48 protein-coding genes and 1 tRNA gene are annotated in these 52774 nt (G+C 68.7%); 24 read left to right on the forward strand and 25 right to left on the reverse strand.

Features of this window, described 5'->3' with window-relative positions; all coding sequences use genetic code 11:
- Positions 1-456 precede the first annotated feature (456 nt).
- Positions 457-533: transfer RNA gene (locus tag GGR24_RS17030), tRNA-Arg, on the reverse strand.
- 349 nt (positions 534-882) lie between these two features.
- Here GGR24_RS17030 and GGR24_RS17035 point away from each other — a divergent pair.
- The 7 genes from GGR24_RS17035 (at position 883) to GGR24_RS17060 (ending at position 6830) form a co-directional block, all read left to right on the forward strand.
- Positions 883-1323 carry an adenylyltransferase/cytidyltransferase family protein gene (locus GGR24_RS17035; protein WP_183396607.1) on the forward strand — a complete coding sequence of 147 codons (441 nt, stop codon included), beginning with the start codon at positions 883-885 and terminating at the stop codon, positions 1321-1323.
- Between the two features lie 710 nt (positions 1324-2033).
- Entirely contained in the window at positions 2034-2267 is a 234-nt protein-coding gene (locus GGR24_RS17040) for a hypothetical protein (protein WP_183396608.1), read from the forward strand.
- A gap of 91 nt (positions 2268-2358) precedes the next feature.
- The gene (locus GGR24_RS17815) at positions 2359-2484 is read left to right on the forward strand and encodes a hypothetical protein (protein WP_281375431.1); all 126 of its coding nucleotides are present in this window, start codon (positions 2359-2361) and stop codon (positions 2482-2484) included.
- 113 nt (positions 2485-2597) lie between these two features.
- Positions 2598-3485: a cation diffusion facilitator family transporter gene (locus GGR24_RS17045; protein ID WP_183396609.1), complete on the forward strand. Its 888-nt coding sequence runs from the start codon at positions 2598-2600 to the stop codon at positions 3483-3485.
- A gap of 83 nt (positions 3486-3568) precedes the next feature.
- Entirely contained in the window at positions 3569-4375 is an 807-nt protein-coding gene (locus GGR24_RS17050; protein ID WP_183396610.1) for a thermonuclease family protein, read from the forward strand.
- The gene (locus tag GGR24_RS17055) at positions 4372-5844 is read left to right on the forward strand and encodes a M48 family metalloprotease (protein ID WP_183396611.1); all 1473 of its coding nucleotides are present in this window, start codon (positions 4372-4374) and stop codon (positions 5842-5844) included. Before GGR24_RS17050 ends, GGR24_RS17055 begins: the two co-directional genes overlap by 4 nt.
- A gap of 104 nt (positions 5845-5948) precedes the next feature.
- Complete coding sequence (locus GGR24_RS17060) at positions 5949-6830, forward strand: NAD(P)-dependent oxidoreductase (protein ID WP_183396612.1); 882 nt, start codon at positions 5949-5951, stop codon at positions 6828-6830.
- Here the strand turns inward: GGR24_RS17060 and ppk2 are convergent.
- On the reverse strand, positions 6827-7819 hold the full coding sequence (ppk2, locus tag GGR24_RS17065; RefSeq protein WP_183396613.1) for a polyphosphate kinase 2: 993 nt from the start codon (positions 7817-7819) through the stop codon (positions 6827-6829). The genes GGR24_RS17060 and ppk2 overlap by 4 nt on opposite strands.
- Before the next feature lie 133 nt (positions 7820-7952).
- Here ppk2 and GGR24_RS17070 point away from each other — a divergent pair, with 133 nt between their 5' ends.
- The 7 genes from GGR24_RS17070 (at position 7953) to phoB (ending at position 14695) form a co-directional block, all read left to right on the forward strand.
- Positions 7953-9227: an ATP-binding protein gene (locus GGR24_RS17070; protein WP_343066289.1), complete on the forward strand. Its 1275-nt coding sequence runs from the start codon at positions 7953-7955 to the stop codon at positions 9225-9227.
- Between the two features lie 153 nt (positions 9228-9380).
- Positions 9381-10427 carry a phosphate ABC transporter substrate-binding protein PstS gene (pstS, locus tag GGR24_RS17075; protein WP_428978239.1) on the forward strand — a complete coding sequence of 349 codons (1047 nt, stop codon included), beginning with the start codon at positions 9381-9383 and terminating at the stop codon, positions 10425-10427.
- 79 nt (positions 10428-10506) lie between these two features.
- Positions 10507-11502 (forward strand): phosphate ABC transporter permease subunit PstC, encoded by a 996-nt coding sequence (pstC, locus tag GGR24_RS17080; protein ID WP_183396615.1) that lies wholly within the window; start codon positions 10507-10509, stop codon positions 11500-11502.
- Between the two features lie 12 nt (positions 11503-11514).
- Positions 11515-12378, forward strand: a complete 864-nt coding sequence (gene pstA, locus GGR24_RS17085) for a phosphate ABC transporter permease PstA (RefSeq protein ID WP_246398642.1) — start codon at positions 11515-11517, stop codon at positions 12376-12378.
- The gene (gene pstB, locus GGR24_RS17090; RefSeq protein WP_428978240.1) at positions 12375-13220 is read left to right on the forward strand and encodes a phosphate ABC transporter ATP-binding protein PstB; all 846 of its coding nucleotides are present in this window, start codon (positions 12375-12377) and stop codon (positions 13218-13220) included. Before pstA ends, pstB begins: the two co-directional genes overlap by 4 nt.
- 46 nt (positions 13221-13266) lie before the next feature.
- Entirely contained in the window at positions 13267-13980 is a 714-nt protein-coding gene (gene phoU / locus GGR24_RS17095) for a phosphate signaling complex protein PhoU (RefSeq protein ID WP_183396617.1), read from the forward strand.
- A 13-nt stretch (positions 13981-13993) separates the two neighbouring features.
- Complete coding sequence (gene phoB, locus GGR24_RS17100; RefSeq protein WP_183396618.1) at positions 13994-14695, forward strand: phosphate regulon transcriptional regulator PhoB; 702 nt, start codon at positions 13994-13996, stop codon at positions 14693-14695.
- Positions 14696-14820: 125 nt separating this feature from the next.
- Here phoB and GGR24_RS17105 read toward each other — a convergent pair whose 3' ends face one another.
- Positions 14821-15375, reverse strand: a complete 555-nt coding sequence (locus GGR24_RS17105) for a GcrA family cell cycle regulator (protein ID WP_183396619.1) — start codon at positions 15373-15375, stop codon at positions 14821-14823.
- 406 nt (positions 15376-15781) lie between these two features.
- On the opposite strand from GGR24_RS17105, the gene GGR24_RS17110 reads away from it, so the two are divergent.
- The 3 genes from GGR24_RS17110 to GGR24_RS17120 are packed head-to-tail and all read left to right on the forward strand — an operon-like array spanning position 15782 to position 18942.
- Complete coding sequence (locus GGR24_RS17110; protein ID WP_343066290.1) at positions 15782-16993, forward strand: aspartate aminotransferase family protein; 1212 nt, start codon at positions 15782-15784, stop codon at positions 16991-16993.
- Entirely contained in the window at positions 16990-17922 is a 933-nt protein-coding gene (argF, locus tag GGR24_RS17115) for an ornithine carbamoyltransferase (RefSeq protein WP_183396621.1), read from the forward strand. Before GGR24_RS17110 ends, argF begins: the two co-directional genes overlap by 4 nt.
- A 9-nt stretch (positions 17923-17931) precedes the next feature.
- The gene (locus tag GGR24_RS17120; RefSeq protein WP_183396622.1) at positions 17932-18942 is read left to right on the forward strand and encodes an Hsp33 family molecular chaperone; all 1011 of its coding nucleotides are present in this window, start codon (positions 17932-17934) and stop codon (positions 18940-18942) included.
- 25 nt (positions 18943-18967) lie between these two features.
- Here the strand turns inward: GGR24_RS17120 and GGR24_RS17125 are convergent, their stop codons facing one another.
- The 3 genes from GGR24_RS17125 to GGR24_RS17135 all read right to left on the reverse strand — a co-directional run bounded on the left by GGR24_RS17125 (position 18968) and on the right by GGR24_RS17135 (position 22023).
- Positions 18968-20281 carry a TRAP transporter large permease gene (locus GGR24_RS17125; protein ID WP_183396652.1) on the reverse strand — a complete coding sequence of 438 codons (1314 nt, stop codon included), beginning with the start codon at positions 20279-20281 and terminating at the stop codon, positions 18968-18970.
- 20 nt (positions 20282-20301) lie between these two features.
- A complete protein-coding gene (locus GGR24_RS17130; protein WP_183396623.1) occupies positions 20302-20916 on the reverse strand; it encodes a TRAP transporter small permease subunit in 615 nt (204 codons plus the stop codon).
- 69 nt (positions 20917-20985) lie between these two features.
- Positions 20986-22023, reverse strand: a complete 1038-nt coding sequence (locus GGR24_RS17135; protein WP_343066291.1) for a TRAP transporter substrate-binding protein — start codon at positions 22021-22023, stop codon at positions 20986-20988.
- A gap of 396 nt (positions 22024-22419) precedes the next feature.
- On the opposite strand from GGR24_RS17135, the gene apaG reads away from it, so the two are divergent.
- On the forward strand, positions 22420-22851 hold the full coding sequence (gene apaG / locus GGR24_RS17140; RefSeq protein WP_183396625.1) for a Co2+/Mg2+ efflux protein ApaG: 432 nt from the start codon (positions 22420-22422) through the stop codon (positions 22849-22851).
- A 3-nt stretch (positions 22852-22854) separates the two neighbouring features.
- Here the strand turns inward: apaG and GGR24_RS17145 are convergent, their stop codons facing one another.
- From GGR24_RS17145 to GGR24_RS17185, 9 genes are all read right to left on the reverse strand, one after another.
- Complete coding sequence (locus GGR24_RS17145) at positions 22855-23322, reverse strand: hypothetical protein (RefSeq protein WP_183396626.1); 468 nt, start codon at positions 23320-23322, stop codon at positions 22855-22857.
- A gap of 44 nt (positions 23323-23366) precedes the next feature.
- Positions 23367-23990, reverse strand: a complete 624-nt coding sequence (locus GGR24_RS17150) for a 2-hydroxychromene-2-carboxylate isomerase (RefSeq protein WP_183396627.1) — start codon at positions 23988-23990, stop codon at positions 23367-23369.
- 23 nt (positions 23991-24013) lie between these two features.
- Entirely contained in the window at positions 24014-24724 is a 711-nt protein-coding gene (locus GGR24_RS17155) for a DUF6030 family protein (protein ID WP_183396628.1), read from the reverse strand.
- Between the two features lie 82 nt (positions 24725-24806).
- The gene (locus GGR24_RS17160) at positions 24807-27026 is read right to left on the reverse strand and encodes a 3-hydroxyacyl-CoA dehydrogenase NAD-binding domain-containing protein (RefSeq protein ID WP_183396629.1); all 2220 of its coding nucleotides are present in this window, start codon (positions 27024-27026) and stop codon (positions 24807-24809) included.
- A gap of 218 nt (positions 27027-27244) precedes the next feature.
- On the reverse strand, positions 27245-28453 hold the full coding sequence (locus tag GGR24_RS17165) for an acetyl-CoA C-acetyltransferase (RefSeq protein WP_183396630.1): 1209 nt from the start codon (positions 28451-28453) through the stop codon (positions 27245-27247).
- Positions 28454-28484: 31 nt separating this feature from the next.
- The gene (locus GGR24_RS17170) at positions 28485-30278 is read right to left on the reverse strand and encodes an acyl-CoA dehydrogenase C-terminal domain-containing protein (protein ID WP_183396631.1); all 1794 of its coding nucleotides are present in this window, start codon (positions 30276-30278) and stop codon (positions 28485-28487) included.
- A gap of 78 nt (positions 30279-30356) precedes the next feature.
- Complete coding sequence (locus GGR24_RS17175; RefSeq protein WP_183396632.1) at positions 30357-30776, reverse strand: VOC family protein; 420 nt, start codon at positions 30774-30776, stop codon at positions 30357-30359.
- A 5-nt stretch (positions 30777-30781) separates the two neighbouring features.
- The gene (locus GGR24_RS17180) at positions 30782-31156 is read right to left on the reverse strand and encodes a response regulator (protein ID WP_183396633.1); all 375 of its coding nucleotides are present in this window, start codon (positions 31154-31156) and stop codon (positions 30782-30784) included.
- Positions 31153-33084, reverse strand: coding sequence for a PAS domain-containing sensor histidine kinase (locus GGR24_RS17185; RefSeq protein ID WP_183396634.1), 1932 nt, complete (start codon positions 33082-33084; stop codon positions 31153-31155). The genes GGR24_RS17180 and GGR24_RS17185 overlap by 4 nt, the downstream gene beginning before the upstream one ends.
- A gap of 297 nt (positions 33085-33381) precedes the next feature.
- Here GGR24_RS17185 and GGR24_RS17190 point away from each other — a divergent pair, with 297 nt between their 5' ends.
- Together GGR24_RS17190 and GGR24_RS17195 are read left to right on the forward strand one after the other, a co-directional pair.
- A complete protein-coding gene (locus tag GGR24_RS17190) occupies positions 33382-35835 on the forward strand; it encodes a DUF3772 domain-containing protein (protein WP_183396635.1) in 2454 nt (817 codons plus the stop codon).
- A 50-nt stretch (positions 35836-35885) separates the two neighbouring features.
- Complete coding sequence (locus GGR24_RS17195) at positions 35886-36509, forward strand: CAP domain-containing protein (RefSeq protein WP_183396636.1); 624 nt, start codon at positions 35886-35888, stop codon at positions 36507-36509.
- A 49-nt stretch (positions 36510-36558) separates the two neighbouring features.
- On the opposite strand, the gene GGR24_RS17200 is transcribed toward GGR24_RS17195, so the two are convergent.
- Entirely contained in the window at positions 36559-37116 is a 558-nt protein-coding gene (locus GGR24_RS17200) for a NifU family protein (protein ID WP_183396637.1), read from the reverse strand.
- Positions 37117-37192: 76 nt separating this feature from the next.
- Positions 37193-38233 carry a tryptophan--tRNA ligase gene (trpS, locus tag GGR24_RS17205; protein WP_183396653.1) on the reverse strand — a complete coding sequence of 347 codons (1041 nt, stop codon included), beginning with the start codon at positions 38231-38233 and terminating at the stop codon, positions 37193-37195.
- Between the two features lie 102 nt (positions 38234-38335).
- On the opposite strand from trpS, the gene GGR24_RS17210 reads away from it, so the two are divergent.
- Both GGR24_RS17210 and GGR24_RS17215 read left to right on the forward strand, forming a co-directional pair.
- Positions 38336-39337 (forward strand): adenosine kinase, encoded by a 1002-nt coding sequence (locus tag GGR24_RS17210; protein WP_183396638.1) that lies wholly within the window; start codon positions 38336-38338, stop codon positions 39335-39337.
- 58 nt (positions 39338-39395) lie between these two features.
- A complete protein-coding gene (locus tag GGR24_RS17215) occupies positions 39396-40460 on the forward strand; it encodes a dipeptidase (protein ID WP_183396639.1) in 1065 nt (354 codons plus the stop codon).
- 2 nt (positions 40461-40462) lie between these two features.
- Here the strand turns inward: GGR24_RS17215 and GGR24_RS17220 are convergent, their stop codons facing one another.
- The 5 genes from GGR24_RS17220 to cysG are packed head-to-tail and all read right to left on the reverse strand — an operon-like array spanning position 40463 to position 45242.
- Entirely contained in the window at positions 40463-41050 is a 588-nt protein-coding gene (locus tag GGR24_RS17220; protein WP_183396640.1) for a DUF934 domain-containing protein, read from the reverse strand.
- A complete protein-coding gene (locus GGR24_RS17225; protein ID WP_183396641.1) occupies positions 41047-41814 on the reverse strand; it encodes a phosphoadenylyl-sulfate reductase in 768 nt (255 codons plus the stop codon). The genes GGR24_RS17220 and GGR24_RS17225 overlap by 4 nt, the downstream gene beginning before the upstream one ends.
- Positions 41801-43462, reverse strand: a complete 1662-nt coding sequence (locus tag GGR24_RS17230; RefSeq protein WP_183396642.1) for a nitrite/sulfite reductase — start codon at positions 43460-43462, stop codon at positions 41801-41803. Before GGR24_RS17230 ends, GGR24_RS17225 begins: the two co-directional genes overlap by 14 nt.
- Before the next feature lie 12 nt (positions 43463-43474).
- Positions 43475-43810, reverse strand: a complete 336-nt coding sequence (locus tag GGR24_RS17235) for a DUF2849 domain-containing protein (protein ID WP_183396643.1) — start codon at positions 43808-43810, stop codon at positions 43475-43477.
- Between the two features lie 13 nt (positions 43811-43823).
- Positions 43824-45242: a siroheme synthase CysG gene (gene cysG, locus GGR24_RS17240; protein ID WP_183396644.1), complete on the reverse strand. Its 1419-nt coding sequence runs from the start codon at positions 45240-45242 to the stop codon at positions 43824-43826.
- A gap of 336 nt (positions 45243-45578) precedes the next feature.
- On the opposite strand from cysG, the gene GGR24_RS17245 reads away from it, so the two are divergent.
- On the forward strand, positions 45579-46781 hold the full coding sequence (locus GGR24_RS17245; protein ID WP_183396645.1) for an efflux RND transporter periplasmic adaptor subunit: 1203 nt from the start codon (positions 45579-45581) through the stop codon (positions 46779-46781).
- 1 nt (position 46782) lies between these two features.
- Positions 46783-50001 (forward strand): efflux RND transporter permease subunit, encoded by a 3219-nt coding sequence (locus tag GGR24_RS17250; RefSeq protein WP_183396646.1) that lies wholly within the window; start codon positions 46783-46785, stop codon positions 49999-50001.
- A gap of 97 nt (positions 50002-50098) precedes the next feature.
- On the opposite strand, the gene pgm is transcribed toward GGR24_RS17250, so the two are convergent.
- The 3 genes from pgm to cysC form a co-directional block, all read right to left on the reverse strand.
- Positions 50099-51748, reverse strand: a complete 1650-nt coding sequence (gene pgm, locus GGR24_RS17255) for a phosphoglucomutase (alpha-D-glucose-1,6-bisphosphate-dependent) (RefSeq protein ID WP_183396647.1) — start codon at positions 51746-51748, stop codon at positions 50099-50101.
- Positions 51749-51818: 70 nt separating this feature from the next.
- On the reverse strand, positions 51819-52313 hold the full coding sequence (locus tag GGR24_RS17260) for a retropepsin-like aspartic protease family protein (RefSeq protein WP_183396648.1): 495 nt from the start codon (positions 52311-52313) through the stop codon (positions 51819-51821).
- A gap of 98 nt (positions 52314-52411) precedes the next feature.
- Positions 52412-52774, reverse strand: a 363-nt coding sequence (gene cysC, locus GGR24_RS17265) for an adenylyl-sulfate kinase (RefSeq protein WP_183396649.1), incomplete at its 5' end; no start/stop codon positions are given.

Genomic DNA, 52774 nt, shown 5'->3' on the forward strand with positions numbered 1-52774 from the left:
TCCCGGAAATAGCTCGATTCCGCCACGTAGCGGCAGAACGTCGACGAGTCCGAATACCAGGTCTGGGCGTAGAACTTGTCCCAATAGGCCTTGGTGCGCGCAGCTTCGTCTTCAAGAACGCCAAGTTCCGTCACGCTTGATCACCTGTCATTTGATTTTGATCTAACGACGCTAACAGCGCATGTTGCGACGCGCAATCGCGGCAAATGGCCCCGAGCGCAACGCCGTGGCCCCTGACAGGGCCCATAGCCGTCCGGCGGCTGGCTGGGCGAGCCCAGGCCCGATGCGCCGGTCTCGCCGCTCTTGCGCAGCAGTCCGCAAGGTTCGCGGTCCGCCAGGGACGCTTACGGGCGACGGTCCAGAAGACCGCTTCCCGAGAGCCCTGAGTCTAGACTGCTTCCGTCCGCTGAGGTTGAGGAAGAGCGGCGGCTACCACTTCGGAATGCAGGAAGGATGTGGCGTCCCGGAAGGGATTCGAACCCCTGACCTACGGTTTAGGAAACCGTTGCTCTATCCTGCTGAGCTACCGGGACGGAGGCGACGCGCAGGCCTCACAAGAGGCGCTGAACCGTTATCACGCAGCGGCGCGGCGGAAAAGTTCGCCGGCGCGCCGCGAACGCTCCCCGCGCCCCCTGTTCTCTGATCGAGAGGCCGAAAGCCTAGAGTTATCAGGAGATCAACTGCTCTCCGGACATTATTTGTGCGCCGCACACCCTTGTGCATGACACAAATGTCACATTATGGTCACGAGCACAGTGCTTCTGCGCACAGCGTCGACCGGCGCTGCGGTTCTCCGGAACCTTCGGGCCCGCCCCCCAGGGGAGGGCTCACCATGCTGCGATGCGGATTGTCAGCGAGGCTCGCACCTGTCGGAGAGAAGCCGTGGTCAAAGTGCTTACCTACGGAACGTTCGATCTGCTGCACATTGGGCACCTGAACCTGCTGGAGCGGCTCAAGGCTCTGGGCGACGAGCTGTACGTCGCGGTCTCGACGGACGAGTTCAACCACCAGAAGGGCAAGCGCTGCGTCGTCAGCTTCGAGGATCGAATCAGGCTGGTGTCCGCGCTGCGCTGCGTGACTGACGTGCTTCCCGAGAACAGCTGGGACCAGAAACCGCAGGACATCAAGCGGCTGGGCATCGACGTGCTCGGCATGGGCGGGGACTGGGTCGGCAAGTTCGACGCCATGAAGGCGCACTGCAAGGTCGTGTACCTGCCGCGAACGGAAGGGATCAGCACCACGTTCCTGCGCGAAACCATCATGCAGCGCGGAACCAGCACGGTGTCCTTCAAGGCCGCCGGAGCGCGCGCCGAGCCGAACTGACGCACTGAGCGAACGGCAATTCGCAGGCGCTCGTCGTCGTAGGTCGGCGAGGCTGCCGGGAGCCCGGCCCCCGGCGTGAGATCCAAGCCGCTGCTGCGAGATAGCGCGCCCCGCGACCGATTGTAGCCGCGCGCTGCGAACAGCGGCCTCGGCTCAGCGTCCCCTACGGCCATCACGGCCGGAATGCGCTCCTTCGGACATGCTGTTCTCGCGCTGCGCCGTCTGAAGCCTTCGCGCTCGAGCGGCCGATCGAGAACGAGCTCAGGACCGTCGGCCTGAGCCGGCTTAAGGGCTCTTCGGTGACGAGGGCCCGGGCGAGGCGCAGACGCCGCTCACCGGCCGGACGCAGGCGCTGCTCCGAGGTCGGGGACACGGGGACTGGAACGCCGTTGAGCCACGGTTGACCGTGGCGCGATCCGCAATTTACGTAGCTGAACGGGTTGGGGCCGTTGCGGCTCTTGGATCACGTCAGCGCGCAGGCCGCGGCCGCGCGAGCGACCGAGGGGCATGGGGTGCGTGTGGCGTTTGCGGTCCTCCCCCAAGATCGCCCACGGCCTGGCCGCCTTCCTTACCTTCGATGTGGAGCCCGGCGCGCGAGCGCCGGCGACCGCGTCGCGGAACTGTTGCGGGAGTTCGCGTCTTGATCCTGGGCCTCTGTCCGATCGCGGACGGGAGCGGGCGCGCCACATGATCGTCCGAGGGAGTCTGCCATGAGTCACGAGTCAGGCGACGCGGTGCTCGCGCTGAAGGTGCTGTTCGACGAGCTTTGCATCCACCTCGCGTCGAAGGATCTGCTCACGCAGCACGAGTATGAGGGGCTCTTCGCGTCCTCCGTGCTCAAGCTCGAGATGGCCGACTCGCCGAACACCGAAGGCGCGATCATGTTTTTGCGGGACGCGGCCCCGCCGTCGGCGGGCTTGCGGTCCTCGGATCCAAAAAATTGAACCGTCGTTCGGCGGCGTGATCGGGGCCGGACGGCCATCCCGCCTCCTCGCCCGGCGCGGCCCTCGACCGCGCGCCGTGAAGAGCGCTGGATTGGCGGCCGAAACCAATGCAGGCTTGCTGTCCGGAGGGGGAGATCAGGGCGAGGCGGATCAGCGCGAGGCGGGCTTCATCGGCGCCCAGCGCGTAGCAGGTCTGCTGCTGAAGCTGCCCGCCTGAGGCGGGCCAGCCGGGCGGTTGCAACTGCTTCGCAGCGGCGAAGATAACGGTTGCCCGCCGGAGAGGCCGCCGCTAGTCGCTCTCCTCCAAAACGGCGCGAACGGGGGCGCGAGATGGACGAAGCCGCGCGGCTCGCGAGCGCCACCTTGGCGGTCGGCCTGCTGGTGCTGGGCCTCAAGGCGGCCGCTTATCTGCTCACCGGATCGGCGGCGCTGTACTCCGACGCCGCCGAGAGCGTCGTCAACGTGGCGGCCGCGGCCGCGTTGATCGTCGCTGTCCGGCTGGCCGCCGCACCGCCCGACCGCAATCATCCCTACGGGCACCACAAGGCCGAGTACGTCTCCGCCGTGCTGGAAGGCGCTCTGATCGTGATCGCCGCCGGGGCGATCCTTCACGAGGCCTGGAGCGCGTGGCGCTATCCGCGTGAGATCGAGTTCTCGGCTGCGGGCCTCGGGGCCAATCTCGCCGCGAGCGTGATCAACGGGATCTGGTGCGCCGTGCTGGTCCGGCGCGGGAAGGCGCTGCGCTCGCCTGCGCTCGCCGCCGACGGCCAGCATCTGCTGGCCGACGTGATCTCGTCGGTCGGCGTGCTCGCGGGCATCGCGGCGGCGTTGCTGACCGGCCAGCTCTGGCTCGATCCCCTGATCGCCTGCGCGGTGGCGCTGAACGTCCTCTGGTCAGGCGCGAAGCTCGTCCGCACCTCGGTCGGCGGCTTGATGGACGAGGCGGCCTCGCCGGCGGCCCAGGACCGCATCCGCGGCGTCATCGCGACCAACGCGGAGGGCGCCATCGAGGCGCACGACCTCAGGACGCGGCACGCCGGCCGTCTGACCTTCGTGGATTTCCATCTGGTGGTGGCGGGGGACATGCGGGTGACCGAAGCGCATGACATCTGCGACCGGATCGAGCGCGCGCTTCACGAAGAGGATGCGGACATGGTGGTCACGATCCATGTGGAGCCGGACGACAAGGCCAAGCACGCCGGAATCGTCGTTCTCTGACGCGGGCTTAACGTCTCGTCGACCATAAACGGTCAGGGTCGTCGCAGCACCCCGTCGCACGCCAGCGTCATGAACTCACGACCGTGATTCGCCCGCCAGGTCTTCTCGCAACGGCGATCTGCGCGATCTCCGCGCCGGCGCACGGGCAGGCGCCGTGTTCGCTCGCCGCGCCGGCGGAGACGGTGCGGGTGGAGCGGGCGGTCGACGGCGACACGGCGCTGCTCGCCGACGGGCGCGAAGTGCGGCTGGCCGCGGTCGCCGCCCCCAAGACGCCGCTCGGGATGAAGCCGGAGGCCTGGCCGCTGGCCGCAGGCGCCCGCGCGGCTCTCGCCGCGGCGCTCTCAGGACGCACTGTCGAACTGCGGCTCTCGGGGCGCACCCCGGATCGTTATGGGCGGCTGCGCGGCTTTCTGTCCGAGCCTGGGGCGGCTGACCACACCGGCGTCGCGGCTGATCTCACGGCCCGCGGGCTCTTGAGGTGGACAGCCGACAACAGTGACTGCGCAGCCACGCTGCGCGCCGCAGAGGACCGCGCCCGCGCCGCGCGCCTTGGTTTGTGGGCGGAACCATATTACGAGGTCCGGGACGCGGCCGACGGCGAAGCCCTGATGAAGGCCGAAGGGCGGTTCGTGGTGGCCGAGGGCCGGGTCGCGAGCGTCAGAACCGCCGCGGGGCGGCTCTATGTTAATTTCGGGAAGCGATGGCGGAACGCGCTGTCGCTCACCGTCTCGGAGGCGACGCTGCGCAGGCTCGGCGGGGTCCACGCGCTCGATCTGCGGACCGGCGCCCGTGTTCGGGCGCGCGGCGTGGTGGAAGCGCGACGGGGGCCAATCATCGAAGTGCTCAACCGGGAGCAGATCGAGCGCCTTGACGGGGCGCCGGGTCGATGAGGCTCCACGCGATCCGGAAGATCCGCAGCCTGTTCGTGGTCGCGCTCGCGGCGGCGGTCGTCGCCGGCTGCGCCGCCGTCAAGCCGGAGGAGTCCGTTCGCGAGCCGCTGGTGCCTCCCGAGGCCCCCAAGGTCGCTCCCTCGCCCCCGACGGCGGTCAGCCAGGAGCAGGCGCGGATCGCGGCCGCCTATGGCGGCGTCTACGAAAAGCCGGATCTCAGCTCCTACCTGAACAGGATCGCTGACCGGCTCACGGCCGCCTCGGATCGTCCCGAGCTGCGATACAAGGTCGTGATGCTGAACTCGCCGCTCATCAACGCCTTCGCGTTGCCGAACGGCAGCCTCTACGTCACGCGCGGTCTGCTGGCGGTCGCGAACGACTCCTCCGAGCTTGCGGCGGTGCTTGCGCATGAGATGGCGCATGTCTCGGCGCGCCACGCGATGCAGCGCGCGGACGAGGAGCGGAAGGCCGTGCTGGTCAGCCGGGTGGTCTCCGACATCCTGCAGGACCAGGAAGGCGCAGCCGTCGCGCTGGCGCGCGGAAAGCTCTCGCTGGCGAGCTTCTCGCGCGCGCAGGAGCTCGAGGCGGACCGGATCGGCGTTCAGAACATCGCCCGCGCCGGGTTCGATCCCTACGGCGCCTCGCGCTTCCTGCTCTCCATGGGCCGGCAGGCGGACCTGCGCAGCGCGGCGCTTGGCCAGAAGCCGTCACAGCCCGGGCTCGACTTCCTCTCCACTCATCCGTCGACCCCGGAGCGCGTGCAACTCGCGGTCGAGGCGGCCCGGCAGATCGGCGCGCCGGGCGTCGGCGAGCGTGACCGCGACGCGTATCTGACCGCGATCGACGGCATGGTCTACGGCGACGACCCGAGCCAGGGCTTCGCCCGCGGGCGGCAGTTCCTGCACCCGCGTCTCGGTTTCAGCTTCTTCGCGCCGGCGGGGTTCACCTTCGAGAACGGCTCCGAAGCGCTGCTCGGCGTGGCGCCGGACGGACGCGCCTTGCGCATGGACGCCGCCAAGCTCGCGCCCGGGCAGACGCTGGAAGGCTACATCGCCGAGAACTGGGTCGACGGCGCCGCGCCGGGGCCGGTCGAGAAGTTCCAGATCAATGGCATGGATGCCGTCACGCTGATCGCGCGCGGCCGGGACTGGACGTTCCGTTTCGCGGCGATCCACTACGGCCCCGACGTGTACCGTCTGATCTTCGCCGCGCGCGACCTCACCCCCGAGGTCGACAACGGCTTCCGTCAGTCCATCCAGAGCTTCCGTCGGCTCTCGCAGGCCGAGAGCGACGCAGCGCGTCCTCTGCGGCTGGACGTGGTCCGCGCCCGGCCCGGCGACACGGAAGCCACCCTTGCGAGCCGCATGGCGTTTCAGGACCGCGCCCCCGAGCGGTTCGCCGTGTTGAACGGCCTCGCGCCAGGCGAGCCGATCCGGCCCGGCGCCCGGGTGAAGGTCATCGACGAGTGAACGCCGGCAGTCCCGCCGCGCAAGGCTGAGGCGCGGGCGCGGCATGCGCTTTGCTGAACTCCCGGGCGCGCCGGACGTTGAGGCGCGACAGACAGGAGGCGGTCATGCGCGTCGGCGTCATCGGGCTCGGGAACATGGGCGAGGGCGTCGCCCGCAATCTTCTGAAGAGCGGCCGCGAGGTCGTGGCCTGGAACCGGTCCCCGGCCGCCGTGGACGCGCTGGTGGAGGCCGGAGCCCTGAAGGCGGCCGACCCGGCGGAGGCGTTCCGGGCGGAGGTCGTGTTCTCGATGCTCAGCCAGGATGACGTGATCGAGGAGGTGGTGGTCGGCTCGGGCGCCTTGGAGAAGGCGGCGGCGGGGACGACCCACGTCAATCTCTCGACCGTTTCGGTGGCCTTCGCCGACCGCATGGAGGCGCTCCATCAGGAGCGCGGTCTGAGCTATGTGGCGGCGCCCGTGCTGGGTCGTCCGGACGTCGCGGCGGCGGGCCAGCTCAATGTGCTCTGCGCCGGCGAGCCGTCGGGCGTCGCCAAAGCGACGCCGCTGCTCGAGCTGTTCGCCAAGCAGGTCTGGCCGCTCGGCGACCGCGCGAGCAACGCCAACGTGGTGAAGCTCGCCTGCAACTTCGCTCTGGCGAGCATGATCGAGACGCTGGGCGAGGCCGGGGCCCTGGTCGACGGCTACGGCGTCGAACCCTCGCGTCTGTACGAGATCATGACCGGCACGCTGTTCGCGGCTCCAGCCTACAAGACCTATAGCGGCCTGATCGCCGAGCGGAAGTTCTCGCCGGCGGGGTTCAAGCTGCCGCTCGGCCTGAAGGATGTGCGCCTCGCGCTCGCCGCCGGCGAGGCGAGGCAGACGCCGCTGCCGATCGCCTCCGTGGTTCGCGACGCGTTCATCGAGGCGATCGCGCAGGGCGACCAGGACAAGGACTGGTCCGCGCTCGCGGCCGGCGCGTTCCGGCGCGCCGGAAGGCCGCTGGATTAGCCTTCCGGCTCCCCGCCTTCGGCCAGGAAGGCCGGGGCGCTCATGATGATGCGCTCGTCATTGCCGCCGATGGCGGCGAGGTCGCGTCCTTCGTACGGGACGGCGAGCAGCACGGCGCGGAGGCACGCGAGCCGCATGCGCGCCTTGTCGTTCGCCTTCACCACAGTCCAGGGGGCGAGCTCGGTGTGGGTGGCGCGGAGCATGCGGTCCGCCGCCGTGGTGTAGGCCTCCCACAGATTGAGGCCCGCGTAATCGATCGGCGACAGCTTCCATCGCTTGAGCGGGTCGTGCCGGCGGGCATGCAGGCGCTTGACCTGCATCTCGCGGCCGACGGTCAGCCAGAACTTGAACAGCCGGACGCCGTCTTCGACGAGCAGGCGTTCGATCTGCGGCGCCTCGTTCAGGAAATGGGCGGTCTGCGCCGGCGTGGCGAAGCCCATCACGACCTCGACCCCGGCGCGGTTGTACCAAGAGCGGTCGAACAGAACGATCTCCCCGGCGGTCGGCATATGGCCGAGATAGCGCTGGAAGTACCACTGCCCGGCTTCCGTCGAGGAGGGCTTGTCGAGGGCGACCACGCGCACGTTTCGCGGATTGAGGTGCTGCGTGAAGCGGTCGATCACGCCGCCCTTTCCTGCGGCGTCGCGACCCTCGAAGACGATCACGATGCGCTCGCCCGCCCTGCGGGCCCACGCCTGAAGCTTCAGCAGCTCGATCTGGAGCTGGTGCAAGGCTCGTTCGTAGAGCTTGTCGTCCAGCTTGTGCTCGTAAGGGTAGCCGCCGCTCCGGAAGGCGGCTTCCTCGATCGCGATGGGCAGCCGGTCGTCATCCAGGTCGACCTCGACGCCGCCGATCGTCACCAGCGGCGCTTCTTCCGTCCCGGGCGGAGCGAGCTCGACCGTCGAAGCGGCCGCCGCCGCCTCCCTTTCGGTCTTGCCGGACGCCGCCTCCTTGCGGCGGGCCTTCGCGGATTCGTGTTTCTCGGCCATGATGATCCTGCCGCCGTTGTCGCGGCACTGTCATGCAGGTGCTGTCGAGTGTCGAATCTCCCCGACAACCCGACCCGATAGGTTTCGCCACGGGATGACTGACTCTCCGGAGCGCGTGCGAACATCGGTGGTCGTGTCTGAGCCGCCCCTCGAACGGCTGATCGACGCGCGCTGGACGCTGGGCGCCGCCGTGCTGGTCATCCTGGCCGCCCTAGCGTTCGGCCGGCTGGGCGTGTGGGAGGCGTTGCTAGCGGCGGCGTTCGTCGCGCTGGCGGCGGTGGCGGCGCCCCGCCGCCGACGGGTCGCCGCCGCTCCCGATGACGCGATCGCCGGGCTGGTCCGGCCGGAGTCCAGGGCGATCCTGTCAGGACTGCCGGAACCCGTGCTGGTGCTCGATCGCCGCGGGCTCGTGCTCGCCTTCAACGAGCACGCGACGGCGGCGCTGGGAAAGATCCGGGCAGGCGAGCCGGTTTCGTTCGCGCTCAGGGCGCCGGAAGTCCTGGACGCCGTGCGGGCCGTCTCGGCGTCGGCTGAGCCGCAGGTCGTGTCCTATATGGAGCGGGTCCCGGTCGAGCGGTGGCGTGAAGCGCATGTGGCGGCCGGCGGGGTGAGCCCGCACCAGCCCTTCACGATCATCGTCACGCTGCGCGATCTCACCGAGCAGCGGCGGTCGGAGAAGATGCGGGCCGACTTCGTCGCCAACGCCAGCCATGAGCTGCGCACGCCGCTCGCCTCCCTGCTCGGCTTCATCGAGACTCTGCAAGGCCCCGCCCGCAACGATCCGGACGCGCGGGAGCGCTTTCTGACGATCATGCGCGCGCAGGCGAACCGGATGTCCCGGCTGATCGACGATCTGCTGTCGCTCTCGCGGATCGAGCTGAAGGCGCATGTTCGCCCACGCGCGCTGGTCGATCTTTCGGCGCTCGCGGGCGGGGTCACGGACGCCCTCGGGCCTCTCGCGAAGGAGCGCGGCGTCGAACTCCGGCTGGCCGTCGATCCTGAGCCTGTCCTCGTTCATGGCGACCGCGACGAGCTCATCAGGGTCGCCGAGAACCTGACCGAGAACGCGATCAAGTACGGGCAGTCCGGCGGCAAGGTGGACGTCTCGGTCCGACGGGGGGGCGGGGACGCCGCGCTGCTGGTCGTGCGCGACTACGGACCTGGCGTCGCCCCCGAGCATCTGCCGCGCCTGACCGAGCGGTTCTACCGCGTGGACGTGGCGGAGAGCCGCGACAAGGGCGGGACCGGTCTCGGCCTCGCGCTCGTCAAGCACATCGTGCAGCGTCACGGCGGACGCCTGCTGATTGACAGCGTCCCGGGGCAGGGGGCGAGCTTCACGGTCGCGCTCGCTCGCGCTGAAGACGAGCCGCACGACGCGTCGGAGCTCCCGCTCAAACAGGCCGGATAGGGCTCATTGTCTAGGGGTCTCGGGCGTCATCCAGCTGTCATGTCGACGTCATAGAAGAGTTGCGCCGGAGCGGTAGACCTCCGGCAGCCTCGATCGCGAACCAACGCGGCCGTCGGCCCAAGCTCTCATCGACGAACGCAGCAGGAGCAGATCGTGAAGCTCAATCGAATTTTCGGAGCGGTCGCCGCCACGATGCTGATGGCGGCGCCTGCCCTGGCGCTCGACATCTCCGGCGCCGGAGCGACCTTCCCGTATCCGGTCTACGCCAAATGGGCCGAGGCCTATAAGAAGGAGACCGGCGTCGGCCTGAACTACCAGTCGATCGGCTCCGGCGGCGGGATCAAGCAGATCCAGGCCAAGACCGTGACCTTCGGCGCGACCGACGCGCCCCTGAAGGGCGACCAGCTCGAAAAGGCCGGCCTCGTCCAGTTCCCGATGGTGATGGGCGGCATCGTCCCGGTCGTGAACGTCGAGGGCGTCGGCCCCGGCGACCTGACCCTCGACGGCCCGACGCTCGCCAAGATCTTCATGGGCGAGATCAAGAGCTGGGACGATCCGGCGATCAAGAAGCTCAACCCGGAGGCCAAGCTGCCCTCCAGCGCGATCGCGATCGTGCATCGCTCGGACGGTTCGGGCACCACCTTCAACTTCACCAACTATCTGTCGAAGGTCTCCCCGGACTGGAAGGAGAAGGTCGGCTCCGCGACCGCCGTCCAGTGGCCGACGGGCCTCGGCGGCAAGGGCAATGAAGGCGTCGCCAACTATGTCGCCCAGACCAAGGGCGCGATCGGCTACGTCGAATACGCCTACGCCAAGCAGAACAAGCTCGCGCACGCCAAGATGATCAACAAGGACGGCAAGGCCGTCGAACCGGTGATCAAGTCGTTCCAGGCAGCCGCGGCCAACGCCGACTGGAGCGCGGAGCCCGGCTTCGGCATCATCCTCACGGACGAGCCGGGCGCCGACAGCTGGCCGATCACGGCCGCCACCTTCATCCTGATCCACAAGCAGCCGAAGGATCCGGCCGCCGCGACCGAGGCGCTCAAGTTCTTCGCCTGGGCCTATAAGGGCGGGGCGGAGATGGCGGAGGCGCTGGATTACATCCCGATGCCGGAAAAGGTGGTGTCCGAGGTCCAGAGCGTCTGGGCCAAGGAGATCAAGGGCGCCGACGGCCAGGCGTTGTATTCGGCCACCAACTGAGCCATCAGCGGCTCTCCGCGGAGGCGCCTAAAAGGCGCCTCCGCTCTCCTCCCTCCCTTCCTGCTCGAGACCAGCCCGCATGACCGACGCGTCGCTGCAAGCGCCGACATTGTTGCTCAAGCCGGACGCCGCGCGCGCCAGCCGCCTGCGCTCCTTCCGGCTCAAGGACAATGTCTTCCGGCATCTGACGCGCGCCTCGGCGGTCGCGGTGCTCGGCATCTTGAGCGGCGTCATCCTCGCCCTGGTCATCGGCTCATGGCTGGCGCTGTCCACCTTCGGGATCGACTTCCTCACGACCGAGAGTTGGAACCCGGTCACCGAGAAGTTCGGCGCGCTGGCGCCCATCTACGGAACGGTCGTGACCTCGCTGATCGCGATGCTGATCGCGGTTCCGGTGGGCCTGGGGATCGCGATCTTCCTGACCGAGCTCTGCCCGCCCGTCCTGCGCCGGCCGATCGGGGTCGCGATCGAGCTCCTCGCCGGCATCCCGAGCATCATCTACGGGATCTGGGGGCTGTTCGTGTTCGCGCCCTTCCTGCAGGCGACGCTGCAGCCCGCGCTGATCTCGACCTTCGGCTCTGTCCCGATCCTCTCGACTGTGTTCGCGGGCCCGCCCTACGGCATCGGCATCCTGACGGCGGGCCTGATCCTGGCCATCATGGTCCTGCCCTTCGTGACCTCGGTCTCGCGCGACGTGTTCGAGACCGTCCCGGCGGTGCTGAAGGAGGCGGCCTACGGCGTCGGATGCACGCGTTGGGAGGTGATCCGCCGGATCGTCATCCCGTACACCCGGGTCGGCCTGGTCGGCGGCGTCATGCTCGGGCTCGGCCGCGCGCTGGGAGAGACCATGGCGGTGACCTTCGTGATCGGCAACGCGCACCGGATCTCCGGCTCGATCCTCGCGCCCGGAACGACGATCTCCGCCTCGATCGCGAACGAGTTCACGGAAGCGGTCGGCGAGCTCTACACCTCGTCGCTGATCGCGCTCGGCCTCATCCTGTTCATCATCACCTTCATCGTGCTTGCGATCGCGCGGCTCATGCTGCTGCGCCTCGAGCGCCAGCAAGGGGCCTGACCGATGTCGCTTATGGCGCCCATCGACCACTCCGCGAGCCGCCCGCGCTACATGCGCCGACGTCGCCTGAACTTCGTCATGATGAGCCTTTCGCTCGCCGCCGCGGCCTTCGGGCTCCTCTGGCTGCTCGCGATCCTCTCCACCCTCGTGTTCAAGGGCGTCGGCGGCCTGTCGCTCGACGTGTTCACACAGTCGACGCCGCCTCCCGGCTCCCAGGGCGGGCTCCTGAACGCGATCGTGGGAAGCGCGATCATGACGGCGATCGGCGTGGCGGTCGGCACCCCGATCGGCATTCTGGCCGGCACCTACATGGCCGAGTACGGCCGCCACAACCGCCTCACCACGACGGTTCGCTTCATCAACGACATCCTTCTGAGCGCGCCCTCGATCGTCATCGGCCTGTTCGTCTATGAGGTCGTGGTGATCCAGATGGGCAATTTCTCGGCCCTTGCGGGCGCGCTCGCGCTGGCGATCCTCGTGGTTCCGGTTGTGGTCAGGACCACCGAGGACATGCTGAACCTGGTGCCCAACCAGCTTCGCGAAGCCGCTTCGGCGCTCGGCCTCCCGCGGGCGGTCGTGATCCAGCGGATCGCCTACCGGGCGGCGCGCGCAGGGATGATCACAGGCGTGCTGCTCGCGATCGCCCGCGTCTCGGGCGAGACGGCGCCGCTGCTGTTCACCGCGCTCAACAATCAGTTCTGGAGCTCGGACCTCAACGCTCCGATGGCGAGCCTGCCGGTCGTGATCTTCCAGTTCGCCCTCAGCCCCTACACTGACTGGCAGCAACTCGCCTGGACGGGCGCGCTGCTCATCACCCTCGCGGTGCTCACGCTCTCGATCGCCGCCCGTATCCTCGCAGCCGGGAGTCGGAAATGACCAGCACTGATGTCGCGCGCGCGGCCATGATCGCCCCCGTGCCTGCCCGGTCGGCCGCCCAGCCGAAGGTTCATGTCGGGGCCGGCCAGGCTGAGAAGATCACCATCCGGGACCTCAAGTTCTTCTACGGGGACTCGCTCGCCCTCAAGGGCATCGACCTGCCGATCTACGAGCGCAAGGTGACGGCCTTCATCGGTCCCTCGGGCTGCGGCAAGTCCACGCTGCTGCGGGTCCTCAACCGGATGTACGACCTCTACCCGAAGCAGCGCGCAGAAGGAGAGGTGCTGCTGGACGGGATCGACATCCTGTCGCCGAAGCTCGATCTCAACCTGCTGCGGTCGCGCGTCGGGATGGTGTTCCAGAAGCCGACGCCGTTCCCGATGTCGATCTACGACAACATCGCCTTCGGCGTCCGCCTGTACGAGACGATCTCGAAGTCGGAGCTCGACGGCCGCGTCGAGGCGGCCCTCAGGCGCGCGGCGCTGTGGAACGAGGTCAAGGACAAGCTGGACGCCAGCGGGCTCAGCCTGTCGGGCGGTCAGCAGCAGCGGCTCTGCATCGCCCGCAGCATCGCGGTGCGACCGGAGGTGATCCTCCTCGACGAGCCGTGCTCGGCGCTCGATCCGATCTCGACCGCCAAGATCGAGGAGCTGATCGACGAGCTCAAGGCCGACTATACGATCGCGATCGTCACCCACAACATGCAGCAGGCGTCGCGCACGTCAGAGTACACCGCGTTCATGTATCTCGGAGAACTCGTCGAATTCGGCGAGACCGAGCAGATATTCATGAGCCCTCATGACCGACGCACGCAGGACTACATCACGGGCCGCTTCGGCTGAGATGTTGAGACGTCTCGGCTTCAACGTAGATGAGAGCACCAAGTCCATGACCGACCATATCGTCAGCGCGTTCGACGCCGACCTCAAGGAGCTTGGCGACAAGCTCGCCGAGATGGGCGGTCTCTGCGAGAAGCTGGTCGCAGAGTCGATCGACGCCCTTCTGCGGCGCGACACGCCGCTCGCCAAGCGGGTGATCGAATGGGACCGCTCGATCGACCGTCTCCAGGCCGAGGTGGAGGAGAACGCGATCCGCACGATCGCCCGTCGCGCGCCGGTCGCCATCGACCTGCGCGAGGTGGTGGCGGCGCTGCGCATCGCCAATGACCTGGAGCGGATCGGCGACCTGGCGAAGAACATCGCCAAGCGCGTGGTCGCGCTCGAGGGGCAGTTCCAGCCTCCGAAGCTCGCCGGCGGCGTCGCGCACATCTCGGATCTCACGCTTGCGCAGCTCAAGGACGTGCTCGACGCCTATACGCGTCGCGACGAGACCAAGGCGGTCGAGGTCTGGAACCGCGACGGAGAGATCGACGCGCTGTACAATTCGCTGTTCCGCGAACTCCTGACCTACATGATGGAGGATCCGCGCAATATCGGCTTCTGCGCCCATCTGCTGTTCTGCGCGAAGAACATCGAGCGGATCGGAGACCACGCCACCAACGTCGCCGAGACGGTCTATTACCTCGTTCATGGCGTGCCGCTCACTGACGAACGGCCGAAGGCCGATCTGACCAGCGCCACCGCCATCGACTTCGGCCGCTGACGGGGGGGCCCCGATGAAGCCGCGCGTCATGATCGTCGAGGACGAAGAGGCACTGACGACGCTCCTCCGCTACAATCTCGAGGCGGAGGGCTACGACGTGGACACCGTCGCGCGTGGCGACGAGGCCGAGATCCGGCTGCGGGAGTCGCCGCCCGATCTGCTGTTGCTCGACTGGATGCTCCCGGGCGTCTCGGGCATCGAGATCTGCCGGAGGCTGCGGACGCGGCGCGAGACCGAACTGCTTCCGGTCATCATGCTCACCGCGCGCGGCGAGGAAGGCGAACGCATCCGCGGTCTCGCGACCGGCGCGGACGATTACGTCGTGAAGCCGTTCTCGGTGCCGGAACTCCTCGCCCGGGTCCGCGCATTGCTGCGCCGGGTCAAACCCGAGCACGTCTCGCGGACGCTCAAGGCGGGCGACATCGAGCTCGACCGCGAAAACCGCCGCGTCCGGCGGCACGCCCGCGAGGTCCATCTCGGACCGACGGAGTTCCGGCTGCTCGAATTCCTGATGCAGTCAGCCGGCCGGGTGTTCACCCGGGAGCAGCTGCTCGATGGCGTCTGGGGCCGCGACGTCTATGTCGACGAGCGGACCGTGGACGTCCATGTGGGCCGCTTGCGCAAGGCGATCAATCGCGGCCGGAAACCGGATCCCATCCGGACGGTCCGCGGCGCCGGCTACTCGTTCGACGAAACGTTCGCGCGCCAGCAGTAGCGGGGGCCGGCGGCGGGCGTGTCGCTCAGCCGGAAAGAGAAAGACCGGGCCGAAGCCCGGTCCGTCCAGTCACCAAAGACGCACGCTGACCTCAGCCCCGCCGGGGCCGTCGGCCAGCGGGGACGTCAGTGCGTCAGGGCCGCAGCCGGGCGGCGGTCGCGCCGCCGGTCATGCGCCGGCTGGTAGGCGATCGCCGCGTGATGGCTGCAATAGGCGTCACCGGGCGACGAACGGCCGCCGCAGAAACGGAACTCCGCCTGGCTGGGATCGCCGAGCGGCCAGCGGCACATGTTCTCGCGGAGCTCCATGATGGTGACCCGCTCGCACACCAGCGACGCGTTCTCGACCACCTCGAGCGGCACGAGGCGCGGCGCGGCGATCGGCCGGGGAGCCGCGACGGGCGCCGCCGCGAGGGCGACGTTGCCGCGCACGCCGTAGCTCGGCTGGCTCGGCGCCGGGGCCGCGGTGGCGACGCGGCGCGGCGCGGCGGCAGGCTTCGCGCGAAGGCGGGCGACCCCGCTCGGCGCCGCCTTGGCCCGACCGGACAGGCCGAGACGGTGCACTTTCCCGATCACCGCGTTCCGCGTGACGCCGCCCAACTCCGCCGCGATCTGGCTTGCGCTCAGGCCCTCGGCCCAACGCTTCTTCAGAAGCTCGACCCGCTCATCGGTCCACTGCATCGGATCCTCCAGTGCCGCCGGCTTCGCGGAATCCGGCTGCGTCCGCCGTGACGCATTCTGCGCCCGACGGCGTCGCCGCCTCATCCGCTGGAAGACGAACGTGAGCACGAGATGTCGTGCCTTAACGGTTCTTAAAGTACGATATGCCGCGACTCACCGTAAAGAGTCTGGAATGCAACAGTGGGGTTTTCCCCAGCCGGATGCCGCCCGGTTGTCCACAGCCGGTCCACCGGGCCTGAAAGCCCTCAACGCCAAGCGTTCCTTCGCCCGTGGCGATTGACAGGAGGGGCGCTCTTTATATTATCGCGCCGATCGAAGAGCCGCTCGGCTGGGCGGCTCTTTTTCTTTTTCCGGCGGCTATCGGAGTGATCCGCGCGGTGCGCCGGAGCGCCGAAAAGGGTTCGCCGTGACCTCCGCCTCTGCGCTGATGCCAGTTTTTGCGCGCGCCGGTCTCGCCTTCGAGCGAGGCGAAGGCTGTTGGCTCGTGGCCGAGAACGGCGACCGCTATCTCGATTTCGCGGCCGGCGTGGCGGTGAACTCGCTCGGCCATTCCCATCCGCATCTGGTGCAGGCGCTCAAGGAGCAGGCCGAGAAGCTCTGGCACGTCTCCAACCTGTATCGGATTCCCGAGGGCGAGAGGCTGGCGCGCCGCCTTGTCGAGGCGAGCTTCGGCGACGTCGTGTTCTTCACGAATTCCGGCGCCGAGGCCCTCGAGGCGTCCATCAAGGTCGCGCGCAAGCACTTCCACGCCAACGGCCAGCCCGAACGCTACCGCCTGATCACGTTCGAGGGCGCCTTCCATGGCCGGACCCTCGCGACCATCGCGGCCGGCGGCCAGGCCAAATATCTTGAGGGCTTCGGACCGCCGACGGAGGGCTTCGACCAGGTTCCGTTCGCGGACGTCGCGGCGGTCGAGGCCGCGATCGGCCCGCATACGGCGGGCGTGCTTGTGGAGCCGCTGCAGGGCGAGGGCGGCGTTCGGGTGCTGCCGCCATCCGTTCTTCGCGCGTTGAGGGAAATCTGCGATCGCGAGGGCCTGCTGCTCGTCGTCGACGAGGTCCAGTCCGGCGTCGGCCGGACCGGCAAGCTGTTCGCTTACGAACATGCGGGCGTGCGCCCGGACGTCATGGCGATCGCCAAGGGCATCGGCGGCGGCTTCCCGCTGGGCGCATGCATCGCCACCAGCGAGGCCGCCGACGGCATGACGGCCGGCGTCCATGGCTCGACGTTCGGCGGCAATCCCCTCGCCATGGCGGTCGGCAACGCGGTGCTCGACGTCGTGCTCGAGCCGGGCTTCCTTGATCATGTGAACCAGATGAGCCTGCTGATCCGCCAGCGTCTGGCGGCTGTGGTCGACGCCCATCCCATGACCGTGGCGGAGGTTCGGGGGGAGGGGCTTCTGCTGGGCCTTCGCGGCCTCGTTCCCAACACGGACGTCGTGGCGGCGCTGAGGGAGCAAAAGCTCCTGACGGTCGGCGCGGGGGACAATGTCGTCCGTCTGTTGCCGCCGCTCGTGGTGGGCGAAACGGAGATCGCCGAGGCGGTCGAGCGGATCGATCGCGGGCTTTCGGCGATCGAACGCGCGGTCGGCCTCCTTACGCGGGGAGCTGCAGAATGAGCGGCGCGGTCCGGAACTTCCTTGACCTCAGCGAGCTGTCGGGCGCGACGCTTCGGCAGATTCTGGAGGCCGCCGCAGCGATCAAGGCGCGCCGGCGCACGCCGGCTGACGCCCAGGACAAGCCGCTTGCGGGGCGGGCCGTCGCGATGGTGTTCGAGCAGCCCTCGCTCAGGACCCGCATGTCGTTCGACGTGGGGATCAGGGAGCTCGGCGGCGAGCCCGTGATGGTCACCGGCAAGGAGATCGAGCTCGGCGAGCGCGAGGCGATCGCCGACACCGCGCGCGTGCTGTCACGCTTCGTCGACGCCATCATGATCCGCATGCTGAAGCACGACGCGCTCCGCGAGCTCGCGACCTACGCCACGGTGCCGGTGATCAACGGCCTGACCAAGGCCTCGCATCCCTGCCAGATCATGGCCGACGTCCTGACCTTCGAGGAGCGCAAGGGCCCGATCCGGGGCCGCACCGTCGCGTGGACGGGCGACTCCAACAACGTCCTCGCTTCGTGGATCCACGCCGCGGCGCGGCTGGACTTCAATCTGAGGATCGCCACCCCCCGGGAGCTCAGCCCGGGCGCGGAGATCGTCGAATGGGCGCGCCGCGAAGGCGCCGACATCGCGTTCGGCCATGACGCCGAGGAGGCGGTCGCGGGCGCCGACGCGGTCGTCACCGACAGCTGGGTCTCGATGGGCGACGGCGACGGCGAGCGCCGGCACAATCTGCTGAGGCCGTTCCAGGTGAACGAGCGGCTGATGAAAAAGGCCGCGCCCGACGCCATATTCCTGCATTGCCTGCCGGCGCATCGCGGCGAGGAGGTGACCGACGAGGTCATCGACGGACCGCAGTCGGCTGTCTTTGACGAGGCGGAAAACCGCCTTCACGCGCAGAAGGGCGTTCTGGCCTGGTGCTTCGGCGCCGTCGGGGCGTAACAGTCGAGCATGAGCCAAACTGACTCCGCCGCCATCCGTGAGGATGGCGACGACCGCATCCTGCCGTTCCAGATCGAGGAACTCGACGTGCGCGGTCGCGTCGTCCGGCTTGGCCCGGCGATCGACCGGGTGATCGAGCGCCACGCCTATCCGCCGGCCGTGTCGAAGGTGCTGGGCGAGGCGGTCGCCCTGACCGTGCTGCTGGGCTCGGCGTTGAAGATCGAGGGGCGCTTTCAGCTCCAGACCCAATCCGACGGGCCGATCGGCATGCTGGTCGTCGATTTCGAGGCGCCGGACAAGGTGCGGGCCTGCGCGCGGTTCGACGCCGCCCGCGTTCCCGACCGCGGCCCGACGGGCGCGCTGCTCGGCCATGGCCACATGGCGCTGACGATCGACCAAGGGCCGCAGACGTCGCGCTATCAGGGCGTGGTCGCGCTCGAGGGCGGCTCGCTCGAGGACGCCGCGCACGCCTATTTCCGGCAGTCCGAGCAGATCCCGACTCGCGTGCGGCTCGCAGTCGCCGAGACGCTCTCAGCCGGCGACGGCGCGGGCGCGAACCATGCGTGGCGGGCGGGAGGGCTGCTGGTGCAGTTCCTGCCCGAGGCGCCGGAGCGTATGCGCACGCGGGACCTGCATCCGGGCGATGCGCCGGAGGGCGCCGCCTTCTCCGACACGGAGGAGGATGACGCCTGGGTGGAGGCCGAGGCGCTGGTCGGGACGGTCGAGGATCACGAGTTGATCGATCCCACGCTCGCGCCGGAGCGCCTGCTGATCCGGTTGTTCAACGAGCGCGAAATCCGCGTCTTCGAGAGCCGCGGCGTCCGTGAGGCGTGCCGCTGTTCGCGCGGGCGCGTGCTCGGGATGCTCAAGAGCTTCTCCGCCGAGGAGCGCCGCGACATGCTGACGGATGACGGTTCGATCGAGGTCACCTGCGACTTCTGCTCGACCCGCTACACGTTCACGGCCGAGCAGGTGGCCTCTATCGACGCCGAGGATCCCGACGACGGCGCTCTCCACTGACCGCCGTCGGAATGGCGGCGGCGCGCTAGCCGCCGCCGTAGAGCTTGTTCGGCAGCCAGAGGCCGATCTGCGGGAACGTGTAGTACAGCGCCATCGCGAACATCACGATGAACAGGAACGGCATCACGCCGGCGAAGATCTCGTTGATCGTCACATGTCTTGGCGCGACGCCCTTGAGGTAGAAGGGCGCCATGGCCACCGGCGGCGACAGGAACGACGTCTGGATGTTCAGCGCGACGAGCACGCCGAAGAACAGCGGGTCGATGTTGAAGTGATTGAGCAGCGGCAGGAAGATGGGCAGGAAGATCACGATGATCTCCGTCCATTCGAGCGGCCAGCCGAGCACGAAGATGATGACCTGGGTCAGGATCAGGAACTGGATGGGCGTCAGGTCCAGGCCGACGATGAAGTTCTCGACGACTGACTGGCCGCCCAGATAGGCGAAGACGGCCGAGAACACGAACGACCCGACGAACAGCCAGCACACCATCGCGGAGGCGCGGGCGGTGAGGTAGACCGACTCCCGCAGCTTCTCATAGGTGAGCTGGCGGTACCCGATGGCGAGCAGGATCGCGCCCATCGCGCCGATCGCGGCGGCCTCGGACGGAGTGGCGTAGCCGCCGATGATCGCGCCCAGGACGCCGGAGATCAGCAGCGCGAGCGGCAGGAACGAGGTCGCGAGCGCCCACAGCACCGCCAGATAGGAGCCCGCGCGCTGCTCCGCCGGCAGCTTCGGCGCGAGCGACGGATTCAGCAGCACGCGGATGATGACGTAGAGCATGTAGAGCCCCGCCAGCATCAGTCCGGGGAAGAAGGCCGCGGCGTAGAGCTTGACGACCGAAACGCCGGCGGTCGCGCCGTAGAGGATCAGCATCACGCTCGGCGGGATCAGGATGCCCAGGCAGCCGCCCGCGCACACGACGCCGGCCGATAGCTTGGTGTCGTAGCCTGCGCGCAGCATGGCCGGGAAAGCGAGCAACCCCATCAGGGTCACCACGGCGCCGACGATCCCGGTCGCTGTCGCGAAGAGCGCGCAGGTGACCAGGGTCGCGAGCGCGAGCGAGCCCGGGAGCCCGCCTGCGGCGAGCTGGATCGACCGGAACAGCCGATCCAGGATGTTGGCGCGCTCGACCAGGTAGCCCATGAACAGGAAAAGCGGCACCGAGATCAGCACGTCGCTCGACATCACGCTGTAGGTGCGCTGCACGAACAGCTGAAAGACCGTGTCTCCCATCGCGTAGTAGCCAAAGGCCACTCCCAGCGCCATCAGCGTGAAGGCGATCGGAAAGCCGAGCATAAGAAGCACGACGAACAGGGCGAGCATGATCACGCCCATCATCGGATCGGAGATCAACGCGCTCACAGCTTGGCCTCGTCGACGTCGATTTTCTGAAGGTCGACCGTGACCTTGTTCGCGGCGGCCTCCGCCAGAATGAGTTGCTCCGTCTCCTCGACGTCGCTCTGCCGCGGCGGCCACTCTCCGGTCTTGAGACAGATCCAGCAGCGCAGGACCTCGACGACGCCCTGCATCGCCATCAGGACGCCGGTGATCGGGATGATCAGCTTGAACGGCCAGAGCAGAAGCCCGTCGGGCGAGAACGAGCTCGTCTCATTGGTCTCGTAGGAGAGCTCGAAAAAGATCCAGCCGGCGTAGACCATCGCGAGGATGCCGGGGAAGAAGAAGAGAATGTAGAGCACGAGGTCGAGCGCGGCCTGCGTGCGCGGCCGCCACTGCCGATACAGGAAATCGCCGCGGACATGCCCGTTGCGCGACAGCGTGTAGGCGCCCGCCGACATGAACAGAAGGCCGTAGAGCATGTAACTGGCGTCGAACGCCCAGGTGGTCGGCGCGCCGATCAAACGGCGCGACACGACCTCATAGGTGATGACGAGCGTCAGAACGACGATCGACCACGCGAACAGCTTGCCGACGGCCGCATTGAAGCGGTCGACGGCCAAGAGATAAAACTGCATGGAAGGCGTTCCCGGGGTGGCGGCGCGAGGCGAAACGGCCGGCCCGGAGGCCGGCCGCCGTCACAGGCGTCATGCCTGCGGGAAGAAGTGCTCATAGGCGAGGTCGCGCGGGGCTTCCATTTCGCGCGTCATGCCGACCACGCGCTTCGCGAAGCCTTTCTGGCTTTCGATCACCTTCTGGAAGAAGGGGTCCTGGGTGTTGGCGATCACCTTGTCCCAGGCGGCGAGTTGCGCCTCCAGCACCGATTTCGGCGTCGGGATCACCTTGACGCCCGCGGCCTTGATCGCCTCGAGGTCCTTGGAGTAGCGGTCCTGCGCCTTCCAGGACATGTCGGCGGAGGCGGCTTCGGCGGCGTAGCGCACGATCGCCTGCACTTCGGGCGGAAGGCTGTCGAACTTGCGCTTGTTGAACAGGATCTCGAAGCACTCGAGCGCCTGATGGTAGCTCTGGACCATGTAGATCTTCGAGACGTCCGGGAAGCCCAGCACCTTGTCGGAGGACGGGTTGTTGAACTCCGCGCCGTCGATCAGGCCACGGTCGATGGCGGGCACGATCTCGCCGCCCGGCAGGATGGTGACCGCGGCCCCCATCTCCTTCGCCAGATCAGCTCCGAGCCCGACGGTGCGGTACTTCTGCCCCTTGAAGTCCTCCGGGCTGGTGATCTCCTTCTTGAACCAGCCAAAGGGCTGCGTCGGCATCGGGCCGGTGAGAAAGCCCTGGACGTTGAGCTTCAGGACGCCCTGAACAAGCTCGTCATAGAGCTGCTGGCCGCCGCCATACTTGATCCAGGCGAGCAACTGGTTGGCGTTCCAGCCGAAGGGCGGGGCGGTGCCGAACAGCGAGAAGGCCTTGTTCTTTCCGTACCAGTAGGCGGCGACCCCGTGACCGCCGTCGAGCACGCCGGTCGAGACCGCGTCGATCAGCTGGAAGGCCGGCACCACGGCGCCCGCCTGCAGCAGCTCGATCTGAATGCGGCCTGCGCCCATGTCGTTGACGCGCTTCACGAAGTCCGACGCGAACTCGTGGAAGATGTCCTTGTTCGGCCAGGTCGACTGAAACTTCAGGCGAACCGGGGCCTGGGCGCTGACGACTGCGGGAGCCGCCACAGCCCCCGCGCCCGCAGCGGCCGCTGCTGCGAGGAAGCTTCGGCGACCGAGACTGTTCCTGGCGGACTTAGCCCGATCTGGTTTTTCAGGCGCATTCTTCACGTAGATCCTCCCCTCGCGCCGCCGCTCGGTCTTTGACCCGAGCGCGCGCGACCGCTGCGCATCTTCTTGGCGAGTGCGCTGTCGTTTCCCCTGGCCCGTCTTTAGTGATTTGTTCTTAGTCGTGCGGGCCAAGCCTCAGTAGATTTGACGAAATCACGCCAATCAAGCTGAATCTTCAGGCGGCGCTTCCGCGGCGCTCGCGGCCGGCGTTCACATCTCGTTGCTCTTTCGCGCCGAGAGCGGGCCAAAGCCGCCGCTTGACGGCCGCCGCGGTGGAGCGCTTATCCTGCTGTCATGACCGAGCCGACCGCGTCGACGCCCGAAGAAGCGCACTCCTGGACCGCGACCACGCGCGCGATCCGGGTCACCGTTTCTCCGCGCTTCCTGCCCTCCGAATCCGAGCCGGACGAAGAGCGCTATGTCTTCGCCTACACGGTGGAGATCGTGAACGAAGGCGAGGAGACGGTCCGGCTGATCGCGCGGCACTGGCGGATCACCGATGGCAAGGGACGGACCGAGGAGGTCCGCGGCCCCGGCGTGGTGGGGGAGCAGCCGACGCTCAGGCCCGGCCAGTCCTTCACCTATACGAGCGGAGCGCCGCTTCCGACGCCGTCAGGCATCATGGTCGGCGAGTACCACATGCTGACCGAGGCCGATCAGCCCTTCGTGGTCGCGATTCCGGCCTTCGCGCTTGAGAGCCCGCACGCGGTGCGCACGCTGCACTGAGCCTCACAGCCGCTCGCGCTGCGGCGGCTCGTCCTTCTGCATCTGCTCCCCGAGCTGCTTCAGCCGCCGCAGCGCGCGCTCCAGGAAGCTCGTGACCTGATCGATCTCCTGGTCGCTCGGCAGGCGGAGCGCGCCGTCCTTCTTGGCGGCGTCATCGTTCGGCAGAGGCGGGACGGGCGGAAGGTCAGGCGTACGGGAGAGGGCCTTCACCTGCTCCTCGAGCGCCGCCAGGCGCTTCTCGAGCCGCGCCACCTCGGCCCCGTTCGCCGCCGGCTCCTCGGACGCGGCGCGGCAGGCGTAGCCTTCCCCGGACGGCGAGCAGAAGGCGGTCGCGCCGGTCTCGCGATCCAGCCGCAGGAAGCCGCCATCGGTCGGCTGAAGCTGGTAGCGTCCGGGCGACTGCGGTTCGGGCGCTGCTGCGGTCAGCAGAAGCGCGGCGGGCAACAGCGCAGCAAGTGCGAGCGCACGCATCGATCGTCTCCTTGGCTTTCCGGCCGCGGGGGCGGCCGGCCCGGTCAGAAGTCCGCCACGAAGGGCGGGCGGCCGGAGACGAGCGCCTCATCGAGCAGATCGAGCCGATCCTGACCCCAGAAGACCTCGCCGTCGAGCACATAGGCCGGCGCTCCGAACACGCCGATGCGCTCCGCCTCGATCCGGTTCGCCTCATAGGCGGCCGCCACAGGCTCGGATGGGGCGGCCGCGAGCGCGGAATCGGCCTCGAGCCCGTTCGCGACCAGCAGCTCATGAAGGATCGCCGGGTCGGTCAGGTCGCGATCCTCCTCCCACACGCCGCGCATGGCCGCTCCGATGAAGCCGGCGGGATCTTCGCGGAGTCCGATCAGGGCCAGCGCCACGCTGTCCGCGAGGCGCGCGTCGAACGGCCAGTGTTTCGGGCGTAGGTTGAGGTTGCGGCCGCGCTTCTGCGCCCAGCGCTGCAGTTCGACGAAGCGATAGCGCTGCCGCTGCGGCGACCGCTTCGGCAGCGGCACGCCCCCGGTCGCGGCGAACAGCGGCGGCAACGCCATCGGCCGCCATCTGAGCGCGAGGGAATGCCTTGCGGCCAGCTCCATGAGCGGCGCATGACCCAGATGGCTCCAGGGAGAGGCGATGGAGAAGAAGACGTCGAGGGAACGCGGCATGCTCAGTCTCCGGACATGACCGCTCAACGCGGCGGCAGGAAGCGACCCTCGCCGCCGGCGCCCAGCCGCTGCGGGAAGGCGATGACGAGGTTGAAGCGGGGCGCGCCGAACTCCCGTCTCAGGTCATAGCGGACGCCGCTCTCCCGGAAAGAGCCGTCACGGAGCTCGTCGAGCGCGTTCAGGGCCGCGTCCGGGGTCGGAAAGCCGAAACCCCAGAAGATCTTTCGCAGCAGGTCCTTGGCGATCGCCTTGGCGACCGGCGCGGTGGACTCGTCGAGCAGGTTCAGCTTGATGCGGAGCGTCTCGATCCGTTCCGGATCATCGCCGCGGGCGGAGACGAACAGGCTCGAGACCGCGGCTTCGTCGCCGTCGACCGGCTTCAGAAGATCGGTCACGCAGGTCCAGCTGCGCAGCGGCGGCGCTCCGCCCTGGAAGGTCGGGTTCGCCAGACCCATGGGCCCGAGCGCCTCGCAGAACAGGGAGGGCTTCACGGTCGGCAGCAGCACGAACGCGGAGGGAAAATCCGGTTCCGGCGCAAGCAGTTCGGCGGCGGCGATCGCCTCAAGGGCCGCGAACGGATCCCGGGCTTCCGGAGCGGCCGCGGATCGCTCCGATGGCGACGGCTCCCGGAGCCAGTCGCGCGCCACATGCCATCCAAGCGCGAGCACGATCGACGCCGCCGCCAGCAGCGCCGCTCCGGCCGCGATCAGAGGAAGAAGCCTGCGTGCCGTCATTTCCCGTCCTGCCCGGCCGGCGCGGCTCGGGCGTCGGCCGTGGCTTATCGGACGCGCCACATTCCGCGCAAGACGGGGCCATTCACGCGGCCGCGACGGCGTGCTCTTCTGTGCGGGCGAAGCGCCCGTAGAACGTCTCGCCCTGTTCGGCGAGCTCCACCAGCAGCGCGTTGGGGCGGAACCGCGCGCCGTGCCGGGCCTCGAGCGAACGGGCGAGCTCGACGAACCGCGCCGTTCCCATTCCGTCGATCCAGGACAGCGGGCCGCCCGTGAACGGCGCGAAGCCGAAACCCAGGATGGCGCCGACGTCCGCCTCGCGCACATCCGTGATGACGCCCTCCTCGACCGTGCGGGCCGCCTCCAGCGCCTGCGTGACCAACAGGCGGTTGCGAAGTTCAGCCACCTCGAGCGTGTCGGGATCGAGCCTGGTCTGCTGGAGCTCGACCAGCCCGGGCCAAAGCCGCTTCTTGCCGCCCTCCGGATAGTCGTAGAATCCCTTGCGGTTCTTGCGCCCGAGCCGGCCCTCCTTTTCGACGAGCGTCTCTAGCAGCGCCTTCTGGGCCGCATTCACGGCCTGCGGCCCAAGCTGGGCTTCGGTCGCACGGACGATCTTGAGGCCAAGATCGAGCGCGACCTCATCGTTGAGCGACAACGGGCCGACCGGCATGCCCGCCTGCCTGGCGAGGTTCTCGATCATCGCCGGCGGAACGCCCTCTGTCAGCATCAGATGGCCTTCGAGCATGTACGCGATCACGCAGCGATTGGCGAAGAAGCCACGGCTGTCCTTCACCACGATCGGGGTCTTCTTGATCGCGCGGACATAGTCGAGGGCCGTCGCGAGCGCCCGGTCCCCGGTCTGCTTCCCGACGATCACCTCGACCAGCATCATCTTCTCGACAGGCGAGAAGAAGTGGATGCCGACGACGTTCTCCGGTCGCTTCGACGCCTGCGCCAGCCCCGAGATCGGCAGCGTCGAGGTGTTGGAGGCGAAGATGGCGTCCTCGCGCAGCGCAGCCTCGACCTTGCCGATCACCTCCGCCTTGACCCCGGGGTCCTCGAACACCGCCTCGATCACCAGGTCGCAGTCTGCGAGCGCCGCGTAGTCCTGGGCCGTCGTGATGCGGCCGAGCAGCGCGTCGCGATCCGCGCCCGTGGCGCGCCCCTTGGCGACCTGATCGGAGATCAGCTTCTGCGCGAAGGCCTTGCCCTTCGCGGCGGCCTCTTCGGTCTGGTCGATCAGCACGACCTCGAGCCCGGCGAGCGCGGAGACGTAGCCGACGCCTGCGCCCATGAAGCCGGCGCCCACCACGCCGACCTTCCGGAGCTTCGTGTCCGGAACGCTCTTCGGGCGCCGGGCGCCCTTGTTGAGCTCCTGCATGGAGACGAACAGGGTGCGGATCATCGCCGCCGCCTCCGGCGACCGCAGCACCTTGGCGAACAGCCGGCTCTCGACCGTCAGCGCGAGGTCCATCGGCAGCTGGAGCCCGTCGAACACCGCCTGCAGCATGGCGCGGATCGCCGGGTAGTTGTCCTGGGTCTCGCGGCGGTAGATCGCGTTGGCGGCCGGGAAGGTCATGAAGCCGGCCTTCGACCAGACGGGTCCGCCGGGCAGCTTGAAGCCCTTCTCGTCCCATGGCTTCACGGCCTTGGGGGCCCCGAGCAGCCAGGCTCTGGCGCGTCCGACGATCTCGTCCTTCGGCGCGACCTCGTCGACGAGCCGCATGGCGCGGGCCCGATCCGGGCGGATCTGCTCGCCCTTCATCAGCATCTGCAGCGCGTCCTGCGGCTGCATCATCCGCGCGATCCGCGTCGTGCCGCCGGCGCCCGGGAACAGGCCGACCTTCACCTCCGGCAGGCCGACGCGGGTCGAGGGATCGTCCGACGCCACGCGATAGTGGCAGGCGAGGGCGAGCTCGAAGGCGCCGCCGAGGCAGACGCCGTTGATGGCGACGGCCCAGGGCTTTCCGCTGGTCTCGATGCGGCGGTAGAGCAGACTGAGCTGGCGGCTTTCCTCGAACACGGCCTTCGCGGCCGCCGCCTCGCCATGCTGCCCTTTCTCGCGCGCATAGAGACGCGCGATGCCTTCCAGCATGGTCAGGTCGGCGCCGCCCGAAAACGCCTTCTTGCCGGACGAGACCAGGACGGCTTTGACCGCGTCGTCCGAGATCACCCGGTCGACGACCGCCGAAAGCTCCGCGATGGCCTCCGCCGTAAGCACGTTCATCGAGCGCCCGGCCATGTCCCAGACGACGGAGAGAATGCCGTCGCCGTCGAGCTCGGTGCGGAAGCTGGGATCGGTCATCGTTTCGTCTCCGTCATCCCGGCCGCAGCGAAGCGGAGAGCCGGGATCGTCATCCGGAATGACCTCGTCTTGATCCGCTTTGGGCGGACCGTCCGACGTCAAGCTCTACGGTCGGTATGGGTCCTCCGGTCAAGCCGGAGGACGACGACGAGAGGTTCACATGCCGATCCTGATCACGGTCCCGGCTCTCCCTGACGCTCGGCCGAGACGGCGCCATTTCACACCCGCTCGATGATCGTCGCCGTGCCCATGCCGGCGCCGATGCAGAGCGTCACGAGCGCCGTCTCCTTGCCTGACCGTTCGAGCTCGTCGATCGCGGCGCCCAGGATCATCGCGCCGGTCGCGCCGAGCGGATGGCCCATGGCGATCGCGCCGCCGTTCGGGTTCACCTTGGCGGGATCGAGATCGAAGGCCTGCAGATAGCGCAGAACCACGGCCGCGAAGGCCTCGTTGACCTCGAACAGGTCGATGTCGGCGAGCGACATGCCAGCCCGCTTCAGCACCTTCCTGGTGACGTCTATCGGTCCGGTGAGCATCAGCGCCGGGTCGGAGCCGATATTGGCGAAGGCCCTGATGCGCGCGCGCGGCTTCAGGCCAGCGTCCTCGCCGGCCTCGCGGGAGCCGACCAGCACGGCCGCAGCGCCGTCCACGATTCCGGACGAGTTGCCGGCGTGATGGACGTGCTCGACCCGCTCGACCTCCGGATGAGCGTAGATCGCGACGGCGTCGAAGCCGCCCATCTCGCCCATCTCGACGAAGGACGGCTTCAGGCTCCCGAGCGACTGCATCGTGGTCTCGGGGCGCATATGCTCGTCGCGGTCGAGCAGGATGATCTCGTTGACGTCCTTCACCGGGACGACGGAGTTCGCGAACCGGCCGGCCTCCCACGCGGCCGCCGCGCGCTTCTGGCTCTCCACCGCGTAGGCGTCGACCTCGTCGCGCGAGAAACCGTATTTGGTCGCGATCAGATCGGCCGAGACGCCCTGCGGCATGAAATAGGACTTCACCGCGATCGCAGGGTCCATCGGCCAGGCCCCGCCCGAGGCCCCGATCCCGACGCGGCTCATGCTCTCGACGCCGCCGCCCACGACGAGGTCGTGCTGGCCGGACATCACCTGCGCGGCGGCGAAGTTGACCGCGTCGAGCCCGGACGCGCAGAACCTGTTGATCTGCACGCCTGGGACCTGCACGCCGTAGTCCGCCGCGAGCGCGGCCGCGCGGGCGATGTCGCCGCCGGCCTCGCCGACGGGATCGACGCAGCCCAGCACCACATCGTCGATGCGGCCGGTCTCCAGCCCGGTGCGCTTCGCGATCGCGCGAAGCGCCGTGGTCGCAAGGCCAAGCGTCGAGACCTCGTGCAGCGCGCCGTCGGGCTTGCCGCGGCCGCGCGGCGTGCGGACCGCGTCGTAGATGAAGGCCTCGGGCATTGGCGTCCTCCTTGCGGCCGGCGGTCCGTTCTCAGAAAGCGTCGGCCGGCAGCGCCATGACCGTGTCGGCGCCGGCCGCGATCCTGGCGAGCCGCGTCGCGGTCTCGGGCAGCGTCCGCTCCATGAAGAAGCGGCCGGCCACGAGCTTGGCGTCCATGCGCTCCGCGACGCCGTTCCCTTCGGCCCTCTTCGCGACCGCCGCCTTGGCGATCCTCCCCCACATATAGCCGAGCCCCACCAGGCCGAAGAGGTGCATGTAGTCGGTCGCGCCCGCGCCTGCGTTGTCGGGCTTGCCCATGGCGTTGGCCATGAACCACATCGTGGCCTTCTGCAGGTCTTCCCGCGCGCGCCGGAGCGGTCCGGTGAAGGGCTTCAGCGCCCCGTCCTCGGCGTTGTCGGCGAGGAAGCCGTCGACCTCCTTGAAGAAGGCCATCACGGCGCGGCCGCCGTCACGCGGCAGCTTGCGGCCGACGAGGTCCATCGCCTGCACGCCGTTCGCGCCCTCGTAGATCATGGCGATGCGGGCGTCCCGGACGAACTGCTCCATGCCCCATTCGGCGATGTAGCCATGGCCGCCGAACATCTGCTGCGCCATGACGGCGTTGTCGAAACCGACGTCGGTGATCACGCCTTTGATGACGGGCGTCATCAGGCTCATGTGGTCGTCGCCCTCGCGCTTCTCGCGCTCGTCCTCGGAGACGCGGGCGACGTCGCCCTTGAGCGCGGTCCAGAGGATCAGCGCGCGCGCGGCCTCGTTGAACGCCTTGATGGACAGCAGGGTGCGGCGCACGTCGGGATGCACGATGATCGGATCGGCCGGGCGCGAGGGCTCCTTCGCGCCGGTCAGCGCGCGGCCCTGAAGGCGCTCCTTGGCGTAGGCGGCGGCGTTCTGGTAGGCGACTTCGGACTGGGAGAGGCCCTGAACGCCGACGCCGAGCCGCGCCTCGTTCATCATCGTGAACATGGCCGCGAGGCCGCGGTTCTCCTCGCCGACGAGCCACGCCGCGGCGCCGTCGTAGTTCATCACGCAGGTGGCGTTGCCGTGGATGCCCATCTTGCGCTCGATGGAGCCGCAGGAGATCCCGTTCCGCGCGCCGAGCGAACCGTCCGGGTTCACCAGCCGCTTGGGCGCGACGAACAGCGAGATGCCCTTGGTGCCGGCCGGCGCGCCGTCGACGCGGGCGAGCACCAAATGCACGATGTTCTCGGTGAGGTCGTGTTCGCCGGACGAGATGAAGATCTTGGAGCCGGTGATCCGGTACGAACCGTCGCCGGCGGGGGTCGCGCGGGTGCGGATCAGGCCGAGATCGGTGCCGCAATGCGGCTCCGTGAGGTTCATGGTGCCGGTCCACTCGCCCGACACCATCCGCGGGAGATATGTCCGCTTCTGCTCCTCGGAGCCGTGCAGCGTCAGCGCGGCGATGGCCCCCTGGGTGAGGCCCGGATACATGGCGAACGCCATGTTGGCCGAGGACGCATATTCGTTGACGACGGACGTCAGCAGGTGCGGCAGGCCTTGCCCGCCATGCTCCGGCGCGGCCGAGAGGCCGATCCAGCCGCCTTCCGCGAAGGCCCGGTAGGCGTCCCTGAACCCCTCCGGCGTCTTCACGCTCCCGTCGGGCCCGAGCGCGCAGCCGGCCAGATCGCCGGCCTGGTTGGTGGGCAGCAGCGTCCGCTCGCACAGCCTGGCGGCCTCCGCCAGGATCGCCTCGACCGTCTCCCGGCCCGCGTCCGCGAAGCCGGGCAGGTTGGCGTGCCGTTCATAGCCGAGCACGTCGAACAGCAGGAACAGCGTGTCTTCGACGGGCGCTCTGTAGGTCGGCATGCCCGGCCCCGCGATGGGTTGTGGTCATGCACGATAGCCTCAGCCCGCGCAGCCGCAACCCCGCCGAGCGGCCGAAGATCAGGCCGCGAAGATCGCCGCGTCGTCCGCGAAGGCCTTGAACTCGAGCGCGTTGCCCGAGGGATCGAGGACGAACATCGTGGCCTGCTCGCCCGGCTCGCCTTCGAACCTGACCTTGGGCCGCAGCCGCCAGTTCGTCTGCGGATCGGCCTCGAGCCGCTGCGCAAGGCTGCGCCAGTCGTCCATTCGAAGGATGACGCCGAAGTGCGGGATCGGAACGGCGTCGCCGTCGACGCCGCCAGTGGCCTCCGGCGCAGAGCTCGCGGGACGCAGGTGAGCCGAAAGCTGGTGGCCGAACAGATCGAAATCGATCCAGGCGCCGGGGCTTTCGCGGCCGATCCGGCAGCCCATCACGTCGCCATAGAAACGCCGGGTGGCCTCCAGATCGGAAACAGGGAATGCAAGGTGGAAGGGACGCATCAGTCTCAAGTCCGAGCAGCGGTGGCGAGTTGCTGGAGGGCCCGCTGCAGATCCTCCGTGACGAAGGGCTTCTGCAAGGTCGGAGCCTCGGGATAGCGGTCACGCACGCCGGCCCCGCCATAGCCGGTCACGAATACGAACGGGATGTTCCGTTCGATCAGGGCGTCCGCCACCGCGAAGCTCTGCTCCCCGCCGAGATTGACGTCAAGCAGCGCGCCGTCGATCTGCTCGGTCGAGATCATTTTGAGAGCGGTGGCGACAGAGCTCGCCGGACCGACCACCGCGGCGCCGCTGTCGATCAGCATGTCCTCGAACAGCATCGAGATCATCGCCTCGTCCTCGACAAGCAGGATGCGGAGGCCGTTCAGCTTTTCCGTCATGGAAGCATGACTTTCTGGGAGAGGGGGAACTGGAACACACATGCGACGCCGGTTGGCGTGAATTCAAGCTTGGCCTCGCCGCCGAGCTCGGCCGGGGCGCCGCGCTCGATCAGCCGCAACCCGAAGCCACGCCGTTGCGGCGCCTCGACCGGCGGTCCGTCGGCCTCCCGCCAGGCGATGCGGATTCCCGCGCGATCGGCCACGTCCTGCATGTTCCAGGTGACCGACACCCGTCCTCCTGCTCGCGACAGCGCGCCGAATTTCGCGGCGTTGGTCGCGAGTTCGTGCAAGGCGAGGCTGAATGTCACCGCCGCGGTGGGCGCAAGGCGAACGTCGGGTCCGCCGCTCACGATCCTGTCGGGCTCTGCAGAGCCGTAAGGAGCGAGCGTGGCGGTGACCAGATCGGCAAGCGGGGCGGAAGTCCAGGTCTCGCGCATCAACAAGTTATGAGCGTGCGAGAGCGCCATCAGGCGCGCGTTGAAGACGCGCTCGAATTCATCCACCGACGAGGTGGTCGCCCGCGTCTGGTGCGCGAGGGCCTGAACCGTCGCAAGGTTGTTCTTCACGCGGTGGTTCAGCTCGGCGAGCAACCAGGCGCGGATCCGCTCCTGTTCCTTTCGCTCGGTCACGTCGGTCGTGACGCTGAAAAACCCGTTGACCTTGCCCTTGTCGTCCAGCAGCCGCGTCACGTTGGTCTGCGCCCAGACGTACGAGCCGTCAGGGCGCACATATCGCTTCTCGATCGAATAGGGCTCGCCGCTCTCATGGGCCTCCGCCAACCGGCGGTCGGTCAGGGCCAGGTCGTCCGGATGGGTGACCTGACTGATCGTGAGACCGGACGCCTCGTCGACCGAGCGGCCGAGGATGCGCGCCATGCTCGGATTGATCCGGATGAACGCGCCTTTGTCGTCCACCTCCGAAAGCCCGACGCCGGCTTCCCCGAAAATGGCCGCGAAGCGCCGCTCGTTCTCGCGAAGGCGCGCCATCGTCTCGGCCCGGTCGAGCGCGACCCAGATCCGCTCGGCGGTCTCGCGGGCGAGATCGGTCTCATGCGGCGACCATCGCCTCGGCTTGTCGTCGTCCATGAACAGGAAGGCGATCGCGCGGCCGTTCCGCACGACCGGCGCGATGGCGTTGGCGCGAACACCGAAGCGCCGCAGGTTCGCGACCGCTTCCGCCGAGAATCTGGCGTCCTTCAGGACGTCCGCGCTCGAGACGGTCCGGCCGGACAGCATCTCCGCCATGACGGGGCCGCCGAAGTCCGGCAGTCGGAACTTGCCGTTTGCGACGTCCTGCATCGCGGGCTTGCGCCAGCTCCCCGCGACGTGGGCGACTTCGCCCTCGACGACGGAATAGCCGACCCGCGCAAGCCCCAGATGCCGCCCGAGCCGCTCAAGGATGATCGACAGCCCCGCGGCGGCGTCCTTCTCGCCCGAGGTCAGGTCGCGCAATCGGTCGCGCAGCTCAAGGGCGAAATCCTGGGCGCGCTGGGCCAGGACGCGGGCCGTCGTCTCCAGGCCCTGGTTGAAAACGCCTGCGACCCGCCCCGACGAGTCGAAAATGGGGGTGAAGCTGTAGTCCCAATACGTCTCGGCGGTCTCGCCGTCGCGCTGCAGCGGGAGCATCTGATCCGACGTCGAGAAGCCCTTGCCGGTCTGCATCACGTGTTCGAACTGCGGACCGACGATGGGCCAGATGCTCGCCCAGACCTCCGCCGCCGGCCGGCCGATCGCCCAGGGATGGAGCTCTCCCGCGACGGGCATCCAGGCGTCATTGTAGAGAAGCCGCAGCTCGGGGCCCCAATAGATCGCGGTGGGCACGCTGGAGTGCAGGCAGATCCCGAGCGCCGCCTTGAGCTCACCCGGCCACGCCGACGGCGACCCGAGCGGCGATCCGCTCCAGTCGAAGCCCTCGAGGCGCCTCGCCATCTCTCCGCCGCCGCTAAACAGCTCGGTTCCCCATCCGAGATGCGGACGGTCGCTTGCCGTGCGGCCGCCGAACGCTGATCGCCGCCGTTGGCGCCGCGTCGGCTGGATTATGGGAACGCATCGTCGCTTCGACAGGGTTTCAAAACGGAACAGGGCTCAATAAGACCATTTTTTGACATACCGATCCTGTTCTCCGCGACGCAAGTGCGAACCTGCCGCGACCGGTCCGCCTGTCCTTGGCCGCATTCATCCCGGAAGACACGCGTCAGCGATCGAATCACGCACCTTCAGGGCGCCATGACCTCAAAGTTCCCGCGCGTCAGCGCGCTTTGCTTCGTCGCCGCTCTGCTCGCGTCGCTCGCCGCCGGCGGCCTGGCGGGCGCGCAGACCACAGGCACTGGGCCGATCGACGCGGCGCGCGCCGATCTCGACCGCATCGAGGCGCGGCTCGCGGATCCCAACGTCAGGGATGAGGACCTCGCGGGCCTGCGGTCTCGCATCGACCCGCTCACGGTCGCGGTCGAGGCGGCGATCGCAGAGCTCACCACGCAGCGCGACGCGGCGGACCAGCGCCTTGCGCAGATCGGGCCGAAGCCTGCCGAAGGATCGCCGCCCGAAAGCGCGGACGTGACCCGCGAACGCGACGCGCAGACGGCCGCGCGCCAGAAGCTCGACGACGCCATAAAGCGCGGCCGGCTCCTGCAGGTCGAAGCCGCGCAGGTCGGCGACCAGATCACCCAGCGCCGCAGGAATCAGCTCGCGCAGCGCCTGTTCGAACGCTCCAACTCGCTGCTGGACCCCGGGCTCTGGGCGGCGGTGGTGACCGCCGCGCCGCGCGACATCAGTCGGATCCAGGATCTGGCGTCCGACTGGAAGAGCGCGATCTCGCGTAACGCGGATGCGACCTCCGTCGGCCTGATGGCGGTCGCGACGCTCGCCGCCTGGCTGTTGCTGTTCCCCGGGCGCATGTGGATCGGCGCGCTCGCCGAACGCCTGGTGGTCAGGCAGTCGCCGAAGACCCGGCTCAGGAGTTCGGCCACGGCGGTCTTCCGTTTGGTCGCCACCACGCTCGCCCCGTTGCTGGCGGCTCTCTGCCTCTATGTCGGCCTGAAGAGCGCGGGCTGGATGACGGTCAAGATCGAGCCGCTCATGCGGTCCCTGATCTGGGTCGCGGGCCTGCTGGGCTTCGCGCAGGGAATGATCCGCGCGGTGCTCGCGCCCGGACGGCCCAGCTGGCGTCTCGCGAAGCTCTCCGAGCCTGCCGTCAGCCAGATCAAGAACCAGCCGCTCTGGTGCATGCTGGTCTTTGTCCTCGGGCGGTTCGTGGACCGGTTCAACGAGGCGATCGTGGCGAGCCTCCCGGTCACGATCGCCACCAATGGCGTGTTCGCGGTGCTCGTCGCCGGGGCGTTCGCGATCGCATTGCGCAGGATGCGGTCCGCGCGCCTGATCGAGAAGGGGGCGGCCGAGGCCGTCGACGCGCCTGACCATCCGTTGCTGTCGCTGACGCGGCTGGTGGCATGGCTCGCGATCGCGGTCGTGATCGGCGCCGTGATTCTCGGCTACGTCGCGCTGGGTCAGTTCCTGGCGAACCAGATCGTCTGGGCCACGGCGGTCATCTCGCTCTGCTGGCTGCTGCTGATCTTCGTCAACGATCTGCTGACGACCGCGCTTTCGAGCCACACCGGCTTCGGCCGGTCGACGGCCGCCGCGGTGGGCGTTCGGCCGGAATCGCTCGAGCAGGTCGGAGTGGTTCTGTCGGGCGTCGCCCGCGTCGCGCTCATCTGCTTCGCGGCGGTGTTCGTGCTGGCCCCCTGGGGGGTGGAATCCACCGATGTCTTCGGGTGGCTCCGCTATGCGACCACAGGGGTGCAGCTCGGCGGGATCACCATCTCGCTCACCGGGCTCCTCGGCGCGCTCCTTCTGGTGGCGCTGGGCTACGCGCTCACCCGGACCGTGCAGCGGTGGCTCGACCGCGACCTGCTGCCGAAGAGCCGCATGGACGAGGGCCTGAAGGCCTCGGTCAGCACCGGCGTCGGATATCTCGGCGGCCTTGTCGTCATCGTCGCGGCGTTCGGTTACCTCGGCTTCAGCCTCGACAAGCTCGCGATCGTCGCCGGCGCGCTCTCCGTCGGCATCGGTTTCGGCCTGCAGGCGATCATCTCGAACTTCGTGTCGGGCCTGATCCTGCTCGCCGAGCGGCCGATCAAGGCCGGCGACTGGGTGGTGATCGGGTCGGATCAGGGAAATGTCCGGCGCATCTCCGTGCGATCGACCGAGATCGAGCTGTTCGACCGCTCGACGCTGATCGTCCCCAATTCCGAGTTCATCACCAAGAGCGTGAAGAACGTCACGCACGGCAATCCGCTCGGACGCGTCCAGATCGATCTCGCCGTGTCGTCCGCCATCGACCCGGATCTGGTGCGGCGCGTGGCGCTCGAGACGGTGAAGGCGCATCCGGCGGTCATCGACTTCCCCGAGCCGCTGTTCCAGTTCATCACGCTGGGCAAGGCCGAGAACGCTTTCTCCCTGTTCTGCAACGTGTCGAGCCCCCGCACGGCGGGGAGCGTCAAGAGCGACCTCAACTTCGCGCTGGTGAAGGCGTTCTCCGCCCAAGGAATCGCCCTCGGCGGCCCGCCCGACCGCACGATGGTCGACGCCGTCACGCGCGTGGCGGAGGCGTTGCGCGAGGCGAGGCCTGCGCCGACGCAGATTGCGCCCGACATGGGCGACGCGGCAACGCGGGGTTAACCGCTCAACCTGCGCAGTGTCGCTCACGTTCATCCGGAGAATACACGTCCATGCCGCATCGCTCGACGCGCCGCGCATTCATCGGCGCCGCCTGCATTGCGCTCGCGCTTGCGGGCTGCTCCTCAACGGCGCCGACGCCGCCGGCGACCACGCCGGGCCTGTATCAGAGCCAGTCCAAGGCCGGCGCCACGCTCGACCGGCGCGCCGCGGCCGAGATGGTGAGCGAGTTCCGCCGCGGCCGCGGCCTCGGCCCGGTGACGCTCGATCCGGCGCTGAACCGCATGGCGGAAGAGCAGGCGAACGCGATGGCGCGCGACAACAAGCTGAGCCACGAGACCTCGGCGGGCTCGCTGAAGGCGCGCATCGCCCGGTCCGGCTACCGCAATGGCGGCATGTGGGAGAACATCGGCGCCGGCCACGACACGCTGGCTGACGCCTTCACGGGCTGGCGCTCGTCGCCGCCGCACATGAAGAACATGCTGCAGCCCAAGGCGTCGCGCATCGGCATCGCGGCCGCGCGCGCGCCGGGCACCCGTTATGAGGTGTTCTGGGCGATGGTGCTCGCGGACCCGAACGATCCCCGGCCCGAGGTGACCGCCGCCCAGGTGAACCGCGCGGTCCCGTCGTTCCCGATCGGCGTGCCGGGCGGAATCTACGTGCCGAGCATCCACTGAGGGGAGGGCGCCCTCCGGCTCGCCGGAGGGGGCGCCTCCCGGCCGGTCGTCAGACCGGCCGGACCTCCTCGACTTCCGGAACGAAGTGCCGGAGCAGGTTCTCGATGCCCTGCTTCAGCGTCGCGGTCGACGACGGGCAGCCGGAGCACGACCCCTTCATGTTGAGGTAGACCACGCCTTCGCGGAAGCCGCGGAAGGTGATGTCCCCGCCGTCCATCGCGACCGCCGGGCGGACGCGGGTCTCGATCAATTCCTTGATCGTGTCGACGGTCTCGGCGTCGGCGTCCTCGAAGAACTCCTCGCCCGGCGCCTCGGCCTCGCCGCCTTCGGCCAGCAGGGGCGCGTCGGACAGGTAGTGCTCCATGATCGCGCCCAGGATGGCGGGCTTGAGATGCTGCCACTCGCCGGCCGACTTGGTCACGGTGATGAAGTCGGAGCCGTAGAACACCCCCGTCACCCCGTCGATCGCGAACAGCCTCTGCGCCAGCGGAGAGCGCGCGGCGTCCGCAGGCTCCTTCATCTCGAGCGTCGAGCCCGGAAGCACGTCGCGGCCCGGCAGGAACTTGAGCGTCGCCGGGTTAGGCGTGGCTTCGGTCTGGATGAACATGTCTGGGACCTCTCGAAGTTCACCGAGACATGGGGGTTTTGGGACCGGGGGTCAATCGCCCGGCCCCCGGGGCCGCTCAGGCGCGGCGGATCAGACCGACGATGTCCTTCACCGCCGCCATCGTCGTCTCGGCGATCGCGTCCGCGCGCTCGGCGCCATGTCCGAGCACCCGGTCGATATGGCCGGGATCGGCGACCAGCCGCTTCATCTCGGCGTTGATCGGCGCGAGCTTGTCGACCGTGAGGTCCACCAGCGCCTGCTTGAACGCCGAGAACTGGGCGCCGCCATACTGGGCGAGCACCGCGGCAGCGTCGCTGTCGGCGAGCGCGGCGTAGATGCCGACGAGATTGTCAGCCTCCGGACGATCCTTCAGGCCCTCGACCGTCTCCGGCAGCGGCAGCGGGTCGGTCTTGGCCTTGCGGATCTTGGAGGCGATCTGGTCGGCGTCGTCCGTCAGGTTGATGCGGGAGGCGTCCGAGGGCTCCGACTTCGACATCTTCTTGGAGCCGTCGCGCAGCGACATGACCCGGGTGGCGGGTCCTGCGATCAGCGGCTCGGGAAGCGGGAAGAACTTTTCGTCGAGGCCGTTCGCGGCGATGGAGGCGGCGAAGTCGTTGTTGAACTTCTGCGCGATGTCCCGGGCGAGCTCGAGATGCTGCTTCTGATCCTCGCCGACCGGCACATGGGTCGCGCGGTAGAGCAGGATGTCCGCCGCCATCAGGTTCGGATAGGCGTAGAGGCCGACGGAGGCGTTCTCGCGGTCCTTGCCGGCCTTCTCCTTGAACTGCGTCATGCGGTTCAGCCAGCCGAGGCGGGCGACGCAGTTGAAGATCCAGGCGAGTTCGGCGTGGCCCGACACCTGGCTCTGGTTGAAGACGATGTGCTTCTCGCCATCCACGCCCGCGGCCAGGAACGCCGCCGCGACCTCACGGATCGAGCGCCTGAGCTCGGCCGGATCCTGCCAGACCGTGATCGCGTGCAGGTCGACCACGCAGTAGATGCAGCCGAAGCGATCCTGCAGCTCCACGAACCGCTTGATGGCGCCCAGATAGTTGCCGAGGTGCAGGTTTCCCGTCGGCTGGACGCCGGAAAACACCCGCTGCGGAACGCTCGCCATCGTCTTCGATTGCCTCATGATTGACGGCGCGTTATGGCGTCCGGCTGACGGCCGCGCAAGGGCCGCGACCCCCATCCCACATTCGCCGTCAGGAGCTTACGGATGACGCCAGCCAAGTACGACGTCCTCGGCATCGGCAACGCGATCGTCGACGTGATCGCCCGAACCGACGAGGCGTTCCTGGCGCGCGAAGGGCTGGCCAAGGGCTCGATGAGCCTGATCGACGAGGCGCGGGCCGAGACGCTCTATGGAATGATGGGCCCGGCGATCGAGGCTTCGGGCGGGTCGGCCGCCAATACGCTCGCGGGGCTCGGCTCGTTCGGCGGCCGCGCCGCCTTCGTCGGCCGGGTCAAGGCTGATCCGCTCGGCCAGGCCTTCCGGCACGACATCACCGCCGTGGGCGTCGACTTCGACACGCCGGCCGCGCCCGACGGGGTCTCGACGGCTCGTTGCTTCGTGCTGGTCACGCCGGACGGCGAGCGGACGATGAGCACCTATCTGGGCGCCTGCCAGGCGCTGAGCGTCGACGACATCGACGAGGCCGCCGTCAAGAGCTCCAAGGTCGTCTATCTCGAGGGTTATCTGTGGGACCCGCCGGCCGCCAAGGAGGCCTTCCGCAAGGCGGCCGCGCTGGCCCATGAGGCCGGCCGCAAGGTCGCGCTGACGCTCTCCGACTCGTTCTGCGTCGATCGCTATCGCGCCGAGTTCCTCGCGCTGCTGCGGGACGGCGACGTCGACATCCTGTTCGCCAACGACAGCGAGCTCAAGGCGCTCTACGAGACCGGCGACATCGACGCGGCGGTCGAGGCGGTCGCACGGGACGCGAAGCTCGCGGCCGTGACCCTGGGCGCGGAAGGCTGCGTCATCGTTCAGGGCGACGAGCGGATCCGCGTGCCGGCCGCGCCGGTGGACGGCGAGATCGTCGACAAGACCGGCGCGGGCGACCTGTTCGCCGCCGGTTTCCTGTACGGCTACACCAACGATCTCGACCTGAAGCGGGCCGCCGAACTCGGGTCGCTCGCAGCGGCGGAGGTGATCAGCCATGTGGGGGCCCGGCCGCAGGTCGACCTGCGCAGCCTGGCCCAGGGCCGCGGCCTGCTCTGAGGGGCGCGGCGTCGCAGCCGGTTTGCCTCTCGGGTCAGGAGCCGGGCATCGTGAGCTCATGACGCCGCTCCCGGTCTTCGACGGTCATAACGACGTCCTGCTCCGCCTGCGCGAACTCGGGCGCCCCGACGGCGGCGTCCGGGCCTTTCTTGAAGGCGGCGCAGGCGGGCATCTCGACCTGCCGCGAGCGCGTGAGGGCGGGTTGTTCGGCGGCCTGTTCGCCGCCTTCACCCCGTCGCGGCAGCTTGGCGTCGACTATCTCGCGCTCATGCGCGCCGCCCAATACGACGTCCCGACGCCCGAGCCGCTGCCGCTCGCCGAAGCGCAGGCGGCCACGCTCGCGATGGCGGCGATTCTCCTGCGGATCGAGCGCGCCTCGGAGGGCGCGGTCGCGACTTGCCGCAGCGTCGCGGACATCCGCCGGGCGAAGGAGGCCGGCTCGCTCGCGGCCGTGCTCCACATCGAAGGCGCCGAGGCGATCGGGCCCGACCTGGACGCGCTTCACGTGCTGTACGCGGCCGGGCTTCGGTCGCTCGGGCCGGTCTGGAGCCGGCCGAACGTCTTCGGCTACGGCGCGCCGTTTCGCTTCCCGTCCTCGCCCGACATCGGCCCCGGCCTAAGCCAGGCCGGACGGGATCTCGTGGCCGAATGCGACGCTCTCCGGATCGTCCTCGACCTGTCGCACCTCAACGAGGCCGGCTTCTGGGACGTCGCGCGGCTATCCCGCGCTCCGCTCGTCGCGACCCACTCGAACGCGCACGCGCTTACGCCCCACGCCCGCAACCTGACCGATCGCCAGCTTGACGCGATCCGCGACACCGGCGGGCTGGTGGGACTCAACTTCGCGACCTGCTTCCTGCGCGAGGACGGCAGGATGCGCGCCGACACGCCGCTCGAGACGATGGCGCGCCACCTCGATCATCTGATCGGCCGGCTCGGCGTCGACCATGTCGGCTTCGGATCGGATTTCGACGGCGCGGTCGTGCCGTTCGAACTGCACGACGTCGCGGGCCTGCCGCGCCTGATCGAGGCGCTGCGCCAGTATGGTTTCGACCAGGAGACGCTGGAAAAGCTCGCCTGGCGGAACTGGCTCGCGGTGCTCGAGCGGATCTGGGGCGGCTGAGGTCAGCCCGGCCGCCGCGTCCATGGCCGGGTTCCTGCCGGCACCTCCAACTGCGCAGGCGCCCCGGTCGGCTGGAGATAGTACGGCACGTCCGGCCACTTGCCGGCCGCGAGCTGGCGCCGCGTGGGCTCGTTGACGACTTCGAAGGCGTCGAACCCGCAACGGCGCATCAGCGGCATCTGGTCGATCAGCACGTCGCCGGTGGCGCGCAGTTCGCCCGCAAAGCCGTAGCGCTCGCGCAGCACCCGGGCCATCGAGCTCGCCCGGCCGTCGGCGAATTTCGGAAACACCAGCGCGACCAGCGAGACGCGGTCCAGATAGGGCGCGAGCTCCTCGAGCGCTTCGTCCGGCTGGACCACGACGCCGAGCGGGGCGTTGCGGGCGGCGAGCGCCTGGCGTTCGGCGAGGAAGCGCGTGAGCGGCAGAAGGGCCGGGCCCTCCGGGACGGCCGCGTCGGGCGCCACGCGCTCCCATTCGTCGGCTTCGAAGCGCCCATTGCGCCACAGCGCGGGCTCGGCGGGAGCAGAGGCGGCCGGGGCGGCGACGGACGTCGCCGCAGGCTCGACGGGGACTCGCGCAAGGGCGTTCATATCCCGCTTCCTTCGTGTTCGAGCGTGTCGCGGACGTGAATGCCGCACTCGGTCTTCTGCAGTCCGCGCCACCGCCCGGCGCGGGGGTCCTCGCCAGGCTTGACCCGGCTGGTGCAGGGCATGCAGCCGATCGACAGATAGCCGCGCTTGACCAGCGGATGGGCCGGCAGATCGTGGTCGCGCCTATAGCTCTCGAGATCCTCCGCCGTCCACTCGGCGAGCGGATTGACCTTGATCCGCCGCCCGTCGCCCTCGAACAGCGGCAGGTTGGCCCGCTGCGCGTTCTGGAAGCGCTTGCGGCCGGAGATCCAGGCGGGGAAATCGCCGAGCGCGGCGGCGAGCGGCTCGACCTTGCGTATGCGGCAGCAGAGGTCGGGATTCGTCTGCCAGAGGAAGCTCTCCGGGTCGAGCCGCGCCAGCCGCTCCGGCCTTGGGCCGGTGGACCGGACGTCGGTGAGGCCGATCCGGCTGACCAGCTCGTCGCGGTAGGCGAGCGTCTCCTCGAACAGCTGTCCGGTGTCGATGAAGATGACCGGCGTGGCGGGGTTCACGGCGCCGACCAGATGCAGGAGCACGGCGGAGTCGGCCCCGAAGCTCGAGACGAGCGCGATGCGGCCGCGGAACAGGCTGTCGATCGCCGCGCGCAGGATCGCCTCCGCGCTCCGGCCGCGGTGCAGGCGGTCGAGATGCGCCGCGAGAGACGTCGCGCGCTCGGCGGCGCGGGCCTCGCTGACCCGCGGCAGCGGGAGATCAGGCCGCTCCATAAAGCGCCTCTTTGAAGGGCTTCTGCCCGACGCGCCGCACCGCCGCGAGGAAGCTCTCCTGCGGGCCTTCGCGCAGCTTCAGATATGTGTCGACCACGGTCTCCACCGCGCCTCCCACGTCCGCGATGGAGAAGCCCGGCCCGATCAGCGCGCCGACTGCGGCGTTCTCGTCGCCGGAGCCGCCGAGGGTGATCTGGTAGACCTCCTCGCCCTTCCGATCGACGCCGAGCAGGCCGATGTGGCCCGCGTGGTGGTGGCCGCAGGCGTTGATGCAGCCCGAGATCTTGATCTTGAGCTCGCCGATTTCCTTCTGTCGCTCCGGCGCGCCGAAGCGACGCGACAGGTCCTGGGCGACAGGGATCGAGCGCGCGTTGGCGAGAGCGCAATAGTCGAGCCCGGGGCAGCAGATGATGTCGGTGACGAGCCCGGCGTTGCCGTCCGCGAGCCCGGCCTCCCGAAGTCCGGCGTAGAGCGCCGGAAGGTCGTCCAGCGCGACATGCGGCAGGACGAGGTTCTGCTCGTGGCTCACGCGGATCTCGCTCTGCGAGTAGCGCTCGGCGAGATCGGCGACCGCCTCCATCTGCGCGTCCGTGGCGTCGCCGGGGATGCCGCCGACCGGCTTCAGCGAGATGGTGACCAGGCCGTAGCCGGCCGTCTTGTGCGGCGTCACGTTGCGATCGACGAAGTCCGCGAAGTCGCGGCTGTCGGCGCGGGCGGCCTCGAGCGCGCTCGAACGCGCAGGCCGCTCGGGCAGGGCAGGGGGGGCGAAATAGGCCGCGATCCGGCGGATCTCCTCGTCGGGCAGCCGCAGGATGTCCGTCTTCAGGACCTCCTGGAACTCGGCCTCGATCTGGCGGGTGATCTCCTCCGCGCCCGTCTCGTGGACCAGGATCTTGATCCGGGCCTTGTACTTGTTGTCGCGGCGCCCGTTCAGGTTGTAGACGCGCATGATCGCCTCGACATAGGCGAGCAGGTCCTGCTCGGGCAGGAAGTCGCGAACCTTGTGGGCGATCATCGGCGTGCGGCCCTGGCCGCCGCCGACATAGACCGTGAAGCCGAGAGCGCCTGTCGCGTCGCGCTTCAGCTGAAGGCCGATGTCGTGGAACTGGATCGCGGCGCGATCCTCGTCGGCGCCGATCAGGGCGAGCTTGAACTTGCGCGGCAGGTACGAGAATTCGGGGTGAACCGAGGACCATTGCCGAAGAATCTCGGCGTAGGGCCGCGGATCCGCGACCTCGTCCGCCGCCGCGCCGGCGAAATGGTCGGCGGTGACGTTGCGGATGCAGTTTCCGGAGGACTGCAGGGCGTGCATCTCGACCGAGGCGAGATCGTCGAGGATCGCCGGGATGTCCTTCAGCGCCGGCCAGTTGAACTGGATGTTCTGACGGGTCGTGAAATGCCCGTAGCCCCGGTCATAGGTGCGCGCGATGTGCGCCAGCATCCGCATCTGGGGCGACGACAGCGTGCCGTATGGCACCGAGACCCGCAGCATGTAGGCGTGAAGCTGCAGATAGACGCCGTTCATCAGACGGAGCGGCTTGAACTGCTCCTCGGTGAGCTCGCCCGACAGGCGGCGCTCGACCTGGTCCCGGAACTGGGCGGTGCGGGCTTTGACGAAGCCATGGTCGAATTCGTCGTAGCGGTACATCCGGATGGCTCCTCAGGCGCCCGCGGCCGCCGACGGATCCGGAAGGATCGTCGGGCCGAAGGCGCGAATCTGTTCTCTCAGGCGCAACGGGCGCAGGCCGGCCGGCTCGCGCGCCACGTCGATCGCATAGGATTCCACGACGATCTGCTGGGCCTCGGCGCGCTTGCCAGCGTCGAGCCCCGCGGCGAGCGCCGCCGGCCCGGAGAGCGGCGCGGCGTGGTCAAGGCGCGGGGTCCATCCCCCCTTGGGGTCGAGATAGACCACCACCCCGTCGTCGAGGCGATTGGCTGTGACGACCTGCGTCTCGGCCCGGGTCTTGGCGCCGGACTTCTGGATCGGTGCGGACATTCGAGAAGTTCCTTCAGGCGGCTTCGGTCGCGTCGCGCGGGCGCGGAGCGAGCACGTCGGCTTCCGCAGGACGCGCCTGCGCAAGCGCGCGGCCGATGAGGATGAGAACGGGACCATCGAGGTCCGCCCGCCCGGCGAGCGCGGGCAATTCGCTGAGGTCGCCGAAGAGGATCCGTTCGTTCGGCTGGGCCGCGTTCTCGACGGCGGCGACCGGCGTGTCGGCGGAGAGCCCCGCCTCGACAAGCCGATCTGCAACGCCGGCCGCGACGGAGCGGCCCATATAGACCGCGACAGTGGCGCCCTGCAGCGCCAGCCCGGCCCAGTCGGGCAGCGTGCGGCCATCGACGTCATGCCCGGTCGCGAACACCAGGCTCGACGCGACGCCGCGGAGCGTGAGCGGCGCGCGCGCGGACGCGGCGGCGGCGAATGCGGCCGTCACGCCGGGGACCACTTCAAAGGGAACTCCGGCCTCGGCGAGCGCCGTCATCTCCTCGCCGGCCCGGCCGAAAATCAGCGGATCTCCGCTTTTCAGGCGCACCACCCGGCGGCCGGCCGACGCCTCGCGCACAAGAAGCGCGCAGATCTCGTCCTGGGCGACCTCGTGCCGGCCCTTGCGCTTGCCGACCGAGATGCGCTCGGCGTCGCGGCGGCCCATCGCGACGACCGCCTCGGGAACGAGAGCGTCGTACACGATCACGTCGGCTTCCTGCAGAACCCGCTGGGCGCGCAGCGTCAGCAAGTCGGTGGCCCCGGGGCCCGCGCCGACCAGCCAGACGAAGCCGGAAGCGTCCGGCTTCTCGGCCATCATGCGCATTGCGGCCGAGCGCGCGCCCGCGATGTCGCCCGAGAGCGCGCGCGCCGCCACAGGCCCGTCGAACAGTCGCGCCCAAAACCGCCGGCGCGCCTCGCCGGCCGGCAGCAGCCGCGCGACCGTGCCGCGCAGGCCGTCCGCCAGCCCGGCCAGGCGACCGAGTTCGGGAGCGAGCATCGCCTCGATCCTCGCCCGCACGTGGCGCGCCAGGACGGGCGCAGCCCCCTCGGTGCCGACCGCGACGACGAGCGGCGCGCGGTTGACGATCGCGGGAGTGATGAAGTCGCAGAGTTCCGGCCGATCGACGACGTTGACCGGCACGCCGGCGGCCCGCGCGGCTTCGGCGATCCGCCGGTCTTGCTCTTCGTCCTCCGTCGCCGCGAAGGCGAGGGCCGCCTCTTCGAGGTGGCCGGGGGTGAAGGGCTCCACCAGCAGGTGAGCCTTAACGCGCGCGACGTCCGCGAGAAGTTCCGCGCCGGGACGATCCGAGATCACGACGAGCCGGGCCGACGTCTCGCCGAGAAGGCGCGTCTTGGCCGCCGCCGCCGGGCCGGAGCCCACGATCAGGACCTTGCGGTCAGCGACGCGGTGAAACGCAGGAAAGGATGAAAGGCGCGGCAATGGGCGCTCCGGCGAAAGGCGGATCTGAATTCTACATATGGAAGAGCGATGGAGAAATAAATTACAAAATGTAACTGTAATAATATTCCGCGCGCCCTGGTGATCTCGGCGATCGAGCCCGCGCTCGGCGCCGCGCGACGTTTTGCAGCGACCCGGCTAACATCCTGCCGCCTTCTTGCGCCGCCAATGGACAACGTGACCCGGCTCCCGCGGAGAAACAGGAGCTCTCAGGTTGCCGTTTCGGTCTCCGCCCTCTATCAACTCGGGCCGGGGACGTCTGGTATTGTTGCTTCACGTGCGCCGCTTGCGGCGCGCGTCCTTCCGCGCAGGTGGCCCATGTCCCTCATCTCCGAGCTCTCTGTTCCGGCCATCGCTCGCGCGATCTTGGCGCTCGCCGTGATCGTCGGCGGCGCGTCCGCAGGATCGCCCGCCATGGCGCAGGGAGCCCCGGGCCCGTTGCCCGTCTCGGTCGCGAAGCCCGTAAAGCGGGTGGTCACCGACAAGGCCGAGTTCACGGGGCGCTTCGAGGCCTCCGGCCTCGTCGAAGTGCGCGCCCAGGTCAGCGGCCAGCTGATGGAAGTGCTGTTCCGGGATGGCGCGGACGTCAAGAAGGGCGACCGGCTGTTCAAGATCGATCCGCGGCCTTACCAGAACGCCTTTGATCAGGCGCAAGCTTCGGTCGCCACCGCCCGCACGCGGATCGACCTCACCAAGGCGGACGTCGATCGCGCCAAGGATCTGCTCAAGACCGGCAACATCAGCGATCAGGTCGCCCAGCAGCGCAACCAGGCCTATCTCGAGGCGCAGGCCTCGCTGCAGTCCGCCCAGGCTGCGCTCGCCACCGCCAAGCTCAACCTCGAATGGACGGACGTCCGCTCTCCGATCGACGGGCGGATCGGCCGCAAGCTTGTCACGGAAGGCAATCTGATCGCGGCCGGCGCGGGCGCCACGCTGCTCACCACGATCGTCAACGTCCGGCCGATCTACTTCTATTTCGACGTCGATGAGCAGAGCTTCCTCCGCTATGTCGGCTACATCCGCGCCAATCTGGTGAACGACGCCGACGGCGGCGCGCCGGTGGAGATCTCGCTCCCGGGTTCCGAAAAGTTCACCATCAAGGGACGCATTGATTTCGCCGACAACCAGCTCGACCAGCAGACCGGCACCTTGCGGCTGCGCGCCACCATGCCGAACGAGGATGCGTCCTTGGTCTCCGGCGTGTTCGGCGTCCTGCGGATGCAGGCGAGCGAGCCCTTCGAGGCCCTGCTGGTGCCTGACGTCGCGATCCTGTCCGACCAGACCCGCAAGATCGTGATGGTCGTGGGGGCGGACAACAAGGTCGTCCCGAAGGTCGTCGAGCTCGGGCAGCTCGATGGCGATCTGCGGATCATCAGGAGCGGTCTGTCGCCCGACGACCAAGTCATCGTCGACGGCCTGATGCGCGCCCGCCCGGGCTCGCAGGTCATCCCGAAGACCGTTGATCCGACCGCGCCGGCGAGCTCGTGGGACAAGGCGGCGCAGCCGGCCGCGGGGAAGTAAGATGGGCTTCGGACATTTCTTCGTCGACCGGCCGATCTTCGCGTCGGTCGTCTCGATCGTCCTCACCATCGTCGGGTTCGTCGGGCTGCTCGGGCTGCCGATCGCGCAGTACCCCGAGATCGCGCCCCCCACGATTTCGGTCACCGCCCAGTATCCCGGCGCCAGCGCCGAGACGATCGCCGAGACCGTCGCCGCTCCGCTCGAGCAGCAGATCAACGGCGTCGAGGGCATGATCTACATGAACTCGCTCGCCACGGGCGACGGCCAGCTGCAGCTGACCGTGACGTTCCAGCCGGGCACCAACCAGGACATCGCGCAGGTTCAGGTTCAGAACCGCGTCAGCCAGGCGGATCCGCGTCTGCCGGAGGCGGTCCGCCGGAACGGCGTGCAGGTGAACAAGCGATCATCGGACTTCCTGATGGTCGTGAACCTGATCTCGCCGAAGCAGACGCTCGACACGATCTACATGTCGAACTACGCGTCGGTGAACATCATCGACGCGTTGAAGCGCATCGAGGGCGTCGGCGACATCCGGATCTTCGGCGAGCGCGAGCTCTCCCTGCGCGTCTGGCTCGACCCCAATTCGCTGGCCGCCTACGGCCTTTCGGCCGGCGACGTCGTCAACGCGATCTCCGAGCAGAACGTCCAGGTCTCCGGCGGATCGCTCGGCGCGCCGCCGTCTCCGCCCGGCACCGCACACCAGATCACCGTCACGACCCAGGGGCGTTTCAACGACCCGGAGCAGTTCAAGCAGATCATCGTCCGGGCGACCTCGGACGGGCGACTGCTGCGCCTGCGCGACGTGGCGCGGGTCGAACTCGCCGCCCGCTCCTATTCGTCGAACTCCTATCTGGGCGACGATCCGACCGTCGGCATGGGCATCTTCCAGCGCCCTGGCACCAACGCCACGGAGGCGGCCGAACAGATCAAGGCCACCATGGAGACGCTCAAGAAGGCGTTCCCGGAGGGCCTCGAATACCGCATCGACTACAACCCGACCGAGTTCATCAACGAGTCCATCGATGCGGTCGAGGAGACGATCTACGAGGCGGTGGCGCTGGTCGTCATCGTGGTGTTCATCTTCCTGCAGTCGTGGCGGGCGGCCATCGTGCCGGTCGCCGCGATCCCGGTCTCGCTGATCGCGACCTTCTTCGTGATGTCGGCGTTCGGCTTCTCGCTGAACCTGCTCACGCTGTTCGGCCTGATCCTGGCGATCGGCATCGTGGTCGACGACGCGATCGTCGTGGTCGAGAACGTCGAGCGCAACATCGCGCTGGGAAAGACGCCACGCGAGGCCGCCCACGCGACCATGGACGAGGTCGGCACGGCGGTCGTCGCGATCGCGCTCGTGCTGTGCGCCGTGTTCGTGCCGACGGCTTTCATCCCGGGCATCTCCGGCATCTTCTACAAACAGTTCGCGCTCACGATCGCGACCGCCACGGTGTTCTCAGCGATCGTCTCGCTGACGCTTTCGCCGGCGCTCTGCGCGATCCTGCTCAAGCCGCACCAGCATGGCGGTCGGCGGGGGCTCGGCCAGAGGGCCGCGGATTTCTTCAACCGCAACTTTGACCGCGGCGCGCACAGCTATTCCCGTTCGGTCGGCTGGATCGTCGGCCATCGCGCCCTGTTCCTGCTGATCTATGGCGTGCTGATCGGCGGCGCGGTCTACATGTTCTCGATCGTGCCGCGCGGCTTCATCCCGCAGGCCGACCAGGGCTATGCGATCCTGATCGCCCAGCTGCCGGAGGGCGCGAACCTGCAGCGCACCGACGAGGTGGCGCGGCGGGCCGCAAAGATCGCCCGCAGCGTTCCCGGCGTGAAGAACGCCGTCACGATCGCGGGCTTCAGCGGCGCGACCTTCTCCGCCGCCTCGAATGCGGCGACGAGCTTCATCATCTTCGACGCCTTCGAGGAGCGGAACAAGCATGGCGCGAGCCAGCGCGCGCCCGCCATTCTCGCCGAGGCGCAAAAGCGGCTCGGCGTGATCGAGGAAGCCTTCGTGATCGCGATCCTGCCGCCCACCGTGCGCGGCATCGGTCAGGGCGGCGGCTTCAAGATGTATGTCCAGGACCGCACCGGGATCGGCTTCCCCGCGCTCGAGGAGGCGGTCAACGGCATGATCCAGAAGGCCAACGCGAGCGGACAGGTGACAGGCGTCTTCACGGCCTTCAACACCCGGTCGCCGCAGGTCTATCTCGACATCGACCGAGTCATGGCGCAGCAGCTGAACGTGCCGATCCAGAACATATTCAGCGCGCTGCAAACCCTGCTCGGCACAGCCTATGTCAACGACTTCACCGCGCTCGGCCGCACCTTCCAGGTGAACGCGCAGGCGGATGCGCCCTTCCGGGTGAAGCTGGCGGACGTCTACCAGTTCAAGGTGCGTTCGACGACCGGCGCGCTTGTCCCGCTCGGCACGTTGATCACCGCGCGCAACCAGACGGGTCCCTACACGGTCGAACGGGAGAACATCTACAACGCCATCGCGGTGCAGGGTAACGCCGCGCCTGGCGTGTCGACGGGTCAGTCGATCGAGTTCATGGAGAAGCTGTTCGCCGAGACGATGCCGCCCGGGGTGCAGTTCGAGTGGGTCGACCTCGCCTATCAGGAGAAGCTCGCGGGCAACACGGCGATCTACGTGTTCGGTCTGGCGATCCTGTTCGTCTTCCTGTTCCTGGCCGCGCAGTATGAGAGCTGGGCCTTGCCGCTCGCGATCATCCTGATCACGCCGCTGTCGTTGCTGGCGGCGCTGCTCGGGGTCCACGCCCGCGCTTCGGACAACAACATCCTGACGCAGATCGGCTTCATCGTGCTGATCGGCTTGGCGGCCAAGAACGCGATCCTGATCGTGGAGTTCGCCCGGCAGCGCGAGGAGGAGGGGGAGAGTCCGGCGCAGGCCGCCATCGACGCGTGCCGGGACCGTCTGCGACCGATCATCATGACGTCGCTCGCCTTCTCGCTCGGCGTGGTCCCGCTCGCCTTCGCGAGCGGCGCTGCAGCCGAGCTCCGGCAGGCGATCGGCACCGCCGTGCTCGCCGGCATGGTCGGCGTGACGATCCTTGGCCTGTTCCTGACGCCGGTGTTCTATGTGGCGATCCGGCTGGCGGTGATCCGCTTCCGCGGGAAGAAGCAGGGCGAGAACGGCGGCCCTCCGGCCGGCGAGGACAAGCCGGGCGGCGGCGACAAGCCGCCCGGCGACGCCGCTCCGCACCCGGCCTGATCCGCACGTCCCCGCAGTCAAAGAAAAAGGAGCGGCCGCTCAGCGCGCCGCTCCTTTCTTATGTCAGGCGTGTCAGAGCCCCGGCGGTCGGATCGGGTCAGCCCTGGAGGGCGCGGGCCACGATTTCCTGAGCCTCGGCCTCGATCCGTCGGAGGTGGTCGGGGCCCAGGAAGCTTTCCGCATAGATCTTGTTGACGTTCTCGGTGCCCGAGGGCCGGGCCGCGAACCAGCCGTTCTCGGTGACGACCTTGATCCCGCCGATCGGCTCGCCATTGCCGGGCGCGCGGGTCAGGCGTTCCCGGATGGGGTCCCCTGCCAGCGCGTCGCCCTTGATCTGGTCCGGGGACAGGCTCTTCAGCAGCGACTTCTGTTTCGGCGTCGCCGGGGCGTCGATCCGGCCATAGAGCGGCGCGCCGAGCCGCTCCGTCAGCTCATGGTAGATCTCGCCCGGATCGCGGCCCATGACGGCGGTCATCTCGGCCGCCAGCAGGCCCATGATCATGCCGTCCTTGTCGGTGGTCCAGACGCTTCCGTCCCGCCGCAGGAAGGACGCGCCGGCGCTCTCCTCGCCCGCGAAGCCCATGGTGCCGCCATGGAGCCCGTCGACGAACCACTTGAAGCCGACCGGCACTTCCTTGAGCTCCAGCCCGAGCGACGCGGCCAGCCGGTCGATCACGCTGCTCGACACCAAGGTCTTGCCGACGGCGGGCCGCCCCTTCCAGTCCGGCCGGTGCGCGTAAAGGTAGGAAATCGCGGCTGCGAGATAGTGGTTGGAGTTCAGCAGTCCGCAGGACGGCGCCACGACTCCGTGCCGGTCCGCGTCGGGGTCGTTGGCGAAGGCGACGTCGAAACGATCCTGTAGTTCGATCAGCTTCGCCATCGCGTAGGGCGAGGAGCAGTCCATCCGGACCTTGCCGTCCCAGTCCGCCGTCATGAACCTGAAGGTCGGATCGACCGCGTCGTTGACGATCGTCGCGTCGAGGCCGTAGCGGTCGATGATCGGCGCCCAGAACTCGAGGCTGGAGCCGCCCAGCGGATCGATCCCGATCCGGACGCCTGCCGCGCGGATCGCCGCCATGTCGAGGACGTTGGCCAGGTCGTCCGAGTAGGCGGCGACGAAGTCGTGGCGCTGGGTGGTGGGCGCCGCCAGCGCCGCCCGCAGAGGCGTCCGGCGCACGTCCCGCAGCCCGTCTTCGATGAGGCTGTTGGCGGTTTTCTCGATCCAGCTGGTGGCGTCGCTTCCTGCCGGGCCGCCGTTCGGGGGATTGTATTTGAAGCCGCCATCCTCGGGCGGATTGTGCGAGGGCGTGATGACGACGCCGTCGGCGAGCCCGCGCTCCCGGCCGCGGTTGTGAGTCAGGATCGCGTGCGAGACCACGGGCGTGGGGGTGAACCGCGCATTGGCGGAGATTCTGACCTCGACCCCGTTCGCGGCGAACACCTCGAGCGCGCTCGCGAACGCCGCTTCGGAAAGCGCGTGCGTGTCCTTGCCGACGAACATGGGCCCGTCGACGCCCGCGCGCTGGCGGTGCAGGCAGATCGCCTGAGCGACCGCGACGATGTGCGATTCCGTGAAGTTCGACGCGAACGACGTTCCGCGGTGGCCCGAGGTCCCGAACGCGACGCGCTGCGCCGCGTCGCTCATATCAGGGCGGCCGGTGAAATACGCCGTCACCAGCGCGGGCACGTCGACCAGCGCGGACGGCGCCACCGGTTTGCCGGCGAGCGGACTGACATCTGCTGACACGAAGTTCCCCCTTTGGACGCGAACGCCGCGGCAAGATGGGGCGCCGGGGCCCCGCAGCCAAGTCAGCGGGCTAGCGTTCGAGCGTGAGCCGGTCGCGCGCGGTCTCGACCCGGCGCAGCCGCCCCAGGAAGCTCATGCCGAGCAGGTTCTCGTTCATCGCGCCGCGGGTGAGCACCACCGCGGGCACGTCGAGCACCTTGACCGATCCGATCCGGACGTCCCGGAGCACGACGCGCTTCGCGCGGACCCCGCCATTGGCGGTCGTGACGCGCGCGTCGAACCGGTCGCCGCCGGAGACGAGCCCGAGCGCCTCGCCCTGCTCGAAGGAGAGCGCCACGACGGTGGCGCCGGTGTCGACGAGCATCGGCACGCGGCGGCCGCCGATGGTGGCGTCGACGCGGAAGTGGCCGTCCGCGTCGGCCTGCAGCGTCACGGCGCCGTCGCTCTCCGCGAGCCGGGGCCGCGCAGGATCAGCGCCCTTCGGCTGCCTGAGGGCGCCCAGCTCCGAGGCCATGTAGACGGCCCCGATCACGGCGAAGGCCGCGAGCAGGATGATCTTGATCATGTCCGCGTCCGACGTGAGGTCGGGGCGGATCATGCCGCGCGGCTGGTGGGGCCCCGGTTAACGGCGCGCCGACGCGGGAGGACCTCCGCAAAAGCCCCTCAGCTTGGCTGTATGAGGCCTTTTTGGGTGATGAGGTCGACGACCTGCTGGGCGAGCTGTTCGGGTGCGTGCCGGGTGGTGTCGAGCAGGAGGTCGGGGGTCTGGGGGCGTTCGTAGGGGGAGGAGACGCCGGTGAAGTTCGGGATCTGGCCGGCGCGGGCGCGGGCATAGAGGCCCTTGGGGTCGCGCGCTTCGCAGACCGCCAGCGGGGTGTCGACGAAGATCTCCAGGAACTCGCCCTCGCCGACCAGGCTGCGGACCAGCTCGCGCTCCGCCTCGAACGGCGAGATGAAGCAGCAGATCGTGAGCGTGCCGGCCTCCACGAACAGCTTCGCCACCTCGCCCACCCGGCGGATGTTCTC

The sequence above is a fragment of the Hansschlegelia beijingensis genome (assembly GCF_014196425.1).
In the GTDB taxonomy this organism is placed as follows: Bacteria; Pseudomonadota; Alphaproteobacteria; order Rhizobiales; family Methylopilaceae; genus Methylopila; species Methylopila beijingensis.

Excerpts from the sequence above, each read along its gene's own strand:
- GGR24_RS17250 (WP_183396646.1), top strand. The coding sequence starts at position 46,783 with ATGGGCTTCGGACATTTCTTCGTCGACCGGCCGATCTTCGCGTCGGTC.
- GGR24_RS17040 (WP_183396608.1), top strand. The coding sequence starts at position 2,034 with ATGAGTCACGAGTCAGGCGACGCGGTGCTCGCGCTGAAGGTGCTGTTC.
- GGR24_RS17105 (WP_183396619.1), bottom strand. The coding sequence starts at position 15,375 with ATGCAGTGGACCGATGAGCGGGTCGAGCTTCTGAAGAAGCGTTGGGCC.
- GGR24_RS17055 (WP_183396611.1), top strand. The coding sequence starts at position 4,372 with ATGAGGCTCCACGCGATCCGGAAGATCCGCAGCCTGTTCGTGGTCGCG.
- GGR24_RS17160 (WP_183396629.1), bottom strand. The coding sequence starts at position 27,026 with ATGACCGATCCCAGCTTCCGCACCGAGCTCGACGGCGACGGCATTCTC.
- trpS (WP_183396653.1), bottom strand. The coding sequence starts at position 38,233 with ATGGCGAGCGTTCCGCAGCGGGTGTTTTCCGGCGTCCAGCCGACGGGA.
- argF (WP_183396621.1), top strand. The coding sequence starts at position 16,990 with ATGAGCGGCGCGGTCCGGAACTTCCTTGACCTCAGCGAGCTGTCGGGC.
- GGR24_RS17120 (WP_183396622.1), top strand. The coding sequence starts at position 17,932 with ATGAGCCAAACTGACTCCGCCGCCATCCGTGAGGATGGCGACGACCGC.
- GGR24_RS17170 (WP_183396631.1), bottom strand. The coding sequence starts at position 30,278 with ATGCCGACCTACAGAGCGCCCGTCGAAGACACGCTGTTCCTGCTGTTC.
- GGR24_RS17125 (WP_183396652.1), bottom strand. The coding sequence starts at position 20,281 with ATGATGGGCGTGATCATGCTCGCCCTGTTCGTCGTGCTTCTTATGCTC.
- GGR24_RS17215 (WP_183396639.1), top strand. The coding sequence starts at position 39,396 with ATGACGCCGCTCCCGGTCTTCGACGGTCATAACGACGTCCTGCTCCGC.
- GGR24_RS17155 (WP_183396628.1), bottom strand. The coding sequence starts at position 24,724 with ATGACGGCACGCAGGCTTCTTCCTCTGATCGCGGCCGGAGCGGCGCTG.
- GGR24_RS17175 (WP_183396632.1), bottom strand. The coding sequence starts at position 30,776 with ATGCGTCCCTTCCACCTTGCATTCCCTGTTTCCGATCTGGAGGCCACC.
- GGR24_RS17210 (WP_183396638.1), top strand. The coding sequence starts at position 38,336 with ATGACGCCAGCCAAGTACGACGTCCTCGGCATCGGCAACGCGATCGTC.
- GGR24_RS17200 (WP_183396637.1), bottom strand. The coding sequence starts at position 37,116 with ATGTTCATCCAGACCGAAGCCACGCCTAACCCGGCGACGCTCAAGTTC.
- GGR24_RS17260 (WP_183396648.1), bottom strand. The coding sequence starts at position 52,313 with ATGATCAAGATCATCCTGCTCGCGGCCTTCGCCGTGATCGGGGCCGTC.
- GGR24_RS17165 (WP_183396630.1), bottom strand. The coding sequence starts at position 28,453 with ATGCCCGAGGCCTTCATCTACGACGCGGTCCGCACGCCGCGCGGCCGC.
- GGR24_RS17225 (WP_183396641.1), bottom strand. The coding sequence starts at position 41,814 with ATGGAGCGGCCTGATCTCCCGCTGCCGCGGGTCAGCGAGGCCCGCGCC.
- ppk2 (WP_183396613.1), bottom strand. The coding sequence starts at position 7,819 with ATGGCCGAGAAACACGAATCCGCGAAGGCCCGCCGCAAGGAGGCGGCG.
- pstC (WP_183396615.1), top strand. The coding sequence starts at position 10,507 with ATGACCGACGCGTCGCTGCAAGCGCCGACATTGTTGCTCAAGCCGGAC.
- phoU (WP_183396617.1), top strand. The coding sequence starts at position 13,267 with ATGACCGACCATATCGTCAGCGCGTTCGACGCCGACCTCAAGGAGCTT.
- GGR24_RS17220 (WP_183396640.1), bottom strand. The coding sequence starts at position 41,050 with ATGAACGCCCTTGCGCGAGTCCCCGTCGAGCCTGCGGCGACGTCCGTC.
- GGR24_RS17190 (WP_183396635.1), top strand. The coding sequence starts at position 33,382 with ATGACCTCAAAGTTCCCGCGCGTCAGCGCGCTTTGCTTCGTCGCCGCT.
- GGR24_RS17185 (WP_183396634.1), bottom strand. The coding sequence starts at position 33,084 with ATGGCGAGGCGCCTCGAGGGCTTCGACTGGAGCGGATCGCCGCTCGGG.
- GGR24_RS17235 (WP_183396643.1), bottom strand. The coding sequence starts at position 43,810 with ATGTCCGCACCGATCCAGAAGTCCGGCGCCAAGACCCGGGCCGAGACG.
- GGR24_RS17150 (WP_183396627.1), bottom strand. The coding sequence starts at position 23,990 with ATGCCGCGTTCCCTCGACGTCTTCTTCTCCATCGCCTCTCCCTGGAGC.
- apaG (WP_183396625.1), top strand. The coding sequence starts at position 22,420 with ATGACCGAGCCGACCGCGTCGACGCCCGAAGAAGCGCACTCCTGGACC.
- GGR24_RS17230 (WP_183396642.1), bottom strand. The coding sequence starts at position 43,462 with ATGTACCGCTACGACGAATTCGACCATGGCTTCGTCAAAGCCCGCACC.
- GGR24_RS17130 (WP_183396623.1), bottom strand. The coding sequence starts at position 20,916 with ATGCAGTTTTATCTCTTGGCCGTCGACCGCTTCAATGCGGCCGTCGGC.
- pstA (WP_246398642.1), top strand. The coding sequence starts at position 11,515 with ATGGCGCCCATCGACCACTCCGCGAGCCGCCCGCGCTACATGCGCCGA.
- GGR24_RS17180 (WP_183396633.1), bottom strand. The coding sequence starts at position 31,156 with ATGACGGAAAAGCTGAACGGCCTCCGCATCCTGCTTGTCGAGGACGAG.
- GGR24_RS17145 (WP_183396626.1), bottom strand. The coding sequence starts at position 23,322 with ATGCGTGCGCTCGCACTTGCTGCGCTGTTGCCCGCCGCGCTTCTGCTG.
- GGR24_RS17195 (WP_183396636.1), top strand. The coding sequence starts at position 35,886 with ATGCCGCATCGCTCGACGCGCCGCGCATTCATCGGCGCCGCCTGCATT.
- GGR24_RS17245 (WP_183396645.1), top strand. The coding sequence starts at position 45,579 with ATGTCCCTCATCTCCGAGCTCTCTGTTCCGGCCATCGCTCGCGCGATC.
- phoB (WP_183396618.1), top strand. The coding sequence starts at position 13,994 with ATGAAGCCGCGCGTCATGATCGTCGAGGACGAAGAGGCACTGACGACG.
- GGR24_RS17060 (WP_183396612.1), top strand. The coding sequence starts at position 5,949 with ATGCGCGTCGGCGTCATCGGGCTCGGGAACATGGGCGAGGGCGTCGCC.
- pstB (WP_428978240.1), top strand. The coding sequence starts at position 12,375 with ATGACCAGCACTGATGTCGCGCGCGCGGCCATGATCGCCCCCGTGCCT.
- GGR24_RS17045 (WP_183396609.1), top strand. The coding sequence starts at position 2,598 with ATGGACGAAGCCGCGCGGCTCGCGAGCGCCACCTTGGCGGTCGGCCTG.